Annotated in this window: 53 protein-coding genes and 1 pseudogene (1 of these 54 running past the window's edge); 15 read left to right on the top strand and 39 right to left on the bottom strand. The window is 61.8% G+C overall.

Annotated elements, in window-relative coordinates:
- The 3 genes in view from dtd to VFV96_15390 are tightly spaced (at most 46 nt apart) and all read right to left on the bottom strand, a layout consistent with a single transcriptional unit that may run on beyond the window.
- On the bottom strand, positions 1–171 hold the 5' portion of the coding sequence (dtd, locus tag VFV96_15400; GenBank protein HEU5071790.1) for a D-aminoacyl-tRNA deacylase. Its footprint begins 282 nt before the window's first position; only the first 171 of its 453 coding nucleotides appear in the window; it begins with the start codon at positions 169–171; its stop codon lies off the left edge, out of view.
- A 46-nt stretch (positions 172–217) separates the two neighbouring features.
- Positions 218–382, bottom strand: coding sequence for a hypothetical protein (locus tag VFV96_15395; GenBank protein ID HEU5071789.1), 165 nt, complete (start codon positions 380–382; stop codon positions 218–220).
- A gap of 44 nt (positions 383–426) precedes the next feature.
- The gene (locus tag VFV96_15390) at positions 427–2,100 is read right to left on the bottom strand and encodes a DUF4080 domain-containing protein (protein ID HEU5071788.1); all 1,674 of its coding nucleotides are present in this window, start codon (positions 2,098–2,100) and stop codon (positions 427–429) included.
- 161 nt (positions 2,101–2,261) lie between these two features.
- Between VFV96_15390 and VFV96_15385 the strand changes: the two genes are divergently transcribed.
- Both VFV96_15385 and VFV96_15380 read left to right on the top strand, forming a co-directional pair.
- The gene (locus VFV96_15385; GenBank protein HEU5071787.1) at positions 2,262–3,740 is read left to right on the top strand and encodes a hypothetical protein; all 1,479 of its coding nucleotides are present in this window, start codon (positions 2,262–2,264) and stop codon (positions 3,738–3,740) included.
- Positions 3,741–3,944: 204 nt separating this feature from the next.
- On the top strand, positions 3,945–4,406 hold the full coding sequence (locus tag VFV96_15380; GenBank protein HEU5071786.1) for a YbaK/EbsC family protein: 462 nt from the start codon (positions 3,945–3,947) through the stop codon (positions 4,404–4,406).
- Between the two features lie 107 nt (positions 4,407–4,513).
- On the opposite strand, the pseudogene VFV96_15375 reads toward VFV96_15380, so the two are convergent.
- Positions 4,514–5,990: pseudogene (locus tag VFV96_15375) on the bottom strand (FumA C-terminus/TtdB family hydratase beta subunit).
- A 130-nt stretch (positions 5,991–6,120) separates the two neighbouring features.
- Positions 6,121–7,086 (bottom strand): MBL fold metallo-hydrolase, encoded by a 966-nt coding sequence (locus tag VFV96_15370; protein ID HEU5071785.1) that lies wholly within the window; start codon positions 7,084–7,086, stop codon positions 6,121–6,123.
- A gap of 153 nt (positions 7,087–7,239) precedes the next feature.
- Between VFV96_15370 and acnA the strand changes: the two genes are divergently transcribed.
- Together acnA and VFV96_15360 are read left to right on the top strand one after the other, a co-directional pair.
- Positions 7,240–9,939, top strand: coding sequence for an aconitate hydratase AcnA (gene acnA, locus VFV96_15365; protein HEU5071784.1), 2,700 nt, complete (start codon positions 7,240–7,242; stop codon positions 9,937–9,939).
- A gap of 42 nt (positions 9,940–9,981) precedes the next feature.
- A complete protein-coding gene (locus VFV96_15360) occupies positions 9,982–10,332 on the top strand; it encodes a DUF1829 domain-containing protein (protein ID HEU5071783.1) in 351 nt (116 codons plus the stop codon).
- Positions 10,333–10,615: 283 nt separating this feature from the next.
- Here the strand turns inward: VFV96_15360 and VFV96_15355 are convergent, their stop codons facing one another.
- The 4 genes from VFV96_15355 to VFV96_15340 all read right to left on the bottom strand — a co-directional run bounded on the left by VFV96_15355 (position 10,616) and on the right by VFV96_15340 (position 14,349).
- A complete protein-coding gene (locus VFV96_15355; GenBank protein ID HEU5071782.1) occupies positions 10,616–11,656 on the bottom strand; it encodes an FAD-dependent monooxygenase in 1,041 nt (346 codons plus the stop codon).
- Positions 11,653–12,345 carry a methyltransferase domain-containing protein gene (locus VFV96_15350; GenBank protein ID HEU5071781.1) on the bottom strand — a complete coding sequence of 231 codons (693 nt, stop codon included), beginning with the start codon at positions 12,343–12,345 and terminating at the stop codon, positions 11,653–11,655. The genes VFV96_15355 and VFV96_15350 overlap by 4 nt, the downstream gene beginning before the upstream one ends.
- 3 nt (positions 12,346–12,348) lie before the next feature.
- The gene (locus VFV96_15345; protein HEU5071780.1) at positions 12,349–13,407 is read right to left on the bottom strand and encodes a 3-oxoacyl-[acyl-carrier-protein] synthase III C-terminal domain-containing protein; all 1,059 of its coding nucleotides are present in this window, start codon (positions 13,405–13,407) and stop codon (positions 12,349–12,351) included.
- 66 nt (positions 13,408–13,473) lie between these two features.
- Positions 13,474–14,349 (bottom strand): R.Pab1 family restriction endonuclease, encoded by an 876-nt coding sequence (locus tag VFV96_15340; protein ID HEU5071779.1) that lies wholly within the window; start codon positions 14,347–14,349, stop codon positions 13,474–13,476.
- Positions 14,350–14,396: 47 nt separating this feature from the next.
- Here VFV96_15340 and VFV96_15335 point away from each other — a divergent pair, with 47 nt between their 5' ends.
- Positions 14,397–15,542, top strand: coding sequence for an RsmB/NOP family class I SAM-dependent RNA methyltransferase (locus VFV96_15335; protein HEU5071778.1), 1,146 nt, complete (start codon positions 14,397–14,399; stop codon positions 15,540–15,542).
- 87 nt (positions 15,543–15,629) lie between these two features.
- Here VFV96_15335 and VFV96_15330 read toward each other — a convergent pair whose 3' ends face one another.
- From VFV96_15330 to VFV96_15300, 7 genes are read right to left on the bottom strand one after another with little or no spacing between them, the layout of a single operon-like run.
- Positions 15,630–16,064, bottom strand: a complete 435-nt coding sequence (locus VFV96_15330) for a hypothetical protein (GenBank protein HEU5071777.1) — start codon at positions 16,062–16,064, stop codon at positions 15,630–15,632.
- Between the two features lie 9 nt (positions 16,065–16,073).
- Positions 16,074–17,099, bottom strand: coding sequence for a LacI family DNA-binding transcriptional regulator (locus tag VFV96_15325; protein ID HEU5071776.1), 1,026 nt, complete (start codon positions 17,097–17,099; stop codon positions 16,074–16,076).
- Between the two features lie 19 nt (positions 17,100–17,118).
- Positions 17,119–18,012: an NAD(+)/NADH kinase gene (locus VFV96_15320; GenBank protein ID HEU5071775.1), complete on the bottom strand. Its 894-nt coding sequence runs from the start codon at positions 18,010–18,012 to the stop codon at positions 17,119–17,121.
- Positions 17,996–18,736, bottom strand: coding sequence for a TlyA family RNA methyltransferase (locus VFV96_15315; protein HEU5071774.1), 741 nt, complete (start codon positions 18,734–18,736; stop codon positions 17,996–17,998). Before VFV96_15315 ends, VFV96_15320 begins: the two co-directional genes overlap by 17 nt.
- A 20-nt stretch (positions 18,737–18,756) precedes the next feature.
- Complete coding sequence (locus VFV96_15310; protein HEU5071773.1) at positions 18,757–19,230, bottom strand: hypothetical protein; 474 nt, start codon at positions 19,228–19,230, stop codon at positions 18,757–18,759.
- 3 nt (positions 19,231–19,233) lie between these two features.
- Positions 19,234–20,436, bottom strand: coding sequence for a PilT/PilU family type 4a pilus ATPase (locus VFV96_15305; GenBank protein HEU5071772.1), 1,203 nt, complete (start codon positions 20,434–20,436; stop codon positions 19,234–19,236).
- A gap of 2 nt (positions 20,437–20,438) precedes the next feature.
- Complete coding sequence (locus VFV96_15300; protein HEU5071771.1) at positions 20,439–21,533, bottom strand: type IV pilus twitching motility protein PilT; 1,095 nt, start codon at positions 21,531–21,533, stop codon at positions 20,439–20,441.
- 53 nt (positions 21,534–21,586) lie between these two features.
- On the opposite strand from VFV96_15300, the gene VFV96_15295 reads away from it, so the two are divergent.
- The gene (locus VFV96_15295; GenBank protein HEU5071770.1) at positions 21,587–22,711 is read left to right on the top strand and encodes an SAM-dependent methyltransferase; all 1,125 of its coding nucleotides are present in this window, start codon (positions 21,587–21,589) and stop codon (positions 22,709–22,711) included.
- Here the strand turns inward: VFV96_15295 and VFV96_15290 are convergent.
- From VFV96_15290 to aroB, 11 genes are all read right to left on the bottom strand, one after another.
- Positions 22,675–23,439, bottom strand: a complete 765-nt coding sequence (locus VFV96_15290; protein ID HEU5071769.1) for an RsmE family RNA methyltransferase — start codon at positions 23,437–23,439, stop codon at positions 22,675–22,677. The two genes, VFV96_15295 and VFV96_15290, sit on opposite strands and share 37 nt — an antisense overlap.
- A 9-nt stretch (positions 23,440–23,448) precedes the next feature.
- Positions 23,449–24,585 (bottom strand): molecular chaperone DnaJ, encoded by a 1,137-nt coding sequence (dnaJ, locus tag VFV96_15285; protein ID HEU5071768.1) that lies wholly within the window; start codon positions 24,583–24,585, stop codon positions 23,449–23,451.
- Positions 24,572–25,126, bottom strand: a complete 555-nt coding sequence (gene grpE, locus VFV96_15280) for a nucleotide exchange factor GrpE (protein ID HEU5071767.1) — start codon at positions 25,124–25,126, stop codon at positions 24,572–24,574. Before grpE ends, dnaJ begins: the two co-directional genes overlap by 14 nt.
- A 76-nt stretch (positions 25,127–25,202) precedes the next feature.
- Complete coding sequence (locus tag VFV96_15275) at positions 25,203–28,925, bottom strand: DUF2723 domain-containing protein (GenBank protein HEU5071766.1); 3,723 nt, start codon at positions 28,923–28,925, stop codon at positions 25,203–25,205.
- A gap of 206 nt (positions 28,926–29,131) precedes the next feature.
- Positions 29,132–30,592 carry an ATP cone domain-containing protein gene (locus VFV96_15270; protein HEU5071765.1) on the bottom strand — a complete coding sequence of 487 codons (1,461 nt, stop codon included), beginning with the start codon at positions 30,590–30,592 and terminating at the stop codon, positions 29,132–29,134.
- An 86-nt stretch (positions 30,593–30,678) separates the two neighbouring features.
- Positions 30,679–30,954 carry a hypothetical protein gene (locus VFV96_15265; protein ID HEU5071764.1) on the bottom strand — a complete coding sequence of 92 codons (276 nt, stop codon included), beginning with the start codon at positions 30,952–30,954 and terminating at the stop codon, positions 30,679–30,681.
- 96 nt (positions 30,955–31,050) lie between these two features.
- The gene (locus tag VFV96_15260; GenBank protein HEU5071763.1) at positions 31,051–31,845 is read right to left on the bottom strand and encodes a TlpA disulfide reductase family protein; all 795 of its coding nucleotides are present in this window, start codon (positions 31,843–31,845) and stop codon (positions 31,051–31,053) included.
- 33 nt (positions 31,846–31,878) lie between these two features.
- A complete protein-coding gene (locus VFV96_15255) occupies positions 31,879–32,445 on the bottom strand; it encodes an aminodeoxychorismate/anthranilate synthase component II (protein HEU5071762.1) in 567 nt (188 codons plus the stop codon).
- A gap of 128 nt (positions 32,446–32,573) precedes the next feature.
- Positions 32,574–35,465 (bottom strand): bifunctional fucokinase/fucose-1-phosphate guanylyltransferase, encoded by a 2,892-nt coding sequence (locus VFV96_15250; protein ID HEU5071761.1) that lies wholly within the window; start codon positions 35,463–35,465, stop codon positions 32,574–32,576.
- A 6-nt stretch (positions 35,466–35,471) separates the two neighbouring features.
- Positions 35,472–36,068, bottom strand: a complete 597-nt coding sequence (locus tag VFV96_15245; protein ID HEU5071760.1) for a hypothetical protein — start codon at positions 36,066–36,068, stop codon at positions 35,472–35,474.
- Positions 36,065–37,177 carry a 3-dehydroquinate synthase gene (aroB, locus tag VFV96_15240; protein ID HEU5071759.1) on the bottom strand — a complete coding sequence of 371 codons (1,113 nt, stop codon included), beginning with the start codon at positions 37,175–37,177 and terminating at the stop codon, positions 36,065–36,067. Before aroB ends, VFV96_15245 begins: the two co-directional genes overlap by 4 nt.
- Before the next feature lie 203 nt (positions 37,178–37,380).
- Here aroB and VFV96_15235 point away from each other — a divergent pair, with 203 nt between their 5' ends.
- Entirely contained in the window at positions 37,381–39,153 is a 1,773-nt protein-coding gene (locus tag VFV96_15235) for a VCBS repeat-containing protein (protein HEU5071758.1), read from the top strand.
- Between the two features lie 356 nt (positions 39,154–39,509).
- On the opposite strand, the gene VFV96_15230 is transcribed toward VFV96_15235, so the two are convergent.
- Positions 39,510–40,268, bottom strand: a complete 759-nt coding sequence (locus VFV96_15230) for a hypothetical protein (protein ID HEU5071757.1) — start codon at positions 40,266–40,268, stop codon at positions 39,510–39,512.
- A gap of 163 nt (positions 40,269–40,431) precedes the next feature.
- Here VFV96_15230 and serS point away from each other — a divergent pair, with 163 nt between their 5' ends.
- On the top strand, positions 40,432–41,733 hold the full coding sequence (gene serS, locus VFV96_15225; protein HEU5071756.1) for a serine--tRNA ligase: 1,302 nt from the start codon (positions 40,432–40,434) through the stop codon (positions 41,731–41,733).
- Between the two features lie 76 nt (positions 41,734–41,809).
- The gene (glgA, locus tag VFV96_15220; GenBank protein HEU5071755.1) at positions 41,810–43,252 is read left to right on the top strand and encodes a glycogen synthase GlgA; all 1,443 of its coding nucleotides are present in this window, start codon (positions 41,810–41,812) and stop codon (positions 43,250–43,252) included.
- 47 nt (positions 43,253–43,299) lie between these two features.
- Here the strand turns inward: glgA and VFV96_15215 are convergent, their stop codons facing one another.
- The 3 genes from VFV96_15215 to VFV96_15205 all read right to left on the bottom strand — a co-directional run bounded on the left by VFV96_15215 (position 43,300) and on the right by VFV96_15205 (position 46,429).
- A complete protein-coding gene (locus VFV96_15215) occupies positions 43,300–43,911 on the bottom strand; it encodes a hypothetical protein (GenBank protein ID HEU5071754.1) in 612 nt (203 codons plus the stop codon).
- A 141-nt stretch (positions 43,912–44,052) separates the two neighbouring features.
- A complete protein-coding gene (locus VFV96_15210; protein ID HEU5071753.1) occupies positions 44,053–45,204 on the bottom strand; it encodes a deoxyguanosinetriphosphate triphosphohydrolase in 1,152 nt (383 codons plus the stop codon).
- A gap of 4 nt (positions 45,205–45,208) precedes the next feature.
- Positions 45,209–46,429, bottom strand: coding sequence for a 4-hydroxy-3-methylbut-2-enyl diphosphate reductase (locus tag VFV96_15205; protein ID HEU5071752.1), 1,221 nt, complete (start codon positions 46,427–46,429; stop codon positions 45,209–45,211).
- Between the two features lie 103 nt (positions 46,430–46,532).
- Here VFV96_15205 and VFV96_15200 point away from each other — a divergent pair, with 103 nt between their 5' ends.
- From VFV96_15200 to VFV96_15175, 6 genes are all read left to right on the top strand, one after another.
- A complete protein-coding gene (locus VFV96_15200; protein HEU5071751.1) occupies positions 46,533–47,459 on the top strand; it encodes a DMT family transporter in 927 nt (308 codons plus the stop codon).
- A 69-nt stretch (positions 47,460–47,528) separates the two neighbouring features.
- Entirely contained in the window at positions 47,529–49,088 is a 1,560-nt protein-coding gene (gene zwf / locus VFV96_15195; protein ID HEU5071750.1) for a glucose-6-phosphate dehydrogenase, read from the top strand.
- The gene (pgl, locus tag VFV96_15190) at positions 49,033–49,818 is read left to right on the top strand and encodes a 6-phosphogluconolactonase (GenBank protein HEU5071749.1); all 786 of its coding nucleotides are present in this window, start codon (positions 49,033–49,035) and stop codon (positions 49,816–49,818) included. Before zwf ends, pgl begins: the two co-directional genes overlap by 56 nt.
- A 429-nt stretch (positions 49,819–50,247) precedes the next feature.
- On the top strand, positions 50,248–51,243 hold the full coding sequence (locus VFV96_15185; protein HEU5071748.1) for an acetyl-CoA carboxylase carboxyltransferase subunit alpha: 996 nt from the start codon (positions 50,248–50,250) through the stop codon (positions 51,241–51,243).
- Positions 51,244–51,258: 15 nt separating this feature from the next.
- A complete protein-coding gene (locus VFV96_15180) occupies positions 51,259–52,230 on the top strand; it encodes a type I phosphomannose isomerase catalytic subunit (protein HEU5071747.1) in 972 nt (323 codons plus the stop codon).
- Positions 52,231–52,290: 60 nt separating this feature from the next.
- Positions 52,291–52,749: a phage holin family protein gene (locus tag VFV96_15175; GenBank protein ID HEU5071746.1), complete on the top strand. Its 459-nt coding sequence runs from the start codon at positions 52,291–52,293 to the stop codon at positions 52,747–52,749.
- Here the strand turns inward: VFV96_15175 and trmB are convergent.
- From trmB to VFV96_15135, 8 genes are all read right to left on the bottom strand, one after another.
- Positions 52,746–53,378 carry a tRNA (guanosine(46)-N7)-methyltransferase TrmB gene (trmB, locus tag VFV96_15170; protein HEU5071745.1) on the bottom strand — a complete coding sequence of 211 codons (633 nt, stop codon included), beginning with the start codon at positions 53,376–53,378 and terminating at the stop codon, positions 52,746–52,748. The genes VFV96_15175 and trmB overlap by 4 nt on opposite strands.
- Positions 53,379–54,054: 676 nt before the next feature.
- Entirely contained in the window at positions 54,055–54,753 is a 699-nt protein-coding gene (locus tag VFV96_15165) for a hypothetical protein (GenBank protein HEU5071744.1), read from the bottom strand.
- Positions 54,750–55,061 carry a hypothetical protein gene (locus VFV96_15160; protein ID HEU5071743.1) on the bottom strand — a complete coding sequence of 104 codons (312 nt, stop codon included), beginning with the start codon at positions 55,059–55,061 and terminating at the stop codon, positions 54,750–54,752. Before VFV96_15160 ends, VFV96_15165 begins: the two co-directional genes overlap by 4 nt.
- Before the next feature lie 12 nt (positions 55,062–55,073).
- Positions 55,074–55,604 (bottom strand): DnaT-like ssDNA-binding protein, encoded by a 531-nt coding sequence (locus VFV96_15155; GenBank protein ID HEU5071742.1) that lies wholly within the window; start codon positions 55,602–55,604, stop codon positions 55,074–55,076.
- A 3-nt stretch (positions 55,605–55,607) separates the two neighbouring features.
- On the bottom strand, positions 55,608–56,255 hold the full coding sequence (locus VFV96_15150) for a hypothetical protein (GenBank protein HEU5071741.1): 648 nt from the start codon (positions 56,253–56,255) through the stop codon (positions 55,608–55,610).
- Positions 56,224–56,409 carry a hypothetical protein gene (locus VFV96_15145; protein HEU5071740.1) on the bottom strand — a complete coding sequence of 62 codons (186 nt, stop codon included), beginning with the start codon at positions 56,407–56,409 and terminating at the stop codon, positions 56,224–56,226. The genes VFV96_15150 and VFV96_15145 overlap by 32 nt, the downstream gene beginning before the upstream one ends.
- Positions 56,406–56,633, bottom strand: a complete 228-nt coding sequence (locus tag VFV96_15140; protein ID HEU5071739.1) for a hypothetical protein — start codon at positions 56,631–56,633, stop codon at positions 56,406–56,408. Before VFV96_15140 ends, VFV96_15145 begins: the two co-directional genes overlap by 4 nt.
- A gap of 53 nt (positions 56,634–56,686) precedes the next feature.
- The coding region (locus VFV96_15135) for a major capsid protein (protein HEU5071738.1) at positions 56,687–57,275 on the bottom strand (589 nt) is incomplete at its 5' end.

Below are 57,275 nucleotides of genomic sequence, written 5' to 3'. Positions count from 1 at the left end.
GTCGTTGAAGACGCGCAGCCGCGCGATCTTGCCGCTGAGCCATTCGATGTCCGCCGCGGCGTCCGCCTCCTCAATGGCCACCAACACCAGCAAGCCGCGCCCAATCCTGCCCTTGGTGACGCCCGCGATGGTGACGCTGCCCTCGGTCACGCGTTGGATGACGGCGCGCATGCGGGATGACCGGATGGAGCCCCTCGCTCGACGAGGAATGTCGGGCTCAGTGCGTTTCCGTGCAGCCTGTGCGAGCGATGATCACGAGGTAGGCAACGAGCGCGCCGATCAACAACCATGGCTTGCCGCCCGGATGAACGGCCACCAAAATTCCCCATGCAATGATCGCGGCCATGACCAGATAAGTGAACAATGCCAGAGCAAACTTCATGGCTGCAGGGTAGCGAAGTGGCGTCCTCACGCAAGCCAACTGAGTCAGGCAAGGTGTCGGGCCTGGCGCTTGAGTGATGTGCGCTGTCCGTTGCCAGATTGGCCTTTGGGTCCGGACGAAGGCAGCAAAGGACGCAAAAACTCAGGCTGATCCCGCCGGCCTCCACGCTGATAATCGCGCCAGAGCGCTTCGGCTACGAGGCCGGCATCCAGCCTGCGTTCGCCCGTCAGGAAGTTGAACAACAACTCCGCCAGCCGGTTCAACGCAATGCTGTCAGTGCGCCCGATTTGCGCAAATAACCAGTCTGACCAGCGCAGGAAACTGTGAAATGGCGATGGCGGGTGGGCTGGGAAGGCGCCGGTCCGCTGCGGGGTGGCATCGGAGGCCATGTTCAGCCGTTCATTGGCGCATGCGGAAGGATGGTAATTCGATCCGGCGGCCCAGATCAGCGGCGTGGTTGCCACGAAGTTGCCGCTGTTGCCAACCAGGTCCCAGTAACGTGCAAACCGGCGCAGCCGTTGCATGACAGCGAAATCGAGCAGCCTGTTTTGAAGGATTTCATAAGGCGGGTGCGGGTTGTAAACCATGGCCCATTCCGAGTCGTGACGAACAATCGGCGTGCCTCGCAGTCGTTTCAGGATGCCGACTTGAATCTCTTGCGGCCCCAGCGCCACGAGCCGGTCGAACCCGGCACCAAAACTCTCCAGCGATTCGCCCGGCAAGCCGGCAATGAGGTCCGCGTGGAGATGCACGCCCGTATGGTTGCGCAGCCAGCAAAAGTTTTCCCCCAGCCGGGCGTAGTTCTGCCGCCGGCTGATGCGTGCTGCCGTGGGCTCGTCGAATGTCTGCACGCCGATCTCGAATTGGAGCGCGCCTGGTGGAAACTTCGCGATGATCTCGCGCAACGCTTCAGGCAGCCGGTCCGGCACCATCTCGAAGTGGAAGAAACGCCCCGGTTGACAGTTCCGGAGGCAGAATTCGAGAATTGCGCGGCTCGTTGCCACGTTCAGATTGAAGGTGCGGTCCACGAACTTGAGTTGCGTTGCCCCCCGATCCAGCAGCCGTTGCATTGCGGCAAGAAACTCAGGCAATGGCGCTTGACGCACGGGGACGTCCAGTGACGAGAGGCAAAACTCACACGAAAACGGGCACCCGCGTGATGCCTCGACGTAAAGCACCCGATGCGCAATGTCGGCATCTGTGTAGCAATCATAGGGCAACTTCAACTGCGAAAAGTCGGGCAGGGGAGCCGGCAGAATTTTGGGCAGCGGAGCCCCAGGTTCCGATCGGGCGGGTGCTTCGCCGTCTTTGGGGCGGTCCGGAAACCAGCACTCCAGCAGTTTGCCGCACACGCGCGTGAATTCCAAATCGCCCTCGCCCGTGATCACGTGATCTGCCAATTGAACGATTGGCTGCTGTTCCGTTTCGTGGCTCACTTCCGGTCCGCCCAGCACGATGATGATCTCCGGGCGGATGCGCTTAAGGGTCGCCACGAGTTCAGTGGTGGGCGTTACATTCCAGATGTAAACCCCCAGCCCGATGATGCGCGGGTTGCGGGCCAGCAGCGCTTCGGCAATGTCGAGTGGGCGCTGGTTGATGTCGAACTCGGCGAGGGCGGCGCGCGACTGCAATTCGCCCAGGTTGGCGAAGAGGTAGCGCAGTCCAAACGCAGCGTGAATGTATTTCGCGTTGAGCGTGCTGAGCACGATGTCCGGCATGGCGACAGCGTAGCAGCTCGAATGCGGAATTGAAACCACCGAGGTCCGCGAGACCAGTTACTGATGGGAATTGGACCTCGCCGTTTCAGCTGTCTGCGCTCCGAATCGAAACTTTCCCTTTGCGCCGGGTTTTGATTGCCTGAGCGCCTCCTGATGGCCGGATGAAAAAGAAGCTCATCATTGCCTTGATCGCCATCGCGGTGCTGGTCAGCTCGGTGATGCTGATGACTTCAAGGGAGCGCATCAAGGCGCACCGGGCGCTGATGGCTTACAAGGCGAAGCTGCGCGGGCAAGGTGAGAAACTGACGTTTGAGGAGGCCGGTTATCCGTTCCCGCTGGAAACCAATGCCAATCTGGAACACTTCGCAGCCTTGGCCGACCGCCTGCGAACGAAATCAAGCATCCCGGGTTCCACGGAAATCATGCACTTCGAGGCGCCGGGGCGGGCGGTTGTGGCTTGGGCACAGGACGGCGTTCCGTCAATCACCCGCAACACGAATGCGTCTGCCCATTTGAGCTGGGAAAACCTGGCCGGCGACATGCAATCCGCCGCCCCGTTGCTGGCCGAATTGCGCGCGGAACTGGAGCATCCGCCGCGGCATTTCGGTTGGAATTACACCAATCTGTTCGCTCCGAATCAGCCCAGGAATCCCCACGTGCAAAAGCGGATCGTGGCGCAATTTCTCGCAGCGGATTGCCTCAACGCCTTGCATGAAAACCAACTGCCCGAGGCCCGGGCGGACCTGCACGCGCTGACACAACTGGCTCTGGTGCATCGCGATGATTGGACGCTGGTCAGTGCCATGATTCGCGTGGCCATTTCCGGGCTTGGTCTGGCTGTGACGTGGGAAGCGGTGCCGGCCAACGGCTGGGACGAGACAAGCCTGCGGGCCTTGCAACAGGACTGGGAGCGGATTGATTTATTTGTCGCGCTGGAGCAGGGGTTCGCGGGTGAGCGATTGTTCGGCGAACAAGCGTTTGCGCTCATGCGCCAGGCGGACCTGAATGCGCAGCGGAGCATGTTGGCACTGGGCACTGCGTCGCGGGCGTCAAGTCTGGCCGGTTTGCGCGACCGGGCCGTGGGGCTTTACTGGCACGGGCACATCGACGACGACGAACTGTTCTTTCTCCAGCACGCGCAACAACAGGTGGAGACAATTCGTGAACTGGAGAGAAATGCCAGCGGCGTGAGGGTCCGGGCGCGGGTCCGGGCGCAATTCGACGATTTTGAGCACACAATGAACACGCCGTTGCAAAAGTATCGTCACCTGTTCAGTGCGGTCGCTGTGCCCAACTACAACAAGGCGTTCGAGGTTGTGATTCGCGAAGAAACCCAGCGGCGCATGACCATTACCGTCATCGCGTTGCTCCGTTTTCAACGACAAAACGGTCATTACCCAGTCAGCCTGACTGAGCTGACACCACAGTATCTGGCCAAGCCTTTGATGGACCCTTGGAGCGGCACACCACTTCATTATCGGCGGAATGCGGACGGCACGTTCACGCTTTACTCCGTTGGCGAAGATGGTCGCGATGACGGGGGCGATCCTACGCCGCGTGTTCCGGGATCGAAGATTGAGTTCTGGAGCGGCAAGGACGTGGTCTGGCCTGCCGCCGTCTGGCCCGAATCGCCGAAATAACCTCGCTGGGGAGAAGTGTTTGCCGGCCCAGCGCAACGCTGCGCAACTGGTTTCCGGCGCGCGGCTGATCGTTGGCTGAAGAGGGGGCTCGCCGCGGAAAAGGCGCCGGGGAAAATGTGTCCAGTGCGGGCGGTGACGCGGTCGCTTGCGCGTCTGTGGTGGGTGGGCTTACGTTGCACCAAACCCAAAAGGAAGGAGCGGATTATGCCAGTCCAAACGCTGAAGCAGTTTCTCGATGCGAACCGCATCAAATACGTGAGCATCATTCACTCGGCGGCTTACACGGCTCAAGAAGTCGCCCAATCGCTGCACATGCCCGGCCGCGCGATGGCGAAGGTCGTGATTATCGAACTTGACGGCAAAATGGCAATGGCGGTGCTGCCGGCCACGCGCAAAGTGGTCGTGCAGGACATGCGCGAGTTGACCGGCTGCGAAGATGTGAAGTTTGCCTCCGAAGCTGAGTTCAAGGCGCGCTTCCCCGACTGCGAGGTGGGGGCGATGCCGCCGTTCGGCAACCTTTACAACATGGACGTTTATGTGGCCGACGAGCTGACGTTGAACAAGGAAATCGCCTTCAACGCCGGCTCGCACGTCGAGGTCATTCGCATGAGCTACGACGACTTTGAACGCCTCGTGAAGCCGAAGGTCCTCGCGTTTACGACGTGAGGTGGCGGTTAAACGAGTTAAATGGGGAAGTCGTTACAGGGTGGAGGGGGAGTTCGCTGCCGCCCCTTCACCCTTCACTCGTGTAACTTCTGTAGCAAATCGCGGCCTCACACATGCTTCGCCAGTTCGGCCTGGCTGGCGGCGAAGACTTCCTTGTGCAGTGAACCGCCGTGCGAATCGATCGTGACAACGGCGGGGAAGTCCTTCACCTCGAATTCCCAGATGGCTTCGGGCGCACCGAATTCTTCCATCATGTAAACGCCCTTCACACGGCTGACGCACTCGGCGAGCACCTGCGCCGCACCACCGACGGCGTGAAGATAAACACAGCCATGCTCCTGACATGCTGCGACAGTCTTGTCGCCCATGCCGCCCTTGCCGATGACGCCGCGCAGCCGGCAGTCGCGGATGACCTGCCATTGATACGGCTCCTCGCGGATGGACGTGGTCGGGCCGGCGGCGACGCATTTCCACTGGCCCTGCTCGTCCTTGATGACGACGGGACCGCAATGATAGAGCACGCCGTTGGCGAGGTTCACGCCGGCGGGCAGCTTGCCGCCTTCGTGCAGATACTTGTGAACGGCGTCGCGTCCAGTGAACAGCGTGCCGGTGATTTGCACCTCGTCGCCGACTTTGAGCGAACGGATGGTGGCTTCGGAAATCGGAGTGGTAAGTTTGATCATCGATATCTGAAATGGTTGGTGTTTAGTAGAGCCACTTCCCAATCCCACCGTCTGCGCTTAGCACTACACCTTGCCGGCGATAGGCCCAGCACATGTAGCTGACGCTGACGAAATACGAGGCGGGCACGCGGTTCAACACGCCGATCTTGCAGCCAAGCAGCGTCGTCTTGCCGCCGAAACCCATCGGGCCGATGCCGAGTTTGTTCGCGGTCTCGACGATGTCCTTCTCCAGCTTGTCGAGTTCGGGGTTGGAGTTGTCGTCGTCAATCTTGCGGAGCAGTTGCACCTTGGAATGTTCGTAGCCAGTAGCGCGGTCGCCGCCGATGCATACGCCGAGGATGCCGGGGCCGCAGCCCTTGCCCTGCGCCTGCAACACCGCGTCGAGGACCGCCTTGCGGCAGCCATCGAGGTCGCGGTTGGCCTTGAGCTTCTCCTGCGGGAGCGAGTATTGCGCACCGACGTTTTCGCAGCCGCCGCCTTTGAGCATCAGGCGCACGCTGACCTCCGGCGAGCGATGCTGATGGAAATGCAGCGTGGGTGCACCGGGTCCAAGATTCGTGCCGTCGTTCTTGCCGGTGAGGGAATCCACGGAGTTCTGGCGGAGAAAACCCTTTTTCGTCGCTTCCACGACCGCGTGTCGCGCGGCCTCCTCGAAGGCGATCTGGTCGAAGCCAACGGGGCAATCCACGTAGAAAATCACGCTGCCGGTGTCCTGGCAGATGGGCTGGGATTTGCGTTTCGCCAGCTCGATGTTCTGCTCGATGATTTTCATCGCGGACTCGGCGATGGTGCCCTTCTTTTCGGCTTCGAGCGCGGCGAGCGTGGCGCGATGGACGTCGTCGGGAATTTCAGCGGAGGTGCGACGGATCAGCTCCAGCAGGGAATCTTGCAGCAACTTCATTGGAGGCAAGCTACGGACGCGCGCCGGGCAAGTCAATCGGGCCGCCGGGACGACCGCGTTTTCAATTTGCGCTGATGGCCGGCGTTAGCCGCGTTCCATCTGCGGTCCCAAGCGACGCGCTGCTGGGTAATCAGGTCAGCGTCGCGGTGCCGCCGACTTCCTTGAGCACGAGCCGGTCGCGTTCCTTGGCGATGGCCGTCTGGAACCGTTCCAGCGGTTCGTGCATGGGCTCGTCGCTCAGCTTGAACGTCGCGTGATGGATGGGCGCCACCCATTCCGCGCCGGCCATGTCGGCCATGCGCAATGCCTCCTCGGGCGTGCAATGGTTGCGAATCCAGGGATTGTAGGCGCCGATGGGCATGAGGGCGGCCGCGTAAGGCCCGGCCGTGCGCAAGTTGCGGAACAATGGCGTCAACGCCGTGTCGCCGCCGAAAATCAGCGCCCGTCCCTCGCGCCGTAGCACATAGCCGTTGTAGCCGCGCGGTTTGTCACCCGGCCAGCGCCGACCCCAGTGCTTTACTTCAAAGGCTTCCACGCGCAATTCCCCCTTGGCCGTCCGGAGCGTTTTGGTTTCGCCCCAATCCAGTTCCGTGACGTTGGTGAGGCGGGTGGGTTGCAGGATTTCCGAAGTCTCGCGCGCGGTAATCACCGTCTGATTGGACTTGAGCCGGGCGAGGGTGGGCAGATCCATGTGGTCCATGTGCGCATGCGACAGCAGCACCAAGTCAACGGGCGGCAACTCGGCAAACGCAAGCGCGGGCGCAACGTAACGTTTCGGGCCCAGCGTCAGCAGTCCCAAATCAATCCCGACGCGATCGCTGAACGCCGGATCGGTGAGAATCCTCACGCCGTAGAAATTGATGAGGACCGTGGCGTGCCCAATCCAGGTGAGCGTGACTTGGTTGTCATTCCATCGCGCCGGCGTGGGAACGACCGGCGGCGGCGCGGGATTGCGCAGGGTGTCTTTTGCAATCTGCCGGGTCATGCGTGCGAGGCGGGAATTGGAAAAGCCCACCCAGGCGGACGCGCTGGCCGCGGCCATGCCGGCGGCAACGCCGCTGATTTTAAGGAATTTTCGGCGGGATGATCTCGTCATCGGCGGCGCAAGATAGCATGGATTCTCCGTCCCGCACGGGGTGATTTTGGCCGTCAACCGCCAGCCGGGTGCGCTCCGCTTGACACCCTGCGCGGCAATCCTCATTTTTCAAGTTCCGACGGGAACAACTTCCGGCGGCCAATTCAGGATTCTATGAGCCACAACTTGTTCAACACACGGCAGACGTTTGACCTCGGCAACGGCAAGCAGGGACATTTTTACTCCCTGCCTGCGCTGGAAACCGCCGGCGTCGGCGCCGTCTCCAGGCTGCCCGTGTCCATCCGTCTCGTGCTGGAGTCCATCCTGCGCAATTGCGACGGCAAGAAGGTCAGTGAAGCCGCCGTGCGCGAACTCGCCAATTGGAAACCCACCGCGCCGCGCACCGAGGAGATTCCCTTCGTCGTCGCGCGCATCGTGTTGCAGGACTTCACGGGGGTGCCGTTGCTCGTGGACCTCGCGGCGATGCGCAGCGCGGTGAACAAGATCGGCAAGAATCCCAAGATCATCGAGCCACTCGTGCCCGTGGACCTCGTCGTGGACCACTCCGTGCAGGTGGACTTCGCCGGCGCGCCCGATTCGATGCAGAAGAATCTCGAACTGGAATTCAGCCGCAACCGCGAGCGCTACCAGTTCCTCAAGTGGGGCATGCAGGCGTTCGACACGTTCAAGGTCGTCCCGCCCGGCATCGGCATCGTGCATCAGGTGAACCTCGAATACCTCGCCAAGGGCGTGATCGAAGCGGGCGGTGTTTACTATCCGGACACGCTCGTCGGCACGGACTCGCACACCACGATGATCAACGGTCTCGGCATCGTCGGCTGGGGCGTCGGCGGCATCGAAGCGGAAGCGGGCATGCTCGGTCAGCCGGTTTATTTCCTCACGCCGGATGTCGTGGGCGTGCATCTTACCGGCGCGATCAAGGAAGGCGTCACCGCCACCGATCTCGCGCTCACTGTTACGCAACTGCTCCGCAAGACCAAGGTCGTCGGCAAGTTCGTCGAATTCTTCGGCCCGGGCGCGGTGGCGTTGCCTGTGGTTGACCGCGCCACCATCGCGAACATGGCCCCGGAATACGGCGCGACGATGGGATTCTTCCCGGTTGATGAGGAGTGCGTGAACTACCTCCGCGCCACCGGCCGCAGCGAGGCGCACTGCAAGATGTATGAGAACTATTACAAGGCGCAGGGTCTCTGGGGCATTCCGCAGGCCGGCCAGATTGAATACTCGCAAGTCGTCGAACTCGACCTCGCGACCGTGAAGCCCAGCGTCGCCGGCCCGAAGCGTCCGCAGGACCGCATCGAACTCGGCAATCTCCGCCGCGAATTCTTCAACGCCGTGCAACGCCCGGTCACCGAAAACGGTTTCGGCAAGACACGCCAAGTCTTCGGCAAGTCCGTCAAAGTCGAGACGGCTGCGAAGAAGAAGGCCGCCATCGGCACAGGCTCGGTTGTCATCGCCGCCATCACGAGTTGCACGAACACCAGTAACCCGAGCGTGATGCTCGCCGCCGGTTTGCTCGCGAAGAAAGCCGTCGAGAAGGGCCTCAAGGTGAATCCCGCCGTGAAGGCCTCGCTCGCCCCCGGATCGCGCGTCGTGACCGATTACCTCAAGAAGACCGGCCTTCAGCCTTACCTGAACAAGCTCAAGTTCAACACGGTCGGCTATGGCTGCACGACGTGCATCGGCAACTCCGGCCCGCTCGATCCAGCCATCGAGGACGCCATCGTGAAGAACGATTTCGTCACCGCCAGCGTGCTCTCGGGCAACCGCAACTTCGAGGCCCGCGTGCATCAGAACGTGAAGTCGAACTTCCTCATGTCGCCACCGCTCGTCGTCGCGTTCGCGCTCGCCGGCCGTGTGGACATTGACCTGAGCTGCGAACCCATCGGCAACGACAAGGAAGGCAACGCGGTTTACCTCGCCGACATCTGGCCCACGCTCCAGGAAGTCCGCGACGCGATGCAATCCGCGCTCAAGCCCGAAGTGTTCCGCAAGCTCTACAAGGATTTCGCCGCGCAGAATCCGAAGTGGAACGAAATCCCGTCCAGCACCGGCAACGTTTATGAGTGGGACCGCCAGTCCACCTACATTCAAGAGCCGCCGTTCTTCGAGAACTTCTCGCTCGCGCCCGGCAGCATCAAGCCCATCACCGGCGCGCGCGCGCTCGGCATCTTCGGCGACAGCGTCACCACCGACCACATCTCGCCCGCCGGCGCGATCAAGAAATCTTCGCCTGCAGGAAAATTCCTCACCGACAACGGCGTCGAGTTCGCCGATTTCAACAGCTACGGCTCGCGCCGCGGCAATGACCGCATCATGACCCGCGGCACGTTCGCCAATGTCCGCATCAAGAACCTGATGCTCGGCGGCAAAGAGGGAGGCATCACGCTCGGGCCGGATGGTCAGGAGACTTCCATCTTTGATGCGTCCATGGCCTATCAAGCCAAGGGCACGCCGCTCATCGTGATTGCCGGACAGGAATACGGCACGGGTTCATCGCGCGACTGGGCCGCGAAGGGCACGAACCTGCTTGGCGTGAAAGTCGTCGTGGCGCAGAGCTTCGAGCGCATCCACCGCAGCAACTTGGTCGGCATGGGCGTGCTGCCGCTGCAGTTCAAGGACGGCACCACGGCGCAGACCTTGAAGCTCGACGGCACCGAGACCTACGACGTTGTCGGCCTCGACGCGAACCTCAAGCCGCAGCAAGACCTCACGCTCAAGATCGCGCGCAAGGACGGCGCGGTCGAGAACGTCCCCGTCCGCTGCCGCATTGATACGCCCATCGAGATTGATTACTACCAGCACGGCGGCATCCTGCCGTATGTGCTTCGCCAGTTGATTGCGAAGGCGTAGTCCGCGGAGCGCCGAACTCCGGTTCGGCGTGAAGGGAAGGACGTGGAAAAGTTTCTTCGTTTGAAGAATGTTCCCTTGTTCCGCGATGTAAAGCTCAGTGGATACAGCGGCTTCGACCACAAATTTGATATTGCAATACCTCCGCGCGGCAATAAGCCAGAAGGCGTGGTTCAAGCCATCAATCGTTTGACAAAGGACAAAGCGGCTAGTTTGGCTTTCATGGTTTCGGATGTGGAACGCGAACGCGGCAGAGGGGATTTGGTCGCCTACGCGTTCATCAACGATTCGGAAGGAGAAATCAACTCAGAGCACATATCTGCGTTGACAGCCTACGGTATCAAAGCCATTCCGTGGAGCAAGCGTGAGGCAGATATTTCAGTTCTGACAGCGTAGTTCTACGCGAGCGTGAAGCGAAGCCTGATCATTGTGCCGAATCGGAGTTCGGCGCTCCAATCGTTCTGGGAACGCGAGTATTGGGACCCCTTCATGCGCAATGAGGCGCAGGAGAAGACGGCCATCCGTTACATTGAAAGCAATCTGGTGAAGGCGAAGTTGTGTCGGGTGGCGGAAGAGTGGGGGGTCAGCAGTGCGAGGTTCAGAGACGGGTATCGGTGGCTGGTGATTCCGGACGCAATACGATGTGCGCGCCGGGGCGGAGACCGGCGCTCTAATCACGTCAGCGAGTATGCGCGAAGAGAAAATTCCACGACCACTTGGAACGCGACAGCCGGCGGACGATGGCGGGTTGCAACGGACCGATGAGCATCAGCTTGTGCAGCCGATTGGCCCAGGCAAGCCGGTGGCGGAAAGTTTCATCGCAACGCGTGACGATGGACTGGAGAGTTTCGGACCACGAACAGTTTCCCCGGCTCCAACATTCGAGCGGTTCGGCCGCCAGTTCGGCCGACTCGATGGCCATGGACATACCGTTGCCCGTGAAGGGCGGGATCATCGTGATCGCATCGCCGATGCGGCAGTCTCCGCTGTCTGAATTGAGTTTCGGCCGCAAGTCCAGGCCGCCAACGGCACAGACCGAGTCGGGCACGAAGACGGCGTTTGTCAGCCGTTGATGCAACCGGGAACCCACGGGCCCGCGCAACATTTCCGTGCGGGACGGCAACAACTCGGCTGTTCGGTGTCGGCGAAAGAGTCCGCACACATTGATTAAACCCTTGTCCAGCCGGCAGAGCCCAACGTAACCATCTGGGTGGAGATGCATTTCCAAGTCGGCGGCGAGTTCGACATTGTGCGCATGCGCCTTCAATCCAAACCAACGCCACCCATTTGCCGCGGCTTGAACGCGCCGTCCGGTTGCCTGCACCAGACCGGCGTGGTTCATTGATCCCGGCCAGCGTTCGCCTTCGCGCAGTTCACCACCGCAATCACGGAAGCGCCGGGCCAACGCCGCATCGAGGGCGTGACGGGACACGCAGAGAGCCGGTTCGGGAAGCGTTCGCACGGCTCCGGCGGTTTTGCTCGTAAAGAATGCCGTGGTTCGGGCTTCCCGCGCACCGGCATCCGTGAGCAATGTGGCCAGGCCCAGGCCGTTCAACTGGGCACGTCCCCGCCCAGAAATGAATTCCCCACAAACGCGGTGACGCGGGTAATGGCCGGCTTCCCAGATCGTCACTGGCACGGCGCGCCGCCGCAACGCGATGCCGAGGGTTAATCCGGCAAGACCGCCGCCTACGATCGTGATCGTTCGTGCGTCATTCATGCTGGAGCCCGCGTGGCGGTGAAGAGGTGGCTGAACACGCCAGCCGGCCGTTCGCAGAGCCGCCAGCCGGTTTGATCGGGCCAAAGCGCCGAGAGTTCGTGCCCGCGAAAGCCCGCCCGCACGCTGAGGCGGGCATCGTGGCGGGTGACGTGGTTGCATCCGATGAACCGCAGCAACTCACAGCCAGCGCGGGCCGTGAGATGCCGGCGCGGCTCCAGCGCCACAAAGGAATTGCCGGCGGCGCCAGCCCGCCGCAACAGGCTTTGCAAATCGGCTGCGTCAAAGTGATGCAGAAATAAGTTGGCCCATAGCACATCGCAGGCGCCTGCTGCAGTGGCGAGCCAGATGCGTGCGTCGGCTTGAACGAGGCGGGGAGTCCAGCCGAGCCGGCGAAATGAGGCGTCCGTTTCCGGGGTGACCAGGTGGTATTGATCGACCAGCGTGATTTCAACCCCCGGCCAGTGACGACTGAGCCGGGTCGCCACCGCCAGGGCCAGCGTGCCATCACCCGCTCCAAGCTCCACGATTCGCCGGGGCGCAACCGGTGTTGTTGAGCGGAGTGCGCGCGTCAGCATGGAACGGTGTCCCATCCATGCGTTGATGCGCCGGAGATCGCGGCGGGAATGCCGGGCGCCGGCATCGCCGGCCGGCAGCGTGTCGAGCAGTTCCGATTGCACGATGCGTCTCATCGGTTAGCCCACTTCCAGGAGCGCTCCGTGGCAACTGAAGCCCGCACCGAAGCTGGACATCCACCAAAGGCCCGGCGGCGAATTGTTCTGCAGCATGGCGTCGAGCACGAAGAGCACGGAGGGGCTGCTGAGATTACCAAAGTCCCGAAGCACGTCGGCGCTGTGTTGCAGGTTGGTGTCGGACAAACCGAATTGCGCGCGCAGGGCCAGCAGCACGTCGCGGCCGCCGGGGTGCCAGGCCCAGGCCCGGATGTCAGCTTGACGGCGGCCTGCAGCGCCCAATGTCCGGGCCATGACTTCCGCCGCGGCGCTGGCAGCCAGCCGGCAGACGGAGGGCTTCAGCACGTTGAATAACATTCCGCCACGCTGTTCGAACCGGAGCTCGTCACGAAATTCAGGTCGCAGCACCGTTTCGCTGTTCCGCCAGCGAACGGAACGTCGATGGGGACATGGCCGGGTCGAAACCACGGCGGCCGCGGCGCCATCGCCAAACAGACAGGCGCTGATCAGCACGCCGGGATCGTTGTCCAAATAAAATGCGGCACTGCAAACTTCGACACAGACACACAGCACGTGCTGCGCCCGGCCGCTGTGAATCAGCGATTCTGCGGTCCGCAGATTTGGCAGGGCGGCGCCGCACCCCTGGCCGACGAGATCGAGGCACAGAGCGCTGGCCGGCAGTCCCAGTCGCTCGCTCACGTAGCTGGTCAGGCCGGGGCAGAGATAGCCGGTGCAGGTGCTGATGATCAGGCCATCCAACTCGGCCGGCGCAATCGCGCTTGTTTGCAGCGCCCGTTCGGCCGCCAACGCCGCCAGGGCGGGCGCCGTGCGGGCAAATCGGCGGTGCAATGCGTCCGGCGTGATATCGAAAGCCTCGGCCAGCGGATCGAGCGCGAGGTGACGGGTGGCAATGCCGTTCTTGGCGGTCAGAACCTTGCGTGCGATGGCCTGGGCGCGCGGTGAAAGTTCGCCAAACCGCGGTTCCGTGCGCAGGGCTTCCCAGCATTCCTGCTGCGTGTAGCGCCGGGCGGGGACGGCGGTCCCGATGCCATTGATAAACATGCCAGACTGTAGTCGAGACTTGCTTCTGCGCAACGCAGTCCAACGTGGATATTCACTCGATGCCGTTTACCGCCTTGCGGAGGAAGCGACGCGCAAGATCGCCTCCAGAATGTGATGCATATCCTCGTTGTGTTGTTCCGACGCCATGCCGAAAGCGCGCACCACGTCAAGCAGCAGGTCGGCGTTTGCCTGGTCGAAGCGGTAGAAGACGGTTTCTTTGGATTTGGCAGAGCCGGCTTTGCGCGGTTCGCCGCCGGCGTTGAGCACTTGGTCCATCGGGAGGCAGACGTAAACCATCGCCTGGTAACCCACGGCCCGCTGCTTGGGCTTGAGCTGGATTTGCACGGAACCGTGCGCGGTCACTTTGGTGAACTGGGGGACGCGCTGCACCGAACGGGCGAAGCCGGCGGCATCGCGCTCCGGGGTGGTTTCCGTTTTGATGGTTTCGTGCTCTTCAAAGGTGTTTTCCGCAAGGGTGCGAAGCTGGGTCAACGCGCGTTGCAGGTCATTGGTTGAAAGCACGCCGGTCCGGACCGCCGCCAGGAGGATGGCGGACAGCTCATGGCCGTATTTGGTCTCGCCTTTGCGGGTGAAGTGGATTTCCGGCACCACGCTCGGGCTGTTGGTGCCCGGGCTGTCGTAGCCAATTTGCCATTCGAGGTAGTGCTTTCGGCCCAGGGGCGTTCGGGAAGGCGCCACCGGAACACCAAAGCCATCCGCAGCTTGTTCCTTCACCCGCACCTTGCCGGTCACATCGGTCAGCGGCAGGCGCACGAGCACGGCGTCGTTCGTCGGCACGACGAGCACCTGCTTGTAACTCGTGTCCGCCGCGTGAAGGAGATTGAGCGGACCGAACAAGCCCGCCAGCACGACCAGAAGAAATCGTGCCCGGCCGAACACGTGCATCGTCGTCCTGAAGAAAGAGTTTCGTGCGGCCGGCATGCGGGTTAGTTAAGCTTTGCGTGGCCTGACAACAAGGCTGAACCCACATGGCTCCCGAATGCATCCAGATGGCCGCCGCCGTGATCCGGCAGGCGACGCAAAGCCGCCCGGCCGATGCGGTCCTGCGCGACGCGTTGAAGTCCGCGCCGGCGTTGCCGGCGGCTGACCGCCGGGCCGTTGCGCAGGCGGTTTTTGCCTATTACCGCTGGCGCGGCTGGCATGACCGGAAACGCGAGGTGGAAGCGCGGATTGCCTGGTCGCTGGAGCTGGCGGAGCGATTCCGCAAAAATCCCTTCACCTTGACGGGCGAGGCGCTGCGCCACAAGGCCGTGCCGGCGTGGTTGCTCGAGGAGATGGATTGCCCGGAGCCGTGGCTGCGTTCCCTTCAATGGGAGCCGCGCCTATGGTTGCGGGCCCGGCCCGGTCGCGCCCGCCCGCTCGCCAACCAGCTCGGCCAGTGCAAAGTGCCTAAAGGCTGGTTGATGCGCGATGCGGTGGAGTTTTTGGGCACCCGGGATTTGTTTGCCACGGAAGCTTTCCAGGGCGGAGCGTTTGAATTGCAAGACATCGGTTCGCAGGCGGTGGGAGTGCTGTGCGCGCCGCAGCCGGGCGAGGTTTGGTGGGACACCTGCGCCGGTGAAGGCGGCAAAACCCTGCATCTGGCGGATCAAATGCAGGGCAGGGGACAAGTCTTTGCCAGCGACAAGGCGGAGTGGCGGCTTGCCAAACTGCGACAACGGGCGGCCCGAGCGGGGGTGCAGAATTATCAGACGGCGGTCTGGGCGGGAACCACGCCGCTGCCGTTCCATGTAAAGTTTGACGGCATCCTTGTGGACGCACCGTGCAGCGGCGTCGGCACCTGGCAGCGCAATCCGCACGCCCGTTGGACTTGCCGGCCACAGGATGTTCATGAACTCGCGCAATTGCAGTTGCAGCTTCTGACCCATGCGGCTGCGGCGTTGAAGCCCGGCGGACGTTTGCTTTATGCCGTTTGCACGTTGACCCGCGCGGAAACGAGCGGCGTTGCGAGCGCGTTTACGACAGCTTGCCCTGATTTTTTGCCGCTGCCGTTGCCGCCATTGCGGACGGATGCGGCCAAGCTTGGCATTCAAGGACAACCCAGCCAGACGCTCTGGCCGCAGGAGTTGGGCGGCAATGGCATGTTTGTGGCGGCCTGGCAGCGGCGGGTGTAGTTCAAAAATGCTTCAGGCCCCGAATTCCCCTCACCGGGTGGAATTATTCGGGGCCCGAAGCAAAGCCGTTTCGGCGCTCGGGAGCGGCTAGTCCGAACGGAAGTAGTCGTCCGTCTTCGGATTCTTGGCGTCTTCAAATTGCTTGTTCGGCCCCGCGGAACGGATGAGCACTTCATTCTGCGCGAAGTAAATCTTCAGCGGCGTGCCCCAAGGATCGACAACTTCCCCCTTGGCGTTCAATTGGGAGTCCTTCACCGCCATGATCATGAGGTGCTTTTCGTTGTCGCCTTCCCGAATGGCCTTGGCAATCTCGGCGTTGCTGCCCTGTGGATACTTGCCGACGATCTGCTTGTATTTGTGGAACGCCTCGAAAAGCTGGTCCACTTCCGTGCCCAGCGTGCGTTCATTTTGCTTGGACTGCCACTCGCGAAAGGCGGCATAAGCCCAGATGCCGCCCGTGATCACGACAAGGATGATTAAAATTTGGACAATTTTACGAACCTTCTGCATGAACTCATTCATGCTGGGAGATTATGCAGTTTGCTTGCCAATCTGGGCGGCGGCCGTGCTGGCGCGGACAATGAGTTCGGCAGGCAGCCGGCGGGATCCGGCGGGTTGCCCCTTAAGTTGGGCGGTCAGCAAATCCATCGCGGCGAGGCCAAGGTGAAACTTGGGCTGCCGGACGGTGGTGAGCGGCACATTAAAATGCTGGCTCATCAAAATGTTCCCAAACCCGACCACGGAAACATCTTCGGGAACGCGAAAGCCCTGCTGGAGCAGCGTTTCCGTCGCGCCCACGGCCACCAGATCATTGACACACTGCACCGCAGTCGGGATGACGCCTTCGTTGATCATTTGGAGCGCGGCTGCCGCGCCGTCCTCAATGGTGCGTCCGGCCTGGAAGACGAGCCGGTCATCAACGTCCAGCCCGGCCTCGCGCAGCGCGCGGCGATAGCCTTCGAAACGTTCACGGGTCCAGGGGGTGACGGGTGGTCCCGCCAGGAAAGCGATGCGGCGGTGCCCCAAGGACAGCAAATGTTGCGTGGCGGCCGCGCTCGCGTTCAAATCGTCGCACTCCACGTTGGTGAAGTCCGCGCAAAACGGGGCGAGATGTCCCAGAATCACGGCGGGCGTTTTGGCGGCTTTCAATTCGCGATACACGCGGTCTTCGCTGGCGAGCCGGTAAACGGGCGCGATCATGAGGCCTTCCACGCGGCGGGCCAGCATGCGCTGGATGGCGAGGGATTCGCGTTCGGACTGGTTGTGGGTGTGCGCCAGCACGAGCTCGTAGCCGAGGTCATTGGCCCGTTCCTCGATGGCCAGGGTCGCCCGGGCATAAATGGGGTTGGTCAGCGACGAAACCACCAACCCGAGCAGACGCGTTGAGCGGGTGCGCAATCCCTGCGCCATGGTGTCCGGCACGTAACCCAGCTGGCGGGCCAGAACCTGGATGCGCGCCTTGGTGGCGGCCGAAACGTCCGGCGCGTCGCGCAGCGCCTTGGACACCGTCATGACGGAAACACCCGCTTGGGCGGCAATGTCTTTGAGACGAACCATGGGCGGCTTGGGGTGGGCGTCAGGGGTCGGACAGGTTGGTGCCGCGCCAGTGCAATTTCCGACGCAGGGCCTCGTAAAAGGAACTTCCCGCCAGATGCATGAGCCGCACTGTCTGGCGGCTGCGCCGCACCCAGATCGTGTCGCCTTGTTCCAGTTCCCGCAGCAGCTCGCCATCGACGCTCAACACCGTGGCCGGCCGGGCGTTGACGGCGCGGATTTCCACCGTCGCGGTGTTGGGCAAAATGAGCGAACGATTCGAGAGCGTGTGCGGGCAGATGGGCGTCAGCGACATGACCTGCGCCGTGGGATGAATCAGCGCGCCGCCGGCGGCGAGCGAGTAGGCGGTTGAGCCCGTGGGCGAACTCAGGATCAATCCGTCGCAGCGGTAACGGGAAAGCGGTTCGCCGTCCACCGCGACATCCAGGTCAATCAAGCGCGACGTGCTGCCCCGGCTCACGACCAGATCGTTCAGCGCCACCGTGCGCACGCGCTGGGCGCCGCATTCCGCCTCGGCCTGCAGCAGCGCCCGCTCCTCAAACTGGAATTTTCCCTGCCAGATGCAGCTCAGGGCTTTTTCCAGCCCGGCTGATGAAACCGCAGTGAGAAAACCCAGACCGCCGATGTTGATGCCGAGGATGGGGGTGCGGGAACCGGCGATTTCGCGGGCCATGCGCAGCATGGTGCCATCACCCCCGAAGACGAGCAGCAGATCCACGTGCCGGCTCAGGGCGGTAAAATTGGGCAGGGCGGCGGCATCCAAACGGGCAATGCGGGCGGTGGCTTCGTCGCAGAAAATTTTCCGGCCGGTGGCCTGAATCAGCCGGGCGGCCCGGCGCACGGCGCCGGCGCAAGCAGCCTTGCCGGCGTTGCCGACGAGGCCAACCTGTTTGATGTGCTCAGCAGATCTTTTCAATCAGCGCGAGGAATTCCTTGTTGCCGGCCGGACCCAGGACCGGAGATTGAGTTACACCAAGCCACCGCGCTCCGTCAATGGCGCTGACAAAGTTCTGCATTTCCTGGAGGACGCGCTGATGCACCAACGGGTCGGTAATCACGCCGGCGCCGCGGTCCACTTCGGCCTTTCCCGCTTCGAACTGCGGTTTGATGAGCGCCAGCAGACGTCCGCCCGACCGGAGCAGCCCCAGGGCCGCGGGAAGAATCTTCGTGAGCGAAATGAATGAACAGTCGGCCACCACCACATCAACCGGAACCGCGCCTGCAGGAAACGATTTGGGCGTCAGATTGCGGGCATTCGTTTTGTCCATGACCACCACGCGGGGGTCCTGGCGTAAACGCCACGCCAGCTGGCCGTGGCCCACGTCCACTGCATAAACCCGGGCGGCGCCTGCTTGCAGCAGACAATCGGTAAAACCGCCGGTGGATGCGCCCAGGTCAATGGCCGTGGTGCCCGTGACGTGCAGCCCGAAATGTTGCAGGCCGTGCTCCAGTTTCAGGCCGCCGCGGCTGACGTATTTTTCCGGCGCCATCAACTCCACGGTGTCGTGGGCGCGGACGGTGTCGCTGGCTTTGCGGGCGGGGTGACCGTTGACACGGACCTGTCCGGCCATGATTGAGCGCTGGGCCTTTTCGCGACTGGCGCAAAGACCGCGTTCGACCAAAGCCTGGTCAAGGCGCATGGGTGACTGGGCGAGGCGCGTTATTCGCGGGGATCACCGGCGAGCACCCGCGTCTGCGCCTCGCGATAGTTGTTCAGAAAGAAGTTGTTGTCCGCAACGGTTTTTTCGATGAGCTGCTTCAGCAGGAACAGTTCGGACGTGTTGACGACGGCGTGAACGCTTTGCTGAAACGCCTGCATGGGCGTGAAGGTCTGGAACGAGTCGCCAAAGAGGACGAACGTGCAATGCCGGCGCTGGCTCATGGGCATTTTCTGCACCGTTTGCAGCGTCAGGTTTTCCGAGATGTCGTTCGCGGCGAACAGCTCCTCGATGACCACCACCTGATACCGCACCTGCGTGAACCGCACCAGAAAGTCGCCGTGTGTGGCGGCGGTGTGCACTTTGTAGCCGAGTTCGGTCAGCGCCGTGCGGGCGGCCTCCAGCCATTCCGGGGTGGAGAATGCCAGCAACGCGGGCTTGTCCGTCGTGCTGATGAATTCAAATTTGTCAGACATGGCTTATTTGAGTTTGAGGACGGGTGGTGGGCTGCCGGCAGACGAAGTGCCGGTCAGGCCGGCCTTCATGCGCAGCGATTCGCCGCCCCCGATGGCTTCGCCGCGGGACTTTTTGAGTTTGTCGATGTTCCGGTTGAGCACGCCGCGCTTGGTCGCGTAAAGCATGGCAATTTCCTCCGAAATCTTGCCCGTTTCGTAGGCTTCCAAGCAGGCCTGGTCGAAGGTCCGCCAACCAAACGGATAGCTTGCTTCGATGATTTCGTAGAAGGTCTTGCCTTCGGATTCGCCGAGGCGGATCGATTCCTGGATGCGGAGGTTCGAGCCCATGATTTCCAGCAGCGCATGCCGGCCGCCGCCGACCTTGGGGGCCAGCCGCTGGCTGACCACCCAGCGCAGGGTGTCCGCGAGACGTTCCCGAATCTGCTCCTGCTCATCGGTTTCGAACATGCCGAGAATACGGTTGATGGTCTGGCCGGCATCGGTGGTGTGCAGCGTGCTGAGCACCAAATGCCCGGTTTCCGCCGCGCTCAGGGCGATCTTGAGCGTTTCGCGGTCGCGGATTTCGCCCACCAGAATCACCTTCGGCGCCTGCCGCAGGGCGGCGCGCAGGCCGTTGGCAAAATTGTCAAAATCGGTGCCGAGTTCGCGCTGGTTGAACGTGGAAACCCGGTGCGGATGCACGAACTCCACCGGATCCTCCAGCGTGATGACATGGACGGGGCGGGTGTTGTTGATTTCGTTCAGCACCGCCGCCAAGGTCGTCGATTTGCCGGAGCCCGTTGCGCCGGTGACGAGGATGAGGCCGGTTTTTTCCTTCGGCAGCTCCTTGAGGATGCTCGGATGGCCGAGGTCCTCCAAGGTTGGAATGCGCGTGTTCAGTTTGCGCAGCACGATGGAGGTGTTGCCGCGCTGCGAAAAGACGTTGATGCGGAAGCGCGCCTTGTCCGCCAGCGTGTAGGCGGCGTCGCACGAGCCGTGGCGCAGCAGATCGAACAAATGCCACGGATTGTCGCCGACCAGGTTCAGCGCGACCATCTCCGTCTGGTAGGGGGTGAGGCGCTCGATCGGCGGATCCACCAACACGGGCTTGAGATCGCCGAAGGATTCCACCTGCAGCGGCTTTTCGGCGGTGAAAAGCAGGTCGGAGACCTCGGGCTGGGATTCCAGCATCGTGGTCAACAAATGATCAAGTTCGGGGCGTCGCATAATCAGGTTTCGTCATCCTCCGGCGGATGAGGCAGGAAGGTCTTGAATTTCTTCTTGTCGATCGCTTTGTCGTAGGCTTCCTCGGGCGAAATGCGCTTCATGCGCAAATGTTCCATGATCGAATCGTCCAGCGGCATGTTGCCGTATTTTTTGCCCACCTGAATCATGCCGGGAATCTGGTGCGTTTTGCCTTCGCGCACAAGGTTGGCGACGGCCGTGTTGAACACCAGGATTTCCAATGCGGCCACCCGTCCCTTCTTGTCCACGCGCTTGAACAGGTTCTGCGCAATGACGCCCTTGAGCGCTTCGGAAAGGGTGGTGCGGACCTTGTTTTGCTGGTCGGCGGGAAACACGTCAATGATACGATCCACGGTCTTGGCCGCGCTGGGCGTGTGGAGCGTGCCGAACACCAGGTGACCCGTGCTCGCGGCCACCAGGGCCAGTTCGATGGTTTCCAGGTCGCGCATTTCGCCGACGAGAATGATGTCCGGGTCTTCGCGCAGGGCGCCGCGCAGGGCGGCGGCGAATGATTTGGTGTGAATGCCGACTTCCCGGTGGTTCACCAGGCAGTTCTTGCTTTCATGCACGAATTCGATCGGATCCTCCACCGTGATGATGTGGTCTTTGCGATTCTTGTTCGCGTAATCCATCATGGCGGCGAGCGTGGTGGATTTGCCGGAGCCCGTGGGTCCGGTGACGACCACCAGCCCGCGGTGGAGCATGGCAAACTTCTTCAATACGGCGGGCATCGGCGCATCGAACTTCTCGAAATCTTCAAAGGAAAGCACCTTCGAGGGAATCTGGCGGAACACGGCGGCCACGCCGTTCTTCTGGTTGAAGAAGTTCACGCGGAACCGCGACAGGCCCGGGATTTCGTAGCCGAAGTCCACGTCGCCGGTTTCTTCAAAAATTTTTGCCTTATATTCCGGCGTGATCTCGTAGAGCATTTGCTTGAGCGTGTCGCTCTCAAGCGGCGGGTAGTCCACGCGCTGCAGTTCGCCATTGATGCGGAGCATCGGCGGATTGCCGGCCGCCATGTGCAGGTCCGAAGCCTTTTGCTCGAACATCAAATTGAAGAATGCGTCGATTTTTGCCATATAACTCCGAAAGCTGCCCGGCTATTAGCTAAATCCTTACCACACCTTCAGGAATGCCCCTTTTGCCCCGGATTATCAACGATGAGATTGCCAAACACGGGCCAATTCCCTTTGCCCGGTTCATGGAGCTGGCGCTGTATTGTCCTGAATGTGGATTTTATGAAACGGAAAAGGACAACATTGGCCGCGGCGGGGACTTCTATACCAGCGTCAGCGTGGGGCCGCTGTTTGGGGAACTGCTGGGGTTTCAGTTTGCCCGCTGGTGGGAGGAATTGCGACTGGGGGATTGCGGATTGCAGATTGTCGAGGCGGGCGCGCATGACGGGAAGCTGGCCGGCGACATTTTGAACTGGCTTCGGCGGCAGCGGCCGGAATTGCTGGAGCGGACAGAGTATTGCATTCTGGAACCTTCGCTTCGCCGCCGCGAATGGCAGCAGGCAGCGCTCGCGGATTTTTCAGCACAGGTCCGATGGCGGGATGACTTCCCCAATCCGCAATCCGCAACCCGCGATCCGCAATTCACGGTCGTCTTCGCCAACGAACTCCTTGACGCGCTGCCGGTGCGGCGCTTTGGTTGGGATGCCGTGCGCCGCCAATGGTTCGAATGGGGGGTCACGGTGGAGGGGGCGGGTTTTCGCTGGACGCGTCTGACCGCGCCCGCGCCGTCATTGGCGCAGCGGCTGCCCTCCGCTCCGGAGCTTCTGGAGGTTTTGCCGGATGGCTGCGTGGTGGAAGTCAATGAAGCCGCGGAACACTGGTGGCGACGCGCGGCGGGCTGGCTGCGCTGCGGCAAACTCGTTACCTGTGATTACGGCTTTGAGAACGAGCAAATGGTGCTCGCGGAACGGCCCCGTGGAACGCTGCGAGCGTATCGCCACCACCAGCACGTGGATGATGTGCTGGCCAATCCCGGCGAGCAGGACATCACCGCGCACGTCAATTTCGGCCGCATCGAAGCCGTGGGAAGGGCTGCCGGTTTGACGACTGACCTGCTGGAATCACAGGAGCGGTTTCTGACGCGGATTGCGGCCGAAGCGTGGCAGCCGGACGCGGCGTTTGGCGCGTGGGATGCCCGGCGCACGCGGCAGTTCCAGACGTTAACTCATCCCGCGCATTTGGGACATAGCTTCCGGGTGCTGGTTCAATCGCGCGCCGAGGCCGGGGTCTGCCATTCCTGATTTGCCAAAGCGAGGCATGCGATGGCCGCTGTGTCAGCCCGCAGCACCAGCGGGCCCAGGGAGATGGGCAATGCGCCAGTTTTTTCAATGGCAGCGTATTCGGCGGGTGTGAAGTCACCTTCCGGACCAATCCAAAGCGCGGCGCTGCCCGGTTCCCGGTGCCTTTCCCGACGATAGTTTTCGGCCACGGCCCGCAGGCTGCGGCGTGACTCGGGCAGCGCGCACACGACGCTGACGTCCCTTGCCGGAGGTGATTTCAACAACTCCGCAAAGGACACGGGCGGGGTGATTTCCGGCAACCAGGGCGAGCCGCATTGTTTGATGCTTTCCACGGCGATCTGGCGCCATTTGTCCACCTTGGCAGGGGCGTCCTTGGCCGCGAAGTGCGCCACGACGCGTTCGCTGAGCAAGGGGATGACCCGGGCGGCGCCGAGTTCGGTGGCCTTTTGCACAATGGTCTCGAATGCGGGGCCTTTGGGAATCGCCTGCACCAGCGTGATCGCGCAGGCCAGGGGAGGCCGGTAATCGCGTTGCCGCACCCGCACCCGCACGCTGCGTTTGGTTGCCGTTTCGACGGCGCACCGCAACACACCGCCGCAACCATCCAGCACTTCCAAGGTGTCCCCGGGCTGCAGGCGCAGCACTTGTGTTGCGTGACGGGCTTCGCGCTCGGGCAGATCGAAGACTTCTCCCCGGCTTTGTTCAGGCGGGACAAAGAAGCGGCGCATGGCGATGGCTCAGCGGAAGAACTTTTTCGCCTTTTCCAGGAAGCTTTGCATCAGCGGGCTTTCCTTGCCGTTGCAGAGGGCGCCGAATTCCTCAAGCTTTTGCTTTTGTTCCGCGTTGAGCCGCGTGGGCACTTCGACGTTCACCCGCACGTGCAAATCGCCGTGGCCGTAGCCTTGCAGGTTTTTGACCCCCCGGGCCTTGAGCCGGAAGATCGTGCCGGGCTGGGTGCCCGGTGGGATTTTCACCGTTGCAGCGCCTTCCAAGGTCGGCACTTCCACTTCCGAACCGAGCGCCGCCTGCACGAAGCTGATGGGCACCTCGCAGAGGAGGTCGTCGCCGTCGCGATGGAAAACATCATGCGGCTTGAGTCGCAGCACCACGTAGAGGTCGCCTGGCGGTCCGCCGCGCAAGCCGGCATCGCCGTTGCCGGAGGAGCGCAAGCGCGCCCCCGTGTCCACGCCGGCTGGAATGCGCAAGTTGATTTTGGTCAGCTTTTCGCGCCGGCCCGAGCCCCGACAGGCCCGGCAGGGCTTCTCGATCACCCGGCCCGCGCCTTCGCAGGCGGGACACGTTTGCGCGATGCTGAAAATGCCGCGCGACGTGAGCACCTGTCCCCGGCCGCCGCAGGTGGGACAGGTTTTGATTTTGGAGCCTTCCTCACCGCCGGAGCCGCGGCAGGTGTCGCAGCGATCTGCGCGGGGAATGGAAATCTCCTTTTCACAGCCGTGGGCCGCTTCTTCCAGCGTGATTTCCAGGTCGAACCGCAGGTCGTCGCCCCGTTGCGGCTGGCTGGGGTCCGAACGCCCGCCGCCGAAGAATTCATCAAAGATGCTGCCGCCCCCGCCGCCGCCGAAGACTTCACGGAAGATGTCGAAGGGATCGTGAAACCCGCCCGCGCCCCGGCTGGCCCGGGTCCGCGGGTCGAAGGCGCTGTGGCCGTATTGGTCATACGCCGCGCGTTTTTGCGGGTCGCTGAGGGCCTCGTAAGCCTCGCCGAGTTCCTTAAATTTTTCCTCGGCCACCTTGTCACCGGGATTTTTGTCCGGGTGGTATTTCACGGCCAGCTTGCGGTAGGCCTTTTTGATTTCCTCGTCGCTGGCCGAACGGTTCACGCCGAGGATTTCGTAATAGTCACGCTTGGCCATGGGCGGGGGAGGGGGCTTTGGCGACGACGACACTGGCGGGGCGGAGCAACCGGTCGCGCAGCCGGTAACCGCGCCGGAGCTGCTGCATCACGTTGCCTTCCGGATGCTCGCTGGACTCGGCCTGCGAAACGGCTTCGTGCAGGTTGGGATCGAATGGCCTGCCGTGCGCCTCAATTTCCTCAAGTCCGGCCTCGGTCAACACCGACTTGAGCTGCTGGTGAATCATTGAGATGCCGGTCAGCAGTGACTGGGCGTTGTCGCCGCTGGTGGATTGCGCGGCGTTCAGGGCCGCCTCGAAATTGTCCAGCACGGGCAGCAGCTTCTGCATCAGCCCTTCGTTGGCGTATTTGATGGCGTCCTGTCGTTCGCGCGCGGCGCGTTTCTTGTAATTGTCGAAGTCGGCGGTGGCGCGCAGCAGGCGGTCCCAATGCTCGGCGGCTTTGGCCGCCTGGGCCTGCAATTCACTGACTTGCTCCGGGGTCAGCCCGGCCGGGCCGGCCGGCGCCCCGCTGGTCGCGGGTTCTGATGGTTGTTTGCTCATCGAAAAATGCGGGCGGATGATAAACGAAAACGGCTGCCGCGGCAACCGTGGCAGCCGTGTGCAAGCCGTTTGCCGTTCAAGGCTTCGTCAGCAGCGCCTTGAATTCCGGCAAGTCCTTCATCATCTGGAAGCGCGGATCCTTGGCCGCCTCCCCGCGGAGGTCGCGCGATTGCGTGTTCGTGGCCAGGCGGGCGTCACTGAGTTGAATGGCTTGTTTCAGGTTGGCCGTGGCGTCGGGCATTTTGCCCAGCGTGGCTTTCAACGCGGCGAGGTCATACCACGCCTCCGGCGAATCCGGTTCCACCTGGGTCAGGCGTTCGAGCGCTTCTTCGAGCTTGGGATAGTTGCGGGATTGCACCTGGTATTGGGCGACGGCGAGAATGGCTTCCGGCGTGGCGTGCGGACTTTTCACGATTTCGTCCAGCACGGTGGCGCCTGCGCTCGTCTGGCCGATGCTGAAATAGGCGCCGGCGAGATTCAGTGCCGTCTGGAAGTTGGTCGGATTCTTTTGATATTCGACCGTGAGCTTTTGAATGTTCGACTGCACCTCGCTGATCTTGCCCGCGTTGCCTTTGAAGCCTTCCAGGCGCTTGAGCGTGTCGGCCAGCTGCGAGTTATACGGGTCGAGCTTCAACGCCGTCTGCACGACCAAGATGGCGTCGTCGAGGCGGTTGTTGCCGAGCAGCACCTGCATGTAGCGGAACACGGCTTCGGGGCTGTAAGGACAGAAGGCGAAGGCCTGTTTGAAGGCGAAGTCCGCCTCCTTCAGCAGGCGCTCGCGTTCGGCGGGCGACTTGGCCACGTATTCCGGCGGCGTGGGGGAATTGGCGGACAACCCGAGGCGCCACGCGTAGATGCCGGCAATCGAGCTGCGGAGCTTGGAAAAGGCCTTCTGCGCCTGATCGTCACGGACGAATTTCAGGTCGCCCTTGAAGCCCGTGAAGTCGTGCCGCAGATAAACTTTTTCAACGAAGTCCACGATGTCCTTGATGGGCGTGTCGTCGGTGATCCAGTTGCCGATCAGGCGTTCGGAATAATTCGCCCAGAACTCGTGGTCACGCTTCAGGACGTCCTCCGACAGCGTGGGGAGTTCCTGCCGGTTGATTTTCATGATGATGCCGTAGGGCGTCAGGTGCGGATACATCCAGTCCAGCGGGAAGCTCTCTTCGACGAAGAATTCGTTCGTGGGATTGTGGTCGAACATCACCTTGGTCAGCAGCCCGTTGATGGCCATGACCGCCACTTGTCCGGAGACCTGCACGCGATCCACGCCGTTCGGATCCTTGACCACGCGCACATCCTCACCGGGGCGGAGCTGGTTCAACTGCATGCGCCGTTGCGCATCGCTCATGTATTCCTGAAAGCAGCGCGCGGAATCCTCGGGCGTGGCGATGTAGATTTCGTTCTTCGGATAAACGCCCTCCTCGCGGCGGCGCTTCTCAATCTTGTCGCCCAGCGCGATGAACGGCTTGTCCAGGTAATCGTAGGCGATTTTGGACAGCCAGTTCGTCCGGTATTCGCGCTCCTTGGGATCGCGGATGGTCAGGCGTTGGAAAACGTCCTCGAAGAACGGCGTGTCGTATTGAATCTGCGCGCTCTTGTTGTATTGCGAGCGGATATACATCAGGTAAGTGCCGTCCGCGAGGGCGTTCTGGGTGATGATGTAAACATCGCGCCGGTCGAAATTCGGATCGCGCGGCTTGCAACTCGGCGGGATGAAGCTCTCGCAGAAAATCATGTAGGTCGGGCAGAAGCGGCCTGGATCCGTGCCGCCATACAACACCGCATTGCGGTCCATTTCGGGATAGATGAGGCTGGCCTGTTTGGGGTCCTTCATCAACGCGGTCCGCTCCTTGGTATCATAGGTCAGCTTGTGGTCCTTGCCGACGAAGGGCGGGGTGAACATGTCGTGGCCAAACCAGTAGCCGAACAGGTGGTTGCGCTGTTCGTTGTCCGCCCAGTGGGACATCACCGAATGGAGTGGCATGATGGCGAACACGGCCAGCACAACGCCCAGATGCGGCCGTTCGCGGCCGAGGAGCAGATTGATCAGGAATACCACGGTCAGGCCCAGCAACAGCAGGCCCGCAAAAACCGGCAGTCCGTATTGATGCGGCTGGAAGGCGCGGCCGATGGCGTGGAAGAACGTCTGGATGGCGCTCATGCCGGTGAGACCGGCGGACATGTCATGCGCCACGTTGGCCAGCGCATACAATGCCAGGGCCGCCCCGAGCGCACCACCAATCAGCCCCCACAGCCGGAACGTGCGGTATTCGGCGAGCAGGCTGGCGGCAATCAATGTCAGGCCGTAGCCGATGGCAATGACCACCGAAACATGCGACGCGGTGAAGATGACGCGGGAAATTTCCACCGACTGGCGGTCCGTGGAGGGATTGACAAGCACCACCAGCAACACGGCGAGACACAGGTAAACCGCGACCAGGCCCAGCATCCACGCCCGCTCCCGTTTTTGCATGCGGAAGAAGAACAGCAGCGGCACGAGCGCCAGCAACGTATAGACCCAGTTGAATTCATCCACGACCCCTTCGCCCACGATGCCCAACTGCATGATGAACCGCAGTGGATCGCCGAAAACATCCGTCGGGCTGATCTTTTCGTATTGGCCGCGGGTCAGGGCGTGAATGAAACCCTCCACCGTTCGCGGGTAGCCCCATTGCATGGGCGGGGTGCTCATGCCGGCGAGCGCCATGTAGAGGTAGAAGGAGGCGCCGGCCAGCCACAAGGCGCCGCAACCGGCCACGACCAGCCATTCCTGACCTTGCTTGCGCGAGTCCCAGCCAAACTTGATCAGGCCGGCCAGGGCGACCGCCGCCAGGAGCAGGGCCATGCCACCCAGGCCGGGAATGCTGACCAGCAAGGCGAAAAAAGCCAGCAACGCGAAATCGCGCGCGAGTTCCGGGAAGGAGATCCGGGTCAACACCGCAAACGCGAGGTAGGCGGCAATGGAGCAGACGCCCACCACATTGAAAATAATGAAGACCATCTGGGTGGTGTCCACGAACATCATCTGCTCACCCCGCAGAATGAGGCCGCAGAGATAGGCGACGCTGTTCCACAGGAAGAGGCTCCGGCCCATGCGGAAATCCGCCGCGGCGATGGCGACTTCCAACCCCATTGCGGCCACGATCAGGGTTTGGTGGTTGGTGAAGCAGATGCCGTAGATGAAAAAGGCCCAGTAAAGGTAGCGCCGCTTCTGCGGGGTATAAATCCAGCGCAACAAACAGGCGAGCACGCCCATGAACGACAACAAACTGAATGCATACACCTCGACAATGACCGACTGGCTCCACATGTAGCCGTTGAAACCGAGCAACATGCCGGCCACGAACCCCGAAACCATGCAAATGGCGTTTTCCCAGCGGCGATCGATGTTTTTGAGCCCCTCGATGCCTTCGATCATCATGCTGCTGCCGCGCGAGACAACCAAGCCAACCAGACCGCAGGCCAGCGCGCCGGCCAGGGCTTCGCCCATGGCCACGCGCCACGCGATGTTGTGGAACGGCACGAAGTTCGCCCACAGATATGTGTAAAGGGTCCAGACCGGATAGCCGGGCGGATGCGGAATGCCCGCGTAAAAGGAGCCGGTGGCGAGTTCACCGCAGTCCTCCAGCGTCAGGTCCGGCGCGATGGTCAGCCAGTAGCCGGTCATGACGATGACCGTGACGATCAGGAACGTCAGCCAGTCAATCCGCCTAAACAAAGCTGGTTTGCCGGCCGGCGCGACCGGTTGGGCGGGTGCGTTCAAAGTCTTTTCCTTGGCTGACTTCGATTTATCCATGCGATTGATTCAATTGATGTGGCTAGACGGCGCGCAAAATTCGAGCGGTCCAGTTGAGGGAGAACCCCCCGGTTTGTCCATTCAAAAAGACCGGACCAATTGGGCTGCCCACCTTCGGCATTTGGAGACATTGACAGCCTGCGCCGCAAAGCGTTTGAAAATGGTCCTTCCCTGGAACGGCCAGAACGAGCCGTTCCCGCGGAACCTTACTCGTTGTGCGGGATGCGGATGGTGCTGCCGCCGATGAACTCGCGGAGGACGGCGTCCCCGGGGATCAGGTCCGCGGACGCGACCTCGGCCGCGCCCAGGCCGGTGACGGATTCGAGCAGCACGCGCAGCCGGTTGAACCGAATCCGCGCATCGACAAATCCGGGATAATCGTGAAAGTCCGCTTCCGCCGGAAGCATGCCGTCGTTCTGCATGAACAACGGCTTGAGCGCGGCCAGTTCGAAGGGAAATCCGCCGTCGATCACCACATCGGCCAGGCCGCGGAGCGGAATGATGCTGAACAGTTCGCCGGCCCGCACGTAGTGCCAGTGCAGAATTGTGCGCAAGGGGCTGTGATTCCGATGCCGCGCATCCCGCAACATGCGGCGCATCAGCCGAAGGTCGGTGAACGGAATGCGCCGGCCGTTGGAACCATCGCCTTCGTGGATGACATTCAGATTCTCAATGTAAACGCGGAACTGAACCCGGGCGGGAATGCCTTCAGTGATGGGCGGATACAACCCGTGCAGGCAGTCCAGCAGCAGAATCTGGCCGGGCTCCAGCTTGACACGCTTCGTGCCGGTGCGTCGCCCCTCCTTGAAATCGAACTGGGGTTTCTCCACTGTTTCGCCGGCCAGCAACGCCGTCAGGTGCGCGTTCAGCAACTGGATGTCCAGGGCCTCGGGAGTTTCGTAATTGCGGTCATTGATCCAGTCGGTGGGGTGTTCCACCAGCGGCCAGAAATAATCATCCAGGTTCAGCATCAAGAACTCGAGTCCGTGCCGACGCAGCCGCTCCGTCAGCTTGACGGTGGTGGTCGTCTTGCCCGAGGAACTCGGCCCGCTGATCCACATCAACCGGATGCGGTCGCCGTCCGCCAGCCGCTTGGTCATCCGTTGCGCTGCGTCGTCCAGCGCGGCTTCGTAACGGGCGAGGGAGGCTTCGATGAGCTGCCGGATGCGCCCGGCGCGCGTGATCTCATTCAAGGCGGCCACCGAAGCGCAGCCGTGTTCCTGATTCCACGCATCGACCGTGCGCAGATGTTCATGAGGGAAGCCGTTCCCGACGAATTGCCCGGACGTGATGGCTCCCTCGCGCAACCAGTGACGGCACCAGCGGTAGCAGGCGTAGGCGTCCGCCGTGTGTTGAAAGCCGTGGCTGCGCAAGGCGTGCAGCACTTCATCCTGGATGATCTCGATGGTGGGCGGGAAATTGGCGATGAGGTGATGCGGCTCGGAATTCAAACAGACCACCACGATGTCGGTCAGAAAATCCGCAATCGCCGCGTCATCTCCGCACGCCTGGAAAATCCGGTCGTTGATGCCGGGATGATGGTCGCGCGCAAAACCTCCAATCGACGCGGCCGCCCGGAGGATGGCGTTGCGGATGCGCGCCAGATCGAACCGGACCAGCGCCCGGTTCCGTTTCTGCACCTTGATGATGCGATTCTCCACAGCCATGGCTGGCCGAGAATACCGGAACGCCGACAGGACTCAACCGGTCTTCCGCCGCGGCCCAGTGCCGGCTGAAAGGAACGGGGGCGGCTTCAGCCAGGGGGAGCGGTTCGTCCGTGCTGGCGGGCTTTGCGCCAGTGTGCCCGGTGCCGGACCACCCATTCGGTCAGCGCGCTTTCAAAGCCGATGTCGCGGCCGGCTTTTTCCGATTCAATCCACTTTAGCCGCAGGATTTCTTCGCGCTCGGCCAGGAATTCCCGGTAAAGGGCCGTCCGCTGCAACCAGACGGTGTTGGCCGTCCCGGGGGGCAGGGCCGGGGATGTGCAGGAACTGGCGGCAACAGCGAACGAGGCGGGCGCGGCATTCATGGAGTGACGTTGGAATTGACGGGCTTAACGGGGGATGAGCATGCCGCAACCATATGTTCTGAACAGGTGAACAAACGTTCAAGACGAGGCGATGGCCTATTGAGCGAAGCGCGCCACCAGCGTCTGCAGGCGCTTTTCGTTCAGCGCTGCGGGATGACCGAGATAGCGGACGATGCCTTTGGGATCCACGAGGACGGCCTGGGGCAGGCTGGTCACCCCCAGGGCGTCGATGAATTTTTCCGTCGGGTCGATGGCGACTGGGAATTCCGCATGCACGCCGGCCTCGATTTCGGGATCGGTGGTTGTCTTTTCGGATACGAGACCAGAGAAGGCGATCTCCTTGGAGAACTTTTCCTGCAATGCATTGAAATCGGGCAGAAACGTTCGGGAGGCGTAGCTCCACGGCGCCCACAGGTAAATCAGTTGAAACTTCTCGCGCGCGTCGGGCTTGCCGCCGATCCAGCGCTCGACCTTCAACTCGGGCAGGGGCCGGCCGATGGGGGATTTATCGGACAGCGGGTCGGCCAGGTTCGCTTCCGTGGTCATCTCCTTCCGGCGTTCGGCCTGCTTCTCGCGGGCGGCGTTCTGTTCGATGGCGACCACCAACTGTTTGTTGAACTCCGCGTTGTCCGTGATTTGCTGCTGTTCAGCCGCGGTGGCGGTGGCCTCGTCGTAGTTGAAGCGTTTTTGCAGCTCGGGCGGGAGATGCTTGAGCTTGACGTTGCTGATGCCCTTGGAGTGCGTGAAATAAAGATCCGTCGCATTGAAGCCCAGCACCGTCACCTTCTTGTAAGTCCGTGAGCCCACCTTCAGCGTGTCCAGCTTCACCTGCTCCGCCCAGGCCGACAGGCAAAGGCAGAGCAGGGTGCAAATCAAGATGAGCCGCTTCATGGCAATATTAAGACGCTGGCGCGCCGGGATGGGTCAGCGCAGTTTCAAAAAGTTCCGCAGAATGGTGCGACCGTTCTCGGTCAGGATGCTTTCCGGATGGAATTGGACGCCCCAGACCGGAAATTCCTTGTGCCGCACGCCCATGATTTCGCCTTCCTGCGTTTCGGCCGTGATTTCAAGGCAGTCCGGCAGGGTGCTGCGCTCGATCACCAGCGAATGGTAGCGCGTGGCCTCGAACGGATTCGGCATCCCCTCGAACAAATCCTTCCCATTATGCCGGATGGGCGAGGTTTTGCCGTGCATCATGCGGTTGTTGACGATGACGTTGGCCCCGTAGGCATGGCCGATGCATTGATGGCCCAGGCATACGCCAAACAGCGGCGTCGTCGGGCCAAACGCGCGGATGATTTCGTTGGACAATCCCGCCTCGCGCGGTGAGCACGGGCCGGGCGACACCAAAATGCGCTCCGGCTTCAGCGCCCGAATCTGGTCAATGCTGATCTGATCATTGCGGAAAACCTCCATCTTCACCTGCATCTCGCCCAGATACTGGACGATGTTATAGGTGAACGAATCGTAGTTATCGATGACCAGCAACATGGTTGGGAATTTACCTGCGAAAAGCGTCGTTGCAATCCCGGAGAAACCCTTGACCTCGCGCCGGGGAAATCCGGCCTCCGGGAGCCGGTAATGAGAAGCCGGTGAATATCGGCCGACCCGCAACCGCTTCAACTGCGCGTCAATTCCAGTCCGGCTTCCGACAAGGTCACGTCCACGAAGCGGGCGCGCGGATTGGGCGGGGCGCTGGTCAATGTCTGCCGGATGTGCCGGGCCGCGGTTTCGACGTGCGCCAGAATCAGCAGGAAGCCGCCACCGCCGGCGCCCAGCAATTTGCCGGCAGCCATCCACGGGGCGATGCATTCAAGGACGGCGGCGACTTCGGGCGGGTTCGTGCCGGCGTCGAGTTCCTGGTTCAGCCGCCAGCTGGTGCGGATGGCTGCTTCAAGCCCGGCCCGATCACAGTGCTGGATGGCGTTGAAGCAACGGCCGGCATTGGCGCCAATCTCTTCCAGAATCCGGAGATGCGCGGGCGAGTTCAAGAACATGCCACGCACGATTTCTTGCAGGATGTTTTTCGCCAGGCGGGTCAGGCCGGTGTAGTAGAGCAGCACGGTTGTGTTCGCGTGACCGGCGCCAAACAAGGTGCTCGGCAGCCAGCGGACCTTGGGCGTTTGCGCCAGCCCGGCGGATGTCTCGATCAGCTTCACGCCGCCGAAGATGGCGCCCGCCTGATCCTGCCAGCCGCCGCCAGTGGTCAACATCTGTTCCAGGGCCAGGGTGCGTTGAAACAGCGCGTGCCGGTCCCAGCCCAGCCCGCACAAATCGCCGAGCGTGGCAAGCAGCGTGGCGGCGAGAATGCTGCTTGTGCCGAGCCCCGAGCCCTTCGGCACGGCGGACAGCATGGACAGCTCGATGCCGCCCCCAAAAGTGCGGAGTTGTTCGGGCAGCGAACGGAATTCGCTGTCGCCGTGAAACCGGGGCAGAAAACCGGCCAGCGCCAGGGCCGCCTTGGCCAGACCAAACTCGCTGCCCGGTTCCGCGAACGTGTCCAGTTGCTCGTAGGAGGTGAGCCGCTGCTCCACGCCCAGATCGATCGAGCGCACCACCAGTTCGAGACGCGCGCTCAGCTTGGCGAATACCTGAATCGGCGGCTGCCCGTTCAGGTCCACGGCCAGGTTGAGGACCTGCCCACCGTGCTCCAGACAATAGGGCGGCGTGTCCGTCCAGCCGCCCGCCAGGTCCAGCCGCACCGGACTGCGGCCCCAGACAATCTGGTCTTCCTGCACACACGCACGGGGCACCGCGGGCGAAAGTTGCGTCTCGCGGATGATCATCTCCCGCAGCAGCGCAAAGGCCTTCGCCTCGTGTGCCGGCCAGTTTGGGTCCTGCCGTTCCCGCTGCACCGCGGCGCGAAACATTTCGTCATGCACGAAATGCAGCGGCTCATCGTCGTCGTGCAAATCGGCCGGCGGCAACGGTTCGCCGGTTTGGGCAAAATCGCGGGCGGTCTGCTGCAGGTCGAGCCGGTAAAAAACGCTCCAGCGGCCATTGCGCAGCAGCGGTTCGAGGCAGGCGCGGCGGCGGTGGTCGCGCTGCTGGTAAAGCCGGCGCAGATTGGCCTGCTCACCGAGATCCTGCGCCGAAAGCCGGCGCGCGCCGAGCCAGCGCTGCGCAAACTGTGGATTGGCGACGGGCTGCGCGGCAAAGAGCCATTCGATGAACCGGGGATCGATGGCGTCCGGCGTGAGGACTGGAAAAAGCTTTGCGAGTTGGATGTCGCCCTCGCCAGCGTTTGTGGGAGCAATGCCACGGGCCGCAAACCATTGGGCCGCCGGGCGTCCAAACCATTGGGTTCCGGCGTGGCTCAACGCGCCGCTGAAGGTGTCTTCAAAACCGTAGGCGCGCAGGCAGACTTCTGTCCCGCCCACGGGCACAAAATCCAGACACACGCCCGGCTCCAGCCGCAAATCCCAGGCGTTCGGCGGCACGCCGGTGAATACATGTTCGTGGGCAAGCCGCCACGTTGCCGGCACCGCGCTGTTTTCAATCCACAGGGTATGGTTCTCCTCCAGTTTCAGCGGATAGTCGAACTGCGCATTCTGCACGAACTGGTCCGGATGGCGTTTGGCGCCCACGAGGCCGAGTTTGGTTTCATCCAGTTCGAGATTTTGCAGCGCAGCCACCGACTCGATCAACTGTCGGCTGGTGCCGAAGTGATAGAACTCCGCCTCAGGCAGCGGCAGGACGGCGGAGGTCAGTGACGCGATTTCCGGATCGGGCACCTGCGGTTGCGAACCCAGCGAGAGGCCGAATTGCGCATACAGCTCATATTGACTTGCGGTCGCGCCGGCAAATTGCTGCCCCGCCTCCTGCCAGCCGCACTTCGCCATCAGCACCCGCACCGCGCGTCCGCTGAGCAGCCACATGCCCGTGTCCACAAGATGAAAGAACTGTCCGGCACGGCTCCGAATTGTCGCCGGCTCCGGCTTTTGCAGAAAGAACGCGAGTTCCGTGGGCCGGGCGCGCGGGGAAAAGAAAACGCCAAAATCCCGGGCCTTCTCGGGCGTCACCCACATGCCAAGGCCCAACACATCCACGTCCGGAAACGGCGGCAGCTCGCGCGCGAAACGCAGCAGCACGTCGCCACTGGTGATCATGGCGGCGGTTCGGGGACCGGCGTGCGCCAGCACCCGCTCATAATCGGGCAATTGCACGTCGAGCAGGGTCTGGTCGAGGCGCTGGCCGTAGGACCAGCGGAACACGGGCACGGGCAGCAGCAGTTTGCCCACCGGCGCGTAGCTGGGCAGGCGCCGGCTCTGGCCGCCGCCGTGGATGAGCAGCTTGCGGCTGGCCGCCAGCCAGTCACCGAAGCTCCGGCTCGCGCCGGTTTGCCGCCAGGCCTCGGCCAGCAAATGCGCGGTGCCGCCGCCCGAGCCGAGCTTGTGCCCGGCGGGATCGCTGGTGGCAAACCACGCTGGACGCGGTTTGGCTTCGAGCGTTTCGAACTCGCGGGCCATGCCCGGCGGCAGGGAAAGCAGGCGCTGGATGGGACAAGCCATGCGAACTCAGGAGCGCCGGGCCTTCCGCGGCTTGAACAACTCCATCTGCGGTTCCTTGAAGAACTCGTAGTTCTTCAGAATGCGCACCACCTGGAGCAGGTCCGACTTCTGATAGTTGCGGTTCGTTTCGGTCTTCTCGATCAATTCTGCGAGCATGGTGCGGAAGGGGATCACGGCATCAATGCCCTTGGCGCGCAGCAGCGCAACGCTTTGGTCGCGCGCCTCGGCGCCCTGTGGCAGCGCCGGCACAACGAGGATTTTCAGCGGCGTCCCCTCCTCGCCAAACGCCCGGGCCGCCTGTTTGAACGTGGCCGGTTCAACGAAGCGAAAAATTTCGGGCGCATTCATCAGGACCGCCGGGCTGAATGTCTCCGTGTGCCAGCCCTTCACCACGACGATGGCGCGCTCCACGCGCGGCAAATCCCCCGAGCTCAGCACGAAGGGCAGTGGCGCCGCGGATTTTTGCGGGTGCGGATTGAGGACGAAGAAATCAATGTCGTCATCCTCGCGTTTGGTCTGCGCGATGTATTTGCGGTGCTGCCGCACGAGGAACTCGTGCAGCTCGAAGTATTCGCGGACGATGGTTTCGCTGACCGAGCTCATGTGTGGCGTTGCGGTTGACGTTCGCCGACGGCGTCCAATGCGGCGTGAATCTGCGCGTCGCTCACGCGCTGGCCCCAGACCACATTTCCGATGCGCCGGGCCAGCACGAATTTCACCTCGCCGGCACTGACCTTTTTGTCGAGCCGCATCGCGTCAAACAGGGCGCGGCGCCGGCGGGCGGACAGCGTCACCCTGGTGGGCAATCCCGCGCGCCGGAACAACGTCGTGATCCGCGCGGCGTCGGCGGCGGGCAACCCGACCAGTGTCACCGACAATTGAGCGGCCGCGATCTGGCCAATCGAGATGGCCTCGCCGTGGAGATATTGGCCGTAACTCGAAATCGCCTCGAGCGCGTGGCCAATCGTGTGGCCGAAATTCAAAATCGCCCGCAACCCGCCCTCGGTTTCATCCTGTGCCACGACTTCCGCTTTGATTTCGCAGCATCGGGCGATGACAGGTTCCAGCCGGGCCGTTTGCCGGCGCAGGAGTTGCGGCAGGTCGCGCTCGAGCCGCCGGAAAAGCGGTTCGTCGTAAATGATGCCGTATTTGATGACTTCGGCGAGGCCGGCCCGGTATTCGCGCGGCGGCAACGTGCGGAACGTGTCCAGGTCGCACAACACAAGCCGCGGCTGATGGAAGGCGCCGACGAGATTTTTGCCCGCCTTGAGATTCACGCCGGTCTTGCCGCCGACCGAACTGTCCACCTGCGCCAGCAACGTGGTGGGCACTTGCACGAACGGAATGCCGCGCAAATACGTGGCCGCCACAAAACCCGCGAGGTCGCCCACCACGCCGCCCCCGAGCGCCACAATGAACGACTGCCGTTCCAATCGGTTGGCCGCCAGCTGATCGTAGCAGCGCTGGACGTTCGTGAGACGTTTGGCGGTTTCACCGGCGGGGACGGTGATGAGCACGGGCGCAAAGCCCGCGCGTTTCAGGCTGGTCAGCACCCGCGGGGCGAACAGCGGCCCGACGGTCGCGTCGGTGATGACGGCGCAGCGCTGGCCGAGTTGCCGGCGCCGGCATTCTTCGCCGAGGCGGGACAGAAACTTCGGAGCGATCTTGATCGGGTAACTGCGTTGGCCCAGCGGGACTTGAACAGTGCGCACGCCCGCAGGATAAGAATTGGCGCGGGGGAGTCAAAGCGAGGAATGGTCCGGCTGGCGTTCAGAATGTGGCGTGTCGGGCACCGACCACAATCAGTTCGAACACCTGACCTGAGCGATAAGTCATCAGGCTCATTGACGCGCCGGCGGAAATCTGCCACAACCGCCCCGGTCACCCGACCTAATGGCGTCTTCCTTCAATGCTTATGAAACCAATGCTCAAACTTCTCGTGGGGATGGGTTTTGCCGGCGCGTGGGTGCCTCTGACGGTTTTCGCCCAAGGCACAACGTTTACCTATCAGGGGCGCCTGACTGAAGATGGCAGCGCCGCCAATGGCACGAACTACGGCATGGCGTTTTATCTCTATGATGCGCCGACCAACGGCAATTTGCTGGGCAACCAGGGGCCGGCCAGCGTCGCGGTCAGCAATGGTGTGTTCACAGTGCCGCTCAACTTCGGGAGCGTGTTCGATGGCGGCCCGCGCTGGCTGGAAATCGCGGTGCAGAAGAACGGTGGCGCCTTCACCAACTTGAGCCCGCGCCAGCCGCTCACGCCCGCGCCTTACGCCATGTTCGCCAACACGGCCAGCAACATCAGCGGAACGGTGTCCGGCAGCCAGGTGAGCGGGGTTATTCCGTTGTCCGGATTGCCGTCGGGCGTGCTGACGAACGGTGCGAGCGGGGTGAACATTACCGGCACGTTCTACGGTGATGGTTCGGGCGTGACGAATCTGAGCTTCATGAATGTGAATTCCGGCGGGCTCATCACCATCGTGACCAATCGGGCCAATTTCGTCTTCGCATCTGCGCCGGGCGTTGGCCCCACGCCGCTTTCGGTCACAAAGGCGGACGTCAACCAGGACGGAAAGATGGACCTGATCAGCGCCAACTTCAGCGACTTCTCGCTCACGGTATTGACGAACGCGGGTGGCGGCCGGTTTGTTCTCTCGTCCTCACCGCTTTCTGGCAACGGCCCTTATGCGGTGACCGCAGACGATGTGAATGGCGACAGCAAGCCTGACCTCATCAGCGTCAATCTCACGGTCGGCAGCCTGTCGGTGCTGACCAACAATGGCAGCGGCGGCTATGGGAGTCCCAGTCAGGTCATCATCGGCGGCAGCCCGCGCTCCGTCATCACAGCGGACGTCAACGGCGATGGCAAAAAGGACATCATCACAGCCAACACCAGCTCCAATGCCTTGACGGTCCTGACGAACAACGGCCTCGGCGGTTTCGTGGTTGCTTCGACTCCGGCCGTTGGCCTGTCGCCGTATTCCGTGACCACGGCGGACGTGAACAACGACGGCAAGATGGATCTCATCAGCGCGAACGCGAACGCCAACTCGCTGACCATTCTCACCAACAACGGCAGCGGCGGCTTTGTGTTGAGTTCCTCACCCGTCGTGGGCCTTTCGCCCATTTCGGTGACCGCAGCGGACATCAACGGCGACGGCAAGATGGATTTAATCAGCGCGAATGTGTTCAGCGACTCGTTGACCGTGCTGACGAACAATGGCCTCGGCGGTTTTGCCGTGGCCGCCTCGCCTGCGGTCGGGAGCCAGCCCTATTGCGTGATTGCTGCCGACCTCAATGGCGACGGCAAAATGGATATCATCAGCGCCAACTACAACGCCGCTTCGTTGACCGTGCTGCTCAACGATGGCCAGGGCGGGTTCATCGTGGGGGCCTCCCCGGTCACGGGCTCCAGTCCGTATTCGGTCGTTTCCCTCGACGCCAACAACGATGGCAGACCCGACCTGGCGTGCGTGAATTCGGGCAACAACAACCTGACTCTGCTGACCAACAGCACGTCATCCACGTTCGTTTTCGCCAACACGCTCAGCGGCGACGGCGGTGGGCTGACCGGACTGAATGCCAATGCCATCGTTGGCGGCCTGAGCACGAATCTCACCGTGACCGTGCCTTCGGGGACGAAGAACCTGGTTTTCATGAACGGAATTCTCCGGGCGGTGCAGTGAGCGGCAGCCGGTGTCACGTTGTGCTGCTGCAATCAACCGTGAGTCAACTCGCTGGCCACGGCCCGGCTTCTGCCCGGCGAGAGCCTGAGCGTTGTGGTTCGCCCCAGCGGGTGTAGCGCGGCCGCCCTCGGCTGCGAGTTCGGGCACCGTCCCGGTGCCAGTTCGCGCCACGCAACAGGCACGTTCTGGCGGCGAGACGCCGCCGGAACTCGCAGGCGGGGACGGCTGCGCTACGTAAAGCAATGTGGCCATTCTCGAAAAAAGAGAAGGCAGGCAAACCGGCAGTGTGCGTCGCACAGGCGTTGGAGTTGCTGGTCGCCATCGCAAGCCAGATTGTTTTGACTTGAGCCAGCCGGTCAGAATCTTTTCCAGCCAGCAGGCACTTTGTCTTCGGGGTCGTCGGCGGTCCGGTAGGTCGGCAGGGACCATTTGGTGTGTTGTTCCTTGCTGGTCGAGCCGTAGCCGGACTCGTTCCAGAGGTAGAAGCTGCGGAAGTGGTCCGCCGAATCGTAGATGAACGCGCTGTAGCTATCCTGCTCTTTCCCGTCCACAGGCTGGATGGTGAAGTTCCACCGCCACATGGTGCGCTCCGGCACGCTGACCTTGAAATGCGCATTGGTTCCCGCCGGCAGTTTGACCTGCTGGCCGCGTTCGACGGTCAGGATGTATTCCCGGTCTCGTTCCCATTTCCAGGGCACGGTGTTGGGCTTGTCGATGCCGCACTCGATGAGCTTCAAATCCTCCTGCCAATTCACCTCCTCGTAATCCTTGGAGCCGCCACCACGGTTGACGAGTCCGCCCCAGTTGGCTTTCTCGGCGCCGGAATTCACCTGCGGTCCGCCGTGCGCCCAGGTCTGGTTGGGGAAATTCACCTGGACGGCGAAGAAGTTCAGCCCGTTCGTAGCCGCCCGCTCCACGATGAGATGCGTGCTGACGCGCACGAGCTTGGCGTCCTTCGGAATGCCTTCAAAGCGCAGGTGCGTGTGCGGGTCCGTCTCCCCGCCGCCGATGGCGATGTTCGGAACGGTGTTGGGGGCAGCCGCCGCATGCGCGAGGGACAATGCGACGAGGCCGGCGAGGATGTTTCGGGGCAGAAGCAGTGATGTGGCTGGCACGCGGTCATGATTGGCGACAAATGACCCGCTGTGGATACCACATAATGGGGAGGTCCGGGCGGGCGAACTCCGGCCGTGCGGCAGCTTGGTCGCATTGCCCTCACGCCGTTTCGCAGTCCAATGCCCGCTTGCTGCTGCGGGGGGGCTTTCCCATACTTGACCGATGCTCGACATCAATCTGATTCGGAAGCAGCCTGATTTTGTCAAAGAACGCCTCGCCACGCGGCAGGGTGGCGATGAAGCGCACATTGAGGCGATTCTTCAGCTCGATGAACAGCGGCGCAAGGCGCTGGCCGAGGTGGAGGCCTTGAAGGCGCTGCGCAACAAGGTGTCGAAGGAAATCGGCGCGTTGATGGGGCAAAAGAAAATCGAGGAGGCCAATGCCAAGAAAGCGGAGACCAAGGATTTGGGCGACAAGATTGCGGCGCTGGACAAGCAGGCGGGCGAGGCGGAAGCGGGCCGCGACAAGCTGATGCTCGGGCTGCCGAACCTGCCGCACGCATCCGTGGCGATTGGCAAATCGGCGGAGGATAATCCCGTCGTCCGGGTTCATGGGGAGAAGCCGAACTACGCGTTTCAGCCCAAGTCGCACGTGGAACTCTGCGAGAGTCTGAAGCTCGTTGATTTCGCGCGGGCGGCGAAACTTTCGGGCAGCGGCTTCCTGCTCTACACGCATTGGGGCGCAAAGCTGGAACGCGCGCTGATTCAGTTCATGCTCGACCTGCATTCGACCGAGCACGGTTACACCGAGGTGTCGCCGCCGTTCATGGTCGGTGAACATTGCCTCGTGGGCGTCGGCCAGTTTCCGAAGTTCAAGGATCAATACTACGGCGTGGCCGAAGGCGACGTGGCGGAGAACCTGGGCAAGCTTTACCTGATTCCCACCGCGGAAACGCCGGTGGCGAACATTCATCGTGAGGAGCTTCTCAAGGCCGAACAACTGCCGATTCGCTATTGTGCCTACACGCCGTGCTTCCGTGGCGAGGCGGGCGCGGCGGGTGTTGGGACGCGCGGCATGATTCGCGTGCACCAGTTCGACAAGGTGGAACTGATCAAGGTGGTGAAGCCCGAGAGCAGTTACGACGAACTGGAAAAGATGGTCGCGAATGCCGAACGCATCCTGCAATTGATGGGGCTGCATTACCGCGTCATTTCCCTTTGCACGGGCGACATGGGCTTCGGCAGCGCGAAGACCTACGACCTTGAAGTCTGGGCGCCCGGGCAGGGGAGCTACCTCGAAGTGTCGAGCTGCTCGAACTGCGAGGATTTCCAGGCGCGGCGGATGAACCTGCGTTTCAAGGCCGAGGATGGCACCAACAAGTTCCCGCACATCCTGAACGGCAGCGGCACGGCGCTGGCGCGGTTGTTTGTCGCGCTCATCGAAACGCATCAGCAGGCAGATGGCAGTGTCCTCGTGCCTGAGGCCTTGCGGCCGTATCTGAAGACCGACCGCATTACGGCGTGAGATTTGCCCCGGCCGCCGCGCCCGCCAATCGTCAGAAGCTGGGCGACGCGCGCAATACTCGGTGGAACAGCCCGCGATGAAAATCCTGATGGCCAGCAGCGAAGTGCATCCGTATTCCAAGACGGGTGGGCTGGGTGACATGGTTGCGGGCCTTGCCAAGACCCTGGCGCGCCTGGGGCATCAAGTCGGCATCGTGACGCCGCTCTATCGCGGCATCCGCAGCCGGCATGCGCAGCTGCGCAAACTGGACTGGCGGCTGGCGCTGGAACTGGGGCCGCGGACGGTCACGGGTGAAATCTGGATCGAGGAACCGGTGCCTGGGCTCACGCTTTACTTCGTGCAGCAGCCGCAGTTTTTCGACCGGCACGGCATCTACAGCGAGAGCGGCTCCGACTACGCCGACAACGCAGACCGGTTTGTCTTTCTTTCCAAGGCCGCCGTGCATCTGGCGCGTTATCTCCCGTGGCAGCCGGAGGTCGTGCACGCGCACGACTGGCAGACGGGGCTGATTCCGATCCTGGCGCAGCACGAGCAGCGGACGCGGGGCTGGGACGCGCGTCCGCCGGTGATGCTGACCATTCACAACCTGGCCTACCAGGGAACGTTTGCCGCGGGTGCATTTCAACTGACGAACCTGCCGTGGAGCCAGTTCACCATCCAGACCGCCGAGTTTTACGGCGCGATGAACTGCCTGAAGTGCGGCATCGCCTGCGCCGACGTGATCACGACCGTGAGCCCGCGGTATGCGCGCGAGATTACGACGGAAGAATTCGGTTGTGGCCTCGACGGGCTTTTGCGGGAGCGCATCGGCGTTTTGCACGGCGTCATCAACGGCGTCGATTACGACGACTGGAACACGGCCCAGAATCCGTTTTTGCCGGCGCATTATTCGGCGGCAAACTGGCGCGGCAAGGAAGCGAACAAGGCGGCTTTGCTGGCGGAACTGGGACTGGTCAAGACCGCCGGCGTGCCGCTGTTCGGCAGCATCACGCGGCTTGCGGAACAAAAGGGCATCGATTTGCTGGTGCCGGCGCTCGACGAAATGCTGGCGCGCGAGCCGATGCAGTTTGTGATGCTGGGGAGCGGCGATCCCGGTTACGAGCGCGCCATGCATCAACTGGAGAAGCGACATCCCGGCCGGGTGGCCATTCGCATCGGCTACGATCCGGGCCTGGCGCATCGCATCGAAGCCGGATGTGATTTTTACCTCATGCCGTCACGGTTCGAGCCGTGCGGCTTGAACCAGCTTTACAGTCTGCGCTACGGCACGGTGCCCGTCGTGCGCGCGGTGGGTGGTTTGGATGACACGGTGGTGGATGCACAAGAAAACGCCGCGGCGGCCACGGGCATCAAGTTTTGCGAATACAGCCCCGCGGCCCTGGCGCAGGCCATCCGCAAGGCGCTGGCGCTTTACGCCGCGCCGGCCGCGCTGCAACGGTTCCGGCAGAACGGGATGGTGGCCGATTTCTCGTGGGACCGGACGGCGGAACGATACGTGGGATTGTATGGGCGGCATTGAAGGGCCGCGCAGAAGTCCCACGGCCATTTTCTCCGGGGGCGCGCCGATTATTGCTTCAACGCAGTGGGCAGATCGCGCTTCATGACCTCAATTGCATCCAGCAGCGCCAACGAAAGCGACCGCCCGTAACTGGTGCCCGACGCTCCCCAGTTGATGCCCACGCTGCCTTTGCCCTCGTAGGACTTCTTGAACACTTCCTTTCCTGCGCGGCTCACCCTGACGACGAGCGTCGCGGACCCGTCGTAACTCATGTATGCGTCGCAGTAGAGCGAAGTCAGCGAACCCACCAGCACCGGTGTGCTCGCATCAACGGCGGCGTCAGCATTCACGACTTCATAACCGGCCTTTTGCAGCTCGCACCGCACCGCCTCGGTGACCAGCGAATTGATGTCCTCAGTGTCGCAAACGACCTCGGCGGTCTTCATGCCGAAGCCATTGCGCACGTGCCCGACGACACGCTTGTCCGCGCGGTCATCGTCGAAATGCTGGACGGCAATGCGGCCGAGAACACCGGCTGGCTGGCTGTTCGTGGCGGTTTTCGCTGCCTTGGTGTCGGGCGGATAGGTGATTTTGGCGTGGCGCGTTCCGAAAGCACATCCATTGGTCGAAACGAGGAGAAACGCGAGCGCGGCGGTGAGGATGACAGAGTTGCTGTTCATAAGAGACCTGCTCCTTCAGGATTCGATTGATTCGTAAATCTAACCCAGAATCGTGTCAACTCGTGATTTCTTCAGCGCTCCTGAAGAGGCTGGCGGAGCAGCAATGGTGGGGGCGCTGCCTTGGACCGTCCCGGCGTCAGGCTAAATCTGCACGCCGAACAGTCGCTGGTGCTCCATGATCGCGTAGCGGTCCGTCATGCCGGCCAGGTAATCGCACACCGCACGGTGCACGCCGTCCTTGCGGATGCGCTTGCGGCTCAGTGCGCCGATTTGCTCCGGGTGTTCGAGGAAGTGGTTGAACAACTGCTCCAGCATCCGCACGGCGCGCACGTTCGGCTGGTGCACGACGGGGTTGTAGTAAAGGTTTTTATAAAGATACTCGCGCAATTCCAGGTTTTGCTTGCGGCGCGTGGGGCTGTGCTGGACGAGCGGGCTGGACTGGAGCCGGACTTCGTCCGCACTCTGGACGCCCGCATCGGCCAGGCGTTCCTCGGTGGTTTCCACCACGTCCTTCACCTGCAGATCAATGATGCAACGGATCGTGAAGTAGCGCCGGCTCTCGGCTGCCAGCGGGCCGTGTTCCTTGGCCACCATGCGGGCGGCAACATTCCAAAGATGAACATCCCGGCGCAGGGCTTTTTCGTCCAGCAATCCGGAATCGATGCCGTCGTCCAGGTCGTGACTGTAGTAAGTGATTTCGTCGGCGAGATTGGCGACCTGCGCCTCCAGCGAGGAGGACTTTGCGTCAAAGCCCTTGCGCTTGCTCGGGTGGTCGTAGGCGGTGTAGTGCTTCACCAGGCCTTCGCGGACTTCCCACGTGAGATTCAGGCCCGGGAAGCCGGGGTATTTTTGCTCCAGTTCCTCCACGAGGCGCAGGCTTTGGCGGTTGTGTTCAAAGCCGCCGTGGCCCTTCATCAGTTTGGCCAGCACCGTTTCGCCCTTGTGACCGAAAGGGGAATGCCCCAGGTCGTGGGCAAGCGCGATGGTCTCGCACAAATCCTCGTTGAGCCGCAGCGCCCGGGCGATGTTCCGTGAGATGGCCGCCACTTCGATGGTGTGGGTGAGCCGCGTGCGCAGATGATCGCCGCTGCCATTCAGGAAGACCTGCGTCTTGTATTCCAGCCGGCGAAAAGCCCTGGAGTGGATGACGCGATCACGATCGCGCTGGTAATGCGTGCGCCACTCGGGCGGGTCTTCCTTGTATTTGCGCCCGCGCGTATTGGCGCTGAATTGTGCGTAAGGCGCCAGAATGAGGCGCTCCTGTTCTTCCAGCTCGGTGCGGGTGCGGGGCATGGGGTCAAGCGGCCAGAACTTCCTGGGCGGACAGGCCGCGCAGTTCAAACAAACGACGGATGACGTCTTCGATGAGATTGTTGGGGCAGGACGCGCCGGCGGTGACGCCGATGGTGACCGGGCCCTTGGGCAGCCAGCCGCGGGATTCGACCTCCTTGGTGTGGTGCAGGTTGTAATGCACGATGACGTCGTCCGAAATCATTTTGCTGGCATTCTTGATGAAATAGGTCGGCAGCTTGGCTTCACCCATTTCCGCCAGGTGCGAGGTGTTGGAGGAATTGTAGCCGCCAATGACAAGCAGCAGGTCGAGCGGATCGTTCAGCAGCTTTTGCAGCGCGTCCTGACGCTCCTGCGTGGCGCCGCAGATCGTGTCGAAGAAGCGGAAGTGCTGGTCGATTTCGGCTGCTCCGTAACGGCGCACCATGGCCGCCCGCAACCGGCGTTGCACCTCCTCGGTTTCGCCGCGCAGCATGGTGGTCTGATTCGCCACGCCGATGGCGTTGAGATGAACATCGGGATCGAATCCTTGTGAACAGGCCCCTTCAAATTTTTTCAGGAAGGCCGCCTTGTCACCGCCGTGCTCAATGTAGTCGCAAACGTAATCCGTTTCCGCCAGCGTAAACACCACCAGATAGTGACCGCCGTTGCCGGGGTTGGCCTGCGAACTGGTGGCCTTGGTTTCTTCGTGCCAGGCCTTGCCGTGAATGATGCTGGTGACCTTGTCCCGGGAATACTGCCGGACGCGCTTCCACACGCTCATGACGTCGCCGCACGTGGTGTCCACGAAGCGGCAGCCTTTGGCCTCGAGCAGCTTGCGGGTGGACACCTCCGTGCCAAAGGCGGGAATGATCACCACATCGTCCTTCTTGAGATCATTGATGTCGGCATCCTTGTCCTTGCCGGAGAGGAATTTGATGCCCATGGCGCGGATCTGGTCGTTCACCTCGGGGTTGTGAATGATCTCGCCAAGGATGTAGAGCGGCTGATCGGGAAACACCTTGCGGGCGGCGTAGGCCAGGTCGATGGCCCGCTCGACGCCGTAACAGAAACCAAATTCCTTGGCGAGTTTGATGGTCAGTTCGCCGGCGCGAATTTGATGGCCGCTGGCGCGGACGCGTTCGACGATTTCGCTGCGGTAATGTTGTTCGACCTGCGCCTGAACCGTTTCCATGACGTCGGGGCGGCGCAGGTTGATTTTTTGGGCGGCGGGAGCTTCAACTGCCATACGCGCCCAATCTATCATGCACGGGCGCAGCGTCGAGCCGAAAGCCGGACGGCCGGGGCCAGATTGCCATTGCAATGCCGGGCGCGTTCCCCTAGCTAGGCGCGTGCTTCGCAGGCCGTCCAACACTGCCATTGCCGCCGCCATCGTCTTTGCCGTGATTCTTTGGGGCGGGAACAATGCCGGAACCAAGTATCTGGTTTCGCATCCCGTCTCGCCCTGGCCGCCCCTCTGGACCGGCGGAACGCGCTTCCTGTGTGCCGGCCTGGTGATGGAGGCGCTGCTGCGGTGGACACGATGGTTTGGCGTGGCGCATCCCGTGGACGTCGGGTTGCGGCGCCGCTTGTGGTGGCGCGGCGGCCTGAGTTTGGCGGCCTACATCATGGCGTTTAACTGGGCCCTGCGTTTCACATCCGCCTCACACGTGGCGCTTTATCTGGGCGCGGCACCGGTCTGGGCGCTGTTGTGGGAGGGCCGGCCGGTCGATGCGCGCATTGCCGGGCAACGTTATGGCGCGGCGTTGCTGGCGCTGACGGGCGTGTTGGTGCTGCTCTGGCCCGCCTTGGGCAACAGCGGTTTTCATTTGCTGGGCGAAGTGCTGGGCATCAGCAGCAGCGTGCTCTGGACGAACTACGGCCGGCAGTGCCGCACGTTGACGCAAGGGTTGAGTGGCGCGGAAGTCTCGGCCAAAACCATGTGGCGCGCGGGGCTGTTGCTCACGCTGGCGGGCGCGGGCGAAATCGGCGTGCGCGGCTGGCATCCCACGGGCTGGCAACTGGGCGTGCAGGGCTACTGCGTGCTGGCGGGCGGCGTGGCGGCGTTCGGGATTTGGAACATGGCGTTGCGCCGGTGGCCGACCAGCAAGGTGTATTTGTTCAATAATTTGATTCCGCTCAGCACCATGACCTGGGCGCATTTCACCCTCGGCGAAAAAGTCACTCCTACCTTCTGGCTGGCGATCCTGTTGATTGGAACGGGCGTGGTGCTGGGGCAGACGCGGTTCCGCCATGAACCGGCCGGCGGACGTGGATGAGTTCAATTCACGGACCGGATTAAACACGCCCATTGTATTTTCGGCCAAACTCCCGCATCGTTTCGCCTCATGGAAGTGAATCAAGATTTGGACGAGCTGATGACGTGCCGGCTGGACAGCATCCGCAAGGTGGTGGAGCCCTGCACCATCGTCATCTTTGGCGCCAGCGGTGATCTGACGTCCCGCAAACTCATCCCTGCGCTTTACCATTTGTTCAAGGACAAGCAACTGCCGCCCGAATTCCGCATCGTGGGCTTTGCGCGCCGCGACAAGACCGACGATTCCTGGCGCCAGGAACTGCGGATGGCGCTGGACAGTTTTTCCCGCACCAAGCCCGTGGACGACGCGGTGTGGACGGCCTTCGCCGCGAATGTTCACTATTGCCGGGGCGACATCGCGGACGCGGCGGCGTATGCCAAGCTTTCCCAAGTCATATCCGCCTTTCCCAAGCCGCAGCTGCGGGGGAATCTGCTGTTTTACCTCGCGACGTCGCCGAGCCAGTTCAGCATCGTCGCCGAGCAGCTCCACAACGCCAAATTGTTGCATCGCGGAGGGAACGAAGGCTGGCAACGCCTGGTGGTGGAGAAACCGTTCGGGCACGACCTCGCCTCGGCCAGCGCCCTGAACCACGAACTGACCAAGTTTGCCTCGGAACAGCAGGTCTTCCGCATCGACCACTATCTGGGCAAGGAGACGGTGCAGAACATCCTCACCTTCCGCTTTTCCAATTCCATCTTCGAGCGCGTCTGGCATCGCGACGCGGTGGACCACGTGCAGATTACCGTCAGCGAAAAACTGGGCGTCGGCTCCCGCGGAGGCTACTACGAGGAGGCGGGTGCGTTGCGTGACATGGTGCAGAACCACCTGCTGCAGGTCTTTTCGCTGGTGACGATGGAGCCGCCGGTTTCGCTGGATGCCGAACCGATTCGCGACGAAAAGGTGAAGCTCTTGTCCTCCGTCCGCCGCATGGTGCCGGAGCAGGTGGCGCGGATGGTGGTGCGCGGTCAATACACCGCGGGCAGCGTCGGCGGGGAGGCGATCAAGTCCTACCGCGAGGAAGAAAAAGTCAATCCGCACTCCAACGTGGAAACCTTCGTGGCGTTAAAGTTGTTCGTGGACAACTGGCGCTGGTCAGGCGTGCCGTTTTATCTGCGCACCGGCAAGGCACTGCCCATCAGCGCCAGCGAAGTGCGCGTGCAGTTCCGGCAAACTCCCAACGTGCTGTTCGCGGCCCAATGCGGTCCGCGGCTGGACGCCAACGCGTTGACGTTGCGGTTGCAACCGAACGAGGGCATTTCCCTGCGCTTCAACGGCAAGGTGCCGGGCGTTGGCTACGGACTGCGGCCGGTGCGCATGCATTTCAGCTACGATGCGGAGTTTGGTGCCTACACCCCGGAAGCCTACGAACGTCTGCTGCTGGACGCGGTGAGTGGTGACGCCACGTTGTTCATCCGCCGCGATGAAGTGGAACAGGCCTGGCAGATTGTGGATTCCATCCGTGCCGGTTGGAACGGCATCGGGCTGGACGATCGCGAATTTTATCCGGCCGGCAGTTGGGGACCGCAACTGGCTCATGAACTTCTGGCCCGCTCCGGCCACGCCTGGCGCGAGCCACAGCCGCTCAAGTAATTCGATGGGACAGGTCGAAGTCAGTCATTTCGCGGACGATGCCGCGCTGGCCAAAGCAGCGGCCGGCGCGTGGTTGGAACAGCTCGCGGCGGCCCGCGCCGCAGGCCGAAAGCATTTGGTTGCCCTTTCCGGCGGGCGCATTGCCCGGGCGTTTTATGCCGCAGCCGTGGCGACGGCTCACCAGCAAAACCTCACGTTCGACGGGACGGAATTTTTTTGGGCCGATGAACGATGTGTTCCGCCCGACGACGCGGAAAGCAATTACTTGCTGGCGCGCGAACACTTGTTCCGCCCGGCGGCCGTGCCGGCCAAGGCGATCCACCGAATCCAAGGGGAACTGGATCCCCTGGTCGCCGCCGAACGGGCCACGGCTGAACTGCGTCGGGTCGCCGGCTTGCCTGCGCCGCAAATGCCGGGTTTGGATTTGATCTTGCTGGGCATGGGCGAAGACGGCCATGTCGCGTCGTTATTTCCGGGCGACCTGTCGACAGAAGTCGACAACGTTTCCGTCTTTCGGGCCGTGTTCAATTCGCCCAAACCTCCACCGTCCCGGATCACGATGAGTCACGGTTTGATTGCGGCGGCCCGCGAAGTCTGGGTATTGGTTGCGGGCGCCGGCAAGCAAGCAGCGCTGGCACAATCGATTGCTACGACGGGGCAAACGCCGCTGGCGAAGGTGATTCAGGGGCGCGGCCGAACGAAAATCTTCACTGATATCTCTCTGGCTTGACCCTCAGAGCGCCCAAGCCGTTCTGCCTCTGCCAACTGGGTCCAGTTTTTTGACAATTCATGGCTTCGAGTCCACTTTGCGAGCAGTTCTGTCAGCGAAAAAACGCTGCGGTTTTGAGGCTCTTTGACGAATGTGAGAAAGTTTTGAACGGGCAATTGATTTGCTACGTCAATACGTCAGATGTTTGAAATTTCGCTGTTCGTTTAGGGTTGGCAGAGAGGTTTTGCTCGTAATGCGGTTCGAACAGCGACCCCCAAGTTGGCCGCATTACCCTTCTGAGCGCCGGGACGACGGCGTATAAACCTCATCGTCACCGAGGGCCGGATGCAAATCCGGCCCTCTGCCTTTTTCCCTCTGGTGTTTTCTGGCCGGGTATGTTTTGGAAATCCCGTTTGCCACCCATGGCAGGGGCGTTTAACCTGCGCGGCCATGAAACACGTTCTCGACTTCGAGAAGCCGATTGTTGAACTGCAAAACAAACTCAACGAACTCAAGGCGCATCCGGAAAAGCACGCCATCGGAATCGAATTTGAGGAGGAAATCGCGCTCATCCAGAGCAAGATCGAGGAAACGCGGAAACAAATTTTTACCAATCTCACGCCCTGGCAGCGCGTTCAACTGGCACGCCATCCCAAGCGTCCCTTCGCGCTCGATTACATCAACACCGCATTCACCGACTTTCATGAGCTGCATGGCGACCGCCGGTTTGCCGATGACCGCGCCGTGGTGGGCGGATTTGCCAAAATTGCCGACCAGCGGGTCATGGTCATCGGCACGCAAAAAGGTCGAGACACGAAGGAGAACATCCTGCGGAACTTCGGCTCCGCGCATCCGGAAGGGTATCGCAAGGCGCTGCGCTTGATGCAAATGGCCGACAAATTCGGTCTGCCCATCATTTCCCTCATCGACACGGCCGGCGCGTATCCTGGCATCGGCGCCGAAGAACGGCACATTGCTGAGGCCATCGCGGTGAATTTGCGGGAAATGACGCTGCTGGAAGTCCCGATCATCGCCGTCGTCATCGGCGAAGGCGGCTCTGGCGGCGCTTTGGGCATTGGTGTGGCCAACCGGGTGTTGATCCTCCAGAACGCCTACTATTCTGTCATCAGCCCCGAAGGCTGTGCGGCGATCCTGTGGAAGGACCGCACGGCGGCGGCAAAAGCCGCGGAGGCGTTGCGCATCACCGCCAACGACCTGCTGGAATTGGGACTGGTGGATGGCATCATTCCCGAGCCGTTGGGCGGTGCTCATACCGATCCGAAGACAACGGCCGCCAATCTCAAGGAACAGGTGCTGAAGCATTTGGCTGAAGTCGCGCGGATGAGCGTGGCTGATCGTTTGAAGGATCGCTACGCCAAGTTCCGGGCTTTTGGACATTTTCAGGAACCGGAACGTCCCGCCAAGGCCAGCTTGGCGGCGGTGTGACCCTTCTTCCAAACCATGCTTTATCCGCTCAAGTTCACTCCCATTTTCAAGGAGCGTGTCTGGGGAGCGCGCAATCTTGAACGTCTTTACCGCAAGCCACTCCCGGCCGGGGTGCCCATCGGCGAATCGTGGGAAATCACGGACCGGCCGGGCGACGTGAGTGTCATCGTCAACGGCCCGCTGGCCGGACGCGATTTGCGATGGCTGATGGAACACCACGTCCGCGAACTGCTCGGCGAAGCGCGGGCACTGAACGGCCGGTTCCCGCTGTTGGTTAAAATTCTCGACGCCAAGGACACGCTTTCCCTGCAAGTGCATCCACCGTCAGCCAAGGCAGCCGAACTGAAAGGCGATCCCAAGACCGAGATGTGGTTTATCACCGAAGCGCAACCCGACGCGGCGCTTTTTGTTGGCCTGCGGAAAGGGGTCACGCGGAGTGATTTTGAGCGGAAGATCGCGGACGGCACGGTGGCTGAATGTTTTCACCGGCACAACGTCCGGGCGGGCGACGCGATGTTCCTGCCCAGCGGGCGTGTTCACGCCATCGGCGCGGGCAATGTTATCTTCGAAATCCAGCAGAACTCGGACACGACGTATCGGGTTTTTGACTGGAACCGGGTCGGGCTGGATGGCCGGCCGCGCGAACTGCATGTGCCGCAGTCGCTGGCGAGCATTGACTTTGCAGACTTTGAACCGCCGCTGGCACCGCGTGACGCCGTCAAAGCTGGCGATGCGAGCATCCGGGCGCTCGCCGGGTGTTCCCTGTTCAAGGTTGAGCACGTGAGTCTGGAACACGCTGGTCGCACGGCGCTGCCCGCCGGCGTCATGCACATTCTCGGCATGGTCGCAGGCGAAATGACCGTGGCGTCCGCCGCCGGAAACCTGGAGTTGAAAGCCGGTGACTTTGCACTGGTTCCCGCCGCTGTCAAAGCCGAGGTTCGGTCCGGTGCGCCCGTCACGTTTTTGCGCGCCGAGGCGGGCCGTTGAAACGACCGGTTCCGTAGGGCTTGAGTTGCTCCGGCGCCTGACGCATTTTGGCTGCGCGAGATGGATTACAAGAGCGGAGGCACAATCAAACGATTCCTGCAAGGCTGGATCATCAACACCTTCGCGGTGCTGGTGGCAGCGTGTCTGCTGCCCGGGATTTCCTACAACCACGACTGGGAGGTCTTGCTGCTCGCTTCGCTCCTGCTTGGACTGCTCAATGCGTTCGTCCGCCCCTTGGTGATGCTGGTAGCGTTGCCGCTGCTGATTCTCACGTTGGGATTGTTCATGCTCGTCATCAACGCCCTCTTGCTGATGTTGGTGGGGCAGATCGTGCACGGCTTCGAAGTGGCCGGCTTTTGGTCGGCCTTCTTCGGATCGCTCATCATCAGCTTTGTCTCACTCGTGCTGAATTCATTGACCGGCACCGGTCGTTCCCGCATCCAAATCCAGCGCTTCGGCAAAAAACGCAACCCGCCGGGCCGTCATGACGATGGCGACGGCCCCGTCATCGACGTTTAAGCGCTTTGGTCGTGCTTCTGGTAGGCAACGGCCAGCGTGGGCACGCCCCGCGCGTTGAAATCCCTCTCGAAGTCTGTCTTCAATGCGAGCAAGGCCGGTGGTGTTTCGAACTTCTTGAAGCGAGAATCGCCGGCAAAAATGCGTTGCATCTGCTCAAAATAATCGGCGTCGTCCGTGCGGAGGTAAACCACGCCGCACGGCTTGAGCGCCCGCCAGGCAAGGTTCGGGAAGCGCTCGTTGATGAAGCGATGGCGACGATGTTTAAGCTTCGGCCACGGATCCGGAAAATACACATGCAACGCCTCGACCGAATGTTCAGCGAGCAAATATTCCAGGAAATAGCCGGATTCGATCCGGATGCCGCGCAGGTTGGTCAGCCCGTGCCGGCGTCCCTTGCGATCCAGCTTTTTTATGCGCCCCAGCAGGCGCTCGATGCCGATGAAATTGTGTTGTGGATTCGCTTCGGCGTAAGCGACGAGGAACGATGCGTCACCACAACCCAGCTCCACTTCGACCGGCTGCGGCTTGGCGAAAAGGGTCTTCAGTTCGATGCATTCGAGAATGCTCGGGAGTTCATGGACAAGTCCGGGCGCTGCGGTTATCGAAGACGGCTGAAACGGTGAACTCATCATTTAAAATGGGGCGCAAGCTGCCGTTAACGTGGACCTGGCGCAAGCGTTTGGTGTCGGCTTCAACGGCGGCGCTGGTGCATTCTGCGAATTTCTTGGCGCCCCTGTTTACGGAGTGGGCTGGACGCCTGTCGTCACGGTGCCCGGCACTTTCCCATGGCGGCATCCTTTCGCATTTACAGAACGGGAGAAAACTGCTCGTGGCGCAGAGGAGTCTTCGGCAAGGCACAATGTTGTCGGCGGCGAACAAGTGCTGCCTTGGGGAAGGTTCGCCCAGGCGATGGGACTCTTGTGAACACACCCGATTGCCGATCTCGGAAGCCAATTCAAATGACAGCGTGCATCCGTGTAGTCGATCGGACAGCCTGGAGCTCACCGGTGCACTCCCATGCCCGTCAGGCGGCGCTTGCGTTGCCGAATCGAATAGCATCGAAGCCGCTCGGTTGCATCTCTGAAATGTTTGTCGATCGGAGATGTTCGCGAAAAAATACACCATTAATGAAAGTATCAAACTGGAGAATGGTCGGGGCGGTGAGATTCGAACCTAAGACCGTGTTTTTCGACGGTATGCGGTCGGAGTGGTGCGGAAGGCCTATTCTATTGGTTGAAATAGCACTTTCGCCCTGTTTCGAGAACGTCTTTAGACCACCTCGAAACCATGTCCGCCGTGTGAGGATTAGTGAGGATTGCTCTCATTTCGCCACTTCTCCAGGACCGCTTCAATCCGATCATCCACGCCATTGTTGTTCGCATCAATCATACCCCGTAACTGACCGTGGCGATGTGCCAAGAACCAACCACCCACGGCAACCGCAACGCCACTCAAAATCAGCAGTTCATTGCCCACAATCATGCTTGGCAAAACCATGAGTGTCAAACCGCCGACCGTGATGGCAGCGCTCGTCGTCACGCTGCCAATGAGCAGCTTCAGCGGCGGATAGAAAATGGATGCCAGGCCGAACACGAACATGGCGACACCGACCCACACGATGCCTTTCAGGCTGGCGAGTTTCGCGCCGAGTTCGCGGGCCGTGTCTTTCTGTGCCGCACCCAACTCCGTCTTGGCCCGTGTCTCCTCGCGCTCGACAACGGGCATGGGCGCACTCACGACCACAGCCGGGGCATTCGTTGCGCCGGATTCCAGTCGCGAACCCGTCGGCACGGTATAGCTCCGTGTCCGCACCGTCTCTTGATCCTGCCGCGACACGGCCGCCGGGTTGTCGGATTGCACGACGGTTTGCTCAATGCCCTGAGTAGGTTTGCTCAGCGTTGTGGCCTTGCCGCCCTTGAGTGGTGCAGTGCCGGAACAGCCGCACAGCAGGCCAACAGATGCCATCACGGCGACATCAATCAGTGTGTGGTTCAATCGCTTCATGCTTCCTTCCTTTCCTGGAATCGCCGCAACTCGAAAGCGCACTCATTCAGCGCGGCGGTGTTGTGGTCAATGCAGACGGCGAGCTTGAGTGAAGTCTCACTTTGCTTCTCGATGATTTGCGCCAGCGCCGCGTGATGCGACTCGCGCAACTCCTTGTGATCGGCGAGGACAACTTGCAGTTGGCGCACCAGCCAATAAATCACAATGCCGCCGCCAATCAGTAGCAGCAGGAACGCGGCGAGGAACAACCAGCGGTCATTCATGCCGGCGGCATGGTCCACAGCCTTGAGAAATTCGTTGGGATTCATGTTCGTCATGGGTCAGCTACGCACGAGTCGCACTGTGCCGCCCTTGCGATTGAGCAGCGTGCCGTATTTGGAAAGCATCGCCTGGGCGACGCGCGAAATCACCGGGCGCGTGTCGCTCTTGTCGTAACCGGTCTGGGTCGTGCCGACGTTTGCATACTTGATGCCCTCACCCGCAGGCGCGGCGGTGCGATCAGCGACGATCAGTTCACGCGCCATCTCGCATGTCGCCTGAATGACCAGCTTCGGCACGACGTTGCTGGCGACCGTGCCGCCGCCCCAGCCGTCGGCGTCCGGATCGTGGCAGTTCTCACGCGGCCACTGGAGCGCTTGCGCCTCGTTCAGCTTGCCGCCGTCGAACTGGAATTGTGAATCAATCAGCCGCGTTGCCATCACGAGCGCGGCATCCTTCTTGACGGCAGTAGCAGCGGTCCACGCCGTCGCATACAAATGCCCATCGTGGTAGGCGTCGCCATCCGCCGCATTGGCGTAAGCGTTCGCGTCGCTGCGGCCCGTGCCGTCCTCTTTGATAAGTGTCAGAGCCATAAATCAAACTTGGATGTCGATGCGATACACGTTCGAGAACGGCCCGACCGTCGCGCCGTTGCGGTAACGCACCTTGAAGTCGAAAGTCGTCTCGCTGTTGGCAGCCATCGGGTAGTAGTGACTGACTTCCTCACTCGTGACCGTGTCTCGCAATTCAAACGGCCCGTTGTTGATGCTCTGCCAGATTTCGATTTGCGCGACCGGATGGCCGGCATGGTTGAAAGTCCAGTCAATGTAAACGTCCCACCAGCCCGGTTCGGTGGACTCCCATTCGGCATTGCCACCAGCGATCTCTGGCGGTGCAATCGCGTCGTCAGGCCGCACGGCATTACTGCGATGCGTTATCTCCTTGCCGGTCGAATCAACGCCAACAATGAGATAGAATTCGCTACCACCATCCGGCGCAAATTGACGGGAGTCGCCATAGTGCCAGTAGTCCTCGGTCAAAAAGAAAGAGATCCCGCCGTCAAGGCTAGTCCAGACGTTCCACTTGTAGGGATTCGCCAGATTCCAATCCCATTGCAGCAGGGTTGGATAGGCGGCTCGCAGCACCGGCGCGGGCAACAGACCATGCTGCCGCTTGCGGCGACGGCGTTGAAGCCACGTTGCCAGCCAGCGGCTACGACTCAGAAGTTGGATCGGTTTGGTCATCGCTTGTCTGCGGTTTGCCTGCCGTCGGGATGGCTTCAGCGGGCTTCGTCGCCACGGCTTTCGCCGGCTCAACATTGCCCGCGATGACCGGCGGCTTGTCGGCCACAAACAGTGGGCGACGCTTGCGCCGGATGATGGGATAAAGTGTGTTCATCGTTTTGCTCCTACCGATTGCCCTTCACCCGAGGCCACCTTCTCGTCGCGATACTTTTTCAATCCATGACCGAGGCTGGTCAGATTCGCGAATTGAACCGCTTCCTTCTCCGTCCGGCAGAGCATCAGCAACTCCACCTTGGGCGAGCCAAACTCACGTTCGACTGCGACGCCCCACGGCGCGGCAGGTGTCAGACCGTGATAGATGGCGAAGAAGCGGTTCACGGAAACACCAAGAAGCGCGAGGCATGGTTTCAGGCCATGCCCCGCGCCGTGACTCAGTTGTTGTGATCAATCGCGACGATGCGGACGTTCTTGTTCTCGAACACCCGCGTCCAGTTCGCGCCGTTCTCCAGTTCCGCATTGGTCGGGCTGTCGCCCGCCACCGCAGCCGAAGTGAACTTCACCCCGCGAGGATGCAGGATGTAGCGGCGGCGATTGATGAGCAGCGTGTCGCTGTCCAACGCCTGCCGCGCGATCTCCACGCCCTCCGTGCCGATGCCGCCCTGCAACGGCGTCGAATCCAGCGGAGCAGCGCCCTTGGCGAACGCGCCCGGACCGAACAGGTAGCTGGTGTAAACCAAGCCACTGGTCGTGCCCGCCCGCACCGGCATGGAATCGTCCACGATGACCCGGCGGCCCTGGAAGGTCGCAATCTGCGCCTTGCCTTCGCTGTCGGGAATCATGTCGATCAGGTCCAGCTTGCGCAGCGCGGCTTCCGTCGCCGAGTGCAGCGCGATGGCCGTCAGCCGGTCGCCGCGATCACCCAGTTTCACGGTCGCATCCACGAAGGTTGCGCCGTTGAGCTGCGTGGTGGACGACACACCGCCGGTCGCTTCCGCCGCGATGGACAACTTGTTGCCGGCC

This window comes from Verrucomicrobiia bacterium, from assembly GCA_035765895.1.
Lineage (GTDB): Bacteria > Verrucomicrobiota > Verrucomicrobiia > Limisphaerales > DSYF01 > DSYF01.
This window is presented reverse-complemented; position numbering and strand designations above follow the sequence as displayed.

Coding starts and splice junctions, on each gene's coding strand:
- VFV96_15385 (HEU5071787.1), top strand. CDS start 2,262: ATGAAAAAGAAGCTCATCATTGCCTTGATCGCCATCGCGGTGCTGGTC.
- VFV96_15315 (HEU5071774.1), bottom strand. CDS start 18,736: ATGCGCCTTGACCAGGCTTTGGTCGAACGCGGTCTTTGCGCCAGTCGC.
- VFV96_15250 (HEU5071761.1), bottom strand. CDS start 35,465: ATGGCTTGTCCCATCCAGCGCCTGCTTTCCCTGCCGCCGGGCATGGCC.
- VFV96_15265 (HEU5071764.1), bottom strand. CDS start 30,954: ATGAATGCCGCGCCCGCCTCGTTCGCTGTTGCCGCCAGTTCCTGCACA.
- VFV96_15350 (HEU5071781.1), bottom strand. CDS start 12,345: ATGAGACGCATCGTGCAATCGGAACTGCTCGACACGCTGCCGGCCGGC.
- VFV96_15325 (HEU5071776.1), bottom strand. CDS start 17,099: ATGGTTCGTCTCAAAGACATTGCCGCCCAAGCGGGTGTTTCCGTCATG.
- VFV96_15335 (HEU5071778.1), top strand. CDS start 14,397: ATGGCTCCCGAATGCATCCAGATGGCCGCCGCCGTGATCCGGCAGGCG.
- VFV96_15290 (HEU5071769.1), bottom strand. CDS start 23,439: ATGCGCCGCTTCTTTGTCCCGCCTGAACAAAGCCGGGGAGAAGTCTTC.
- zwf (HEU5071750.1), top strand. CDS start 47,529: ATGGAAGTGAATCAAGATTTGGACGAGCTGATGACGTGCCGGCTGGAC.
- VFV96_15310 (HEU5071773.1), bottom strand. CDS start 19,230: ATGTCTGACAAATTTGAATTCATCAGCACGACGGACAAGCCCGCGTTG.
- VFV96_15210 (HEU5071753.1), bottom strand. CDS start 45,204: ATGCCCCGCACCCGCACCGAGCTGGAAGAACAGGAGCGCCTCATTCTG.
- VFV96_15345 (HEU5071780.1), bottom strand. CDS start 13,407: ATGTTTATCAATGGCATCGGGACCGCCGTCCCCGCCCGGCGCTACACG.
- VFV96_15395 (HEU5071789.1), bottom strand. CDS start 382: ATGAAGTTTGCTCTGGCATTGTTCACTTATCTGGTCATGGCCGCGATC.
- VFV96_15205 (HEU5071752.1), bottom strand. CDS start 46,429: ATGGCAGTTGAAGCTCCCGCCGCCCAAAAAATCAACCTGCGCCGCCCC.
- VFV96_15155 (HEU5071742.1), bottom strand. CDS start 55,604: ATGGCTCTGACACTTATCAAAGAGGACGGCACGGGCCGCAGCGACGCG.
- serS (HEU5071756.1), top strand. CDS start 40,432: ATGCTCGACATCAATCTGATTCGGAAGCAGCCTGATTTTGTCAAAGAA.
- dnaJ (HEU5071768.1), bottom strand. CDS start 24,585: ATGGCCAAGCGTGACTATTACGAAATCCTCGGCGTGAACCGTTCGGCC.
- VFV96_15340 (HEU5071779.1), bottom strand. CDS start 14,349: ATGCCGGCCGCACGAAACTCTTTCTTCAGGACGACGATGCACGTGTTC.
- VFV96_15355 (HEU5071782.1), bottom strand. CDS start 11,656: ATGAATGACGCACGAACGATCACGATCGTAGGCGGCGGTCTTGCCGGA.
- VFV96_15235 (HEU5071758.1), top strand. CDS start 37,381: ATGAAACCAATGCTCAAACTTCTCGTGGGGATGGGTTTTGCCGGCGCG.
- VFV96_15160 (HEU5071743.1), bottom strand. CDS start 55,061: ATGAATCCCAACGAATTTCTCAAGGCTGTGGACCATGCCGCCGGCATG.
- VFV96_15330 (HEU5071777.1), bottom strand. CDS start 16,064: ATGAATGAGTTCATGCAGAAGGTTCGTAAAATTGTCCAAATTTTAATC.
- pgl (HEU5071749.1), top strand. CDS start 49,033: ATGAACTTCTGGCCCGCTCCGGCCACGCCTGGCGCGAGCCACAGCCGC.
- VFV96_15150 (HEU5071741.1), bottom strand. CDS start 56,255: ATGACCAAACCGATCCAACTTCTGAGTCGTAGCCGCTGGCTGGCAACG.
- VFV96_15175 (HEU5071746.1), top strand. CDS start 52,291: ATGGATTACAAGAGCGGAGGCACAATCAAACGATTCCTGCAAGGCTGG.
- acnA (HEU5071784.1), top strand. CDS start 7,240: ATGAGCCACAACTTGTTCAACACACGGCAGACGTTTGACCTCGGCAAC.
- VFV96_15390 (HEU5071788.1), bottom strand. CDS start 2,100: ATGCCGGACATCGTGCTCAGCACGCTCAACGCGAAATACATTCACGCT.
- VFV96_15380 (HEU5071786.1), top strand. CDS start 3,945: ATGCCAGTCCAAACGCTGAAGCAGTTTCTCGATGCGAACCGCATCAAA.
- VFV96_15255 (HEU5071762.1), bottom strand. CDS start 32,445: ATGTTGCTGGTCATCGATAACTACGATTCGTTCACCTATAACATCGTC.
- VFV96_15145 (HEU5071740.1), bottom strand. CDS start 56,409: ATGAACACACTTTATCCCATCATCCGGCGCAAGCGTCGCCCACTGTTT.
- VFV96_15245 (HEU5071760.1), bottom strand. CDS start 36,068: ATGAGCTCGGTCAGCGAAACCATCGTCCGCGAATACTTCGAGCTGCAC.
- VFV96_15270 (HEU5071765.1), bottom strand. CDS start 30,592: ATGGCTGTGGAGAATCGCATCATCAAGGTGCAGAAACGGAACCGGGCG.
- VFV96_15260 (HEU5071763.1), bottom strand. CDS start 31,845: ATGAAGCGGCTCATCTTGATTTGCACCCTGCTCTGCCTTTGCCTGTCG.
- VFV96_15180 (HEU5071747.1), top strand. CDS start 51,259: ATGCTTTATCCGCTCAAGTTCACTCCCATTTTCAAGGAGCGTGTCTGG.
- VFV96_15165 (HEU5071744.1), bottom strand. CDS start 54,753: ATGAAGCGATTGAACCACACACTGATTGATGTCGCCGTGATGGCATCT.
- glgA (HEU5071755.1), top strand. CDS start 41,810: ATGAAAATCCTGATGGCCAGCAGCGAAGTGCATCCGTATTCCAAGACG.
- VFV96_15305 (HEU5071772.1), bottom strand. CDS start 20,436: ATGCGACGCCCCGAACTTGATCATTTGTTGACCACGATGCTGGAATCC.
- VFV96_15295 (HEU5071770.1), top strand. CDS start 21,587: ATGCCCCTTTTGCCCCGGATTATCAACGATGAGATTGCCAAACACGGG.
- VFV96_15370 (HEU5071785.1), bottom strand. CDS start 7,086: ATGACGAGATCATCCCGCCGAAAATTCCTTAAAATCAGCGGCGTTGCC.
- VFV96_15185 (HEU5071748.1), top strand. CDS start 50,248: ATGAAACACGTTCTCGACTTCGAGAAGCCGATTGTTGAACTGCAAAAC.
- VFV96_15215 (HEU5071754.1), bottom strand. CDS start 43,911: ATGAACAGCAACTCTGTCATCCTCACCGCCGCGCTCGCGTTTCTCCTC.
- trmB (HEU5071745.1), bottom strand. CDS start 53,378: ATGAGTTCACCGTTTCAGCCGTCTTCGATAACCGCAGCGCCCGGACTT.
- VFV96_15300 (HEU5071771.1), bottom strand. CDS start 21,533: ATGGCAAAAATCGACGCATTCTTCAATTTGATGTTCGAGCAAAAGGCT.
- grpE (HEU5071767.1), bottom strand. CDS start 25,126: ATGAGCAAACAACCATCAGAACCCGCGACCAGCGGGGCGCCGGCCGGC.
- VFV96_15275 (HEU5071766.1), bottom strand. CDS start 28,925: ATGGATAAATCGAAGTCAGCCAAGGAAAAGACTTTGAACGCACCCGCC.